The organism is uncultured Kushneria sp. (assembly GCF_947497025.1).
Lineage (GTDB): Bacteria > Pseudomonadota > Gammaproteobacteria > Pseudomonadales > Halomonadaceae > Kushneria.
Genome location: NZ_CANMFC010000007.1, coordinates 168,048 through 225,718, shown reverse-complemented (window position 1 = coordinate 225,718; position 57,671 = coordinate 168,048). Strand labels below are relative to the sequence as shown.

Sequence of the window (57,671 nt, the reverse complement as noted above, 5' to 3'; positions counted from 1 at the left end):
CAGGCGCCGGGCCAGTTTCAAAAGGGCCGTAATGCCCTCGTACTCATCGCCGTGGTTGCCGCCGGTCAGAAGCGCCGTGGGCCCTTCGCCGTTTTTGACCACGGTGATCGGAATCATGACCGCCCCCCAGGCAGACTCATCATGGGAGACCGGCAGCTTGAGAAAGCCGTGCTGAACGCCGTCGGCGTCAAAATCGACAGTGGCAGAAATCGGACTTGGACGCATGAGCAGTGCTACTCCCTGTGGTAAACCGCCTCAGTGCCGCTGATCGTCTCGGGGCACCGGCAAGGCGCGCTATTTGACGAAAAGCTGACGGGGGAAATTGCTGAAGGTTTCTACCCCGGTCTCGGTGATCAGAATCGACTCGGTGATTTCAAGCCCCCAGTCATCCATCCACATGCCCGGCATGAAATGAAAGGTCATGCCGGGTTCCAGTACGGTCTCGTCGCTGGGACGCAGACTCATGGTGCGCTCCCCCCAGTCGGGTGGATAGCTCAGACCAATGGGATAACCGCAGCGGGCACCGCCCCGATCAAAGCCCCACTTGTCCATCGCCGTGCCCAGCGCCATGGCCAGATCACAGCAGCGGTTGCCGGGTTTGGCAACTGCAAGGCCGTTTTCGATACCTTCCAGCAGCGCCGACTCGCCACGCAGGAAATCTCGTGGCGGACGCCCGAGAAACACCGTCCGCGACAGCGGCGCGTGATAGCGCTTGTAGACACCGGCAATCTCGAAAAAGGTACCCTCACCCTTCTTGAACGGCGCATCATCCCAGGTCAGGTGCGGGGCAGCAGCGTCCTTGCCGGTCGGCAGTAGCGGCACGATCGCCGGATAATCCCCACCGTGCCCCTCGATCCCCTCGACACCCGCCCGGTAGATTTCAGCGACCAGCCGGCTCTTGGGCAGTCCGGGCTCGACCATGTCGAGAATGCGGGCATGCATTTCGTCCACGATGCGCCCGGCCACGCGCATGTACTCGATCTCGGTCGGTGACTTGATCGCCCGGCACCAGTTGACCAGGCCATTGGCATCGACCAGCGTCGCCTCGGGCAGGTTTGCCAGCAGGCTGGTATAGGCCTTCGCCGAGAAGTAGTAGTTGTCCATCTCGACACCGATGCGCCCCCGATGCCACTGCCAATGAGGCAGGATCGACTGGGAAAGATATTCCATCGGATGCATGTCGGGATTCTGGACGTAATAGTCCGGATACCAGGTCACATGCGTTTCGGGATTCATCCAGCAGGTGCGTATTGCGCCATTACTGTCCTGGCGTCGCCCGTACCATACCGGGTCCTGATCAAGACTGATCAGGACACACTGGTGAACATAGAACGACCATCCGTCATAGCCGGTCAGCCAAGCCATGTTGGAGGGGTCATAGACGATCAGGAGATCCAGCTCGGCACGCGCCATCGCCGCTCTTACCCGGGCCAGGCGCTGAGCGTACTCCTCGCGCGTAAAGGGAAGTGCAATGTCGGTCATTGGCGCTCGCTTTTCCCGGTCCACAAACCGGGCACTTGTTGTATTCAACGACGTCCCGAAAACAAGCCAAACACAGGGGGGCGATGGCTACTGCGCGACCACCACCCCGCCTCAGCCAGTCTGCCCTTGTCCGATTGTCGGGGTCAAAAGCTTTCCGCATGCGTTTTTCGACGACACGCCCCCGAATGCCGATGCAACAACCTCTCCGAAATGCACAGGGTCATTGTGAGTTTGAATTAAAGCCTCCTCAGTAAAGGGTCGATATACGCTTCAGAATGCGCCTCCCTCGTTGCGCTTGTTTTAACGACGCCCTGTACCGCGAATGATCAGGACGCCTCCATGAGAGATTGCTGTCACATGAAAGATATCAGCGTTGCCACCGACCGCCAGCAGGACTTCTTTCGCGCCGCCATCGACCGCGCTCAGGCCGTCATCGAATTTACGCCCGAAGGCATCATCCTCGATGCCAACGAAAACTTTCTAACCACGGTGGGCTATAGCCTCGAAGAGATCAAAGGCAAGCATCACCGCATCTTCTGTGACCCTGAAGAGATTGGTTCGCCTGACTATCGCGCCTTCTGGCAAAAGCTTGGCCGCGGGGAGTTCGACGCCGGCGAGTATCGTCGTATCGGAAGAAACGGCCGGGAGATCTGGCTGCAGGCCACCTATAACCCCATTTTCGATGACAGCGGCATGCCGGTTCGGGTGATCAAGTTTGCCTCCGACATCACCGCGCAAAAGCAGCACGATGCCGAGTTCGAAGGCAAGGTGGATGCCATCAACCGCGCCCAGGCCGTCATCGAGTTTGATCTGCAGGGCAATATTCTCTCGGCCAACGATAACTTCCTGAACGCCGTGGGCTACCGGGCCAACGAGATCATTGGCGAGCATCACCGCATGTTCTGTGATGAAGCCCATACCCGCTCGGTCGAGTATCGGGAATTCTGGAAAAACCTCGCGCGCGGCGAATTTGCTCAGGGCGAATACAAAAGATTTCGCAAGGATGGCAGCGAACTCTGGCTGCAGGCGACCTATAACCCGATCATGGATCCGGCCGGGCGCCCCTACCGCATCGTCAAGTTTGCCACCGACATTACCGCACGCAAGCTGCTCAATGCCGAGTTTGAAGGCAAGGTCAACGCTATCAGTCGTGCACAGGCCGTCATCGAGTTCGATCTTAAAGGCTACATCCTCGATGCCAACCCGGGTTTTCTTGAGGCTACCGGCTATCGTCTCGAGGATATCAAGGGTCAGCATCACCGCATCTTCTGTGAGGCAGACTACGCCGAAAGCGATGAATACCGCCGTTTCTGGGAAGAGCTGGAACGCGGCAAACTCATGAGCGGTGAATACAGCCGGCTTACGCGTGAAGGCAAGGAGCTCTGGCTGCAGGCCACCTACAACCCCATCTTCGACATGAATGGCAGACCCTTCAAGGTGGTCAAGTTTGCCACCGATATTACCGCCAGAAAGCGTGAGGGGGTAGAACTCGAAGGTCGACTCAAGGCCATCGATCGCGCCCAGGCAGTGATCGAGTTTGATCTCAAGGGCAACATTCTGACTGCCAACCGCAACTTCCTGCACACCATGGGCTATACCATGGATGAAGTGCAGGGCCAGCATCACCGCGTGTTTTGTGACAACGACTATGTCATGAGTACCGACTATCGTGACTTCTGGCAAAAGCTCAGTAACGGCGAGTTCTTCAGCGGTCGCTTCAGTCGTCTGGGCAAGTTTGGTCGACGCGTCTGGATTCAGGGCACCTATAACCCGATCTTCGATGCCAGAGGTAACCCCTACAAGATCATCAAGTTCGCCACCGACATTACAGATCAGGTGAAACTTGAAGAAAGCATCAAGGATCAGGCCTCCTCGATGAGTTCAAGCATCACCGGGCTCAATACCTCAATTAATGCCATTGCCGAAAACGCCCAGCTCACGCAGCAGCTGGCGCATTTCACCCAGGAAGAGGCGAAGCGCGGCAGTAATACCCTGACACGCTCGGTCGAGGTCATGGACGCCATCCGCAAGGCCTCGGAAGACGTCGATGCCATTGTCAAGGTGATCGGCGAGATTGCCAGCCAGACCAACCTGCTGGCATTCAACGCCGCTATTGAAGCTGCCCGCGCCGGCGAACACGGACTGGGCTTCTCGGTGGTTGCCGATGAAGTCAGAAAGCTGGCCGAAAAGTCCTCTGATGCCACACGACAGATCAATCGTCTGCTGGGTGAATCCAGCCGACGCATCGAGGAAGGCAACACCGTCTCACGCGATGCCAGAGCCTCCTTTGACAAGATCGTGGAGGGCATTGAGAAAACCAGCTCGTCCGTGGATGAAATTACCCATGCCACGCGCGCGCAGCTCGAGACAGCCGAGCACGTTGAACGCTCGATTCTGGCTCTGAATGCGGCCACCGCGGCACATCAGACGGATGGTGTTACCACTGGCCAGTCCCACAAGAGCGCCTGACATGACCGCACATGCTAACAACACCAGCACCTACGGCGTGCTGGGAATCGGCCAGAGCAACGTTGCCCTTCCCGTCAGTGCATTGAGGGAAGTGGCCGATCTTCCACACCGTCTGACCCCTGCCCCCATGGCGCCGGCCTGGTCACTGGGCGCCTTTATGCTGCGCGAGGAGATGATTCCGGTCATCGACCTGGCGCGTCTGCTGCGCCTTGATGACAGTACCGGAACTCGCAGTGAGGGCGATCGGGTTGCCGTCGTGCAGTGGCGTTCAGGAGTATTTGGCCTGCGCGTGGACGATATTTATTCCATTACGTCGGTGGCGGACGACCATTTGCAGCCGCTGGAAAACAATCACACTGGTGGCAACCTGACACCGGCGGCATTCAATTTTCACCAGGGCGATGAGGAGCACCTGGTTTATGTACTGGACCTTGATGTCCTGTTCGCTCTTGAAGGCGTGACACGTTCAACGAATGCCACCGAGAGCCGTGGCTCCGAGACCACACAAAAGATGGCTTCCAGAGACGGCCGCCCTCATGAGCATCATCGCGCCCTGATGATCGAGTGCCTGGGCGTTCGCCTCAGTCTGCCTGCCGCGATGGTGCGTGAGATCCAGCCGCTGGAAACGCTTGACCCGCCGGTGCTTGAGGTCGAGGGGTTTATGGGGACGACGCGTCTGCGCGACAGTCACGTAGCAGTTTTCTGTCCGTTGATTCTGGCCCGACTCGACAAGAAGTGCACGGCCCGGCCCGGCCTGATGGTTGTGGTCACCGTGCGCGGGCAGTTAATGGGACTGGCGGCCAGTCGTATACTGCGCATGATCGATCATGCTCCGGCAGACCTGATGCCACTAGCCGATAACCATGCGTGCGCTGATGCTACCGTCGCCGGCATGATTACGCACCCGGAGCTGGGAGAATCGCTTTTGCTTGATGGCGAGCGCTTTGCCACCGACCAGGATTTTCTCACCATTGCCGCCATGTATGCCGGCAAGGAGAGCAAAGAAAGCGTGGAAAGCGTGGTCTATCGTCGCTTCGCCTTTGTACACTTCGATGCCTTTGGTCAGTACGTGACGCCGCTTGAACAGCTCGATGAAGTCATCGCCATGTCGGATAATGTCACGCCCAGCACCAATCCGGGAGAAGGCTGGGAAGGCACGCTGCTCCATCGCAATCGCGCTGTTTCCCTGATCGATCTGCGCAAACTTTTGAAAACACCCCATGACACGCCGGCCACCGACGTCCTGATCGTGGCCTATGGCGACTATCGAGTCGGTTTCATGATCGACAATGCCCGTCATATCGAGTATCTCGATGCCCCGGCGAACAGCCTGATCATTCGCTGGCGCGGCGAGCAGGAACCCGACACGCCGCCCATCGAACAGTGCAAACGTCTGATCGTGGTCGGCACCGGGGCCAACAAGAAAGTCATGTCGGTGCTGTGTCTGGAAACGCTGGCCGCACTGCTGGTGGATATCAATACGCCCCACCACTGCGCCATGATCGATGCGGCCTCATCGGCACCATTTGTCTGAGCCCAAAGGACACAGCGGCAGACGCGCCACGGCATGGCCGGCACTAAAGTCTTTGGCAATCCTTTCATGCTCTGTGATCATGAAGGCCATTTATATCATGCCGGAATGCCATCATGATCAGGACCTACAGCCTTGCGCAGCAGACCATTCACGAACTGGCCGACGACGCGCTTGAAGCGCGTCTGTCGCAGGCGACCTGGATCGATGCGCAGGAACCCAGTGACAGTGAGCGTGAGGCACTGGCCCCCTTCCTCGCCGAGGAGCTGCCCGGCAGCACCGATGTCGAGGAGATCGAATCCTCGGCGCGCTACTTCTCGGATGCTGACGGTCTTCACGTGCACTCCCTGTTTCTGACCCGCAACGAAGGCAAGCACCAGAACACCACGGTGGCCTTTATCCTTCAGCCACAACGGCTCCTGAGCCTGCGCGAAGAGGACCTGGCGGATTTCAGGCTGCTGCGCCTGCGGGCGCGGCGCGGCCAGATTGAGGCCGGCTCCCCCCAGGAGCTGATGGTCACCATCTTCGAGCAGAAGGTGGAAAACCTCGCCGACAGCGTCGAGGATATGCACCGCGATCTTGAGCAGGTCAGCCATCAGGTGCTCGAAGTCGAGGATTCGGATCTTGAGGATGCCATTGATCGGCTGGCCAAGGTCGAGGACAGCGTCGGCAAGATTCGACTGTGTCTAATGGACACCCAGCGCTCGCTGCATTTTCTGCTGCGTCACCTGCGCCGTCATCCGGAGCTTCAGGAGCAGGCACGAGAGGTCCTTCAGGACGTGGACGCCCTGATGTCGCACAACACCTTTTTATCCGACAAGGTCAATTTCCTGATGGATACGACCCAGGGCTTTATCAATATCCAGCAAAACCAGATCATCAAGATCTTCTCGATCGCCTCGGTCGTGTTTCTCCCCCCGACCATGATCGCCAGCATCTATGGCATGAACTTTGATGTCATGCCCGAGTTGCACTGGCCGCTGGGCTATCCCTTTGCCATTTTTGTCATGTTCCTGTCGGGTCTGACGCCCTTTTTGTACTTCAAACATCGCGGCTGGCTCTGATGACGCAAAGGCGGTCCATGCCGGCAGGCCCAACAAAGGGGAAATGAGATGCGCATTTTGATTCACGCCCCCGAGGCACAACGCTGGCAGGCGGCATTGATGCGTGAACTGCATCCGTCATTGCCCGAGGCCGACATCGTGACCACGCAGGATGTCGGCGAAGGCCCGGCCGATCTGCTGGTGGTCTGGAAACCGACGGCCTCATTGCTGGCATGTCAGGATGTCTCGCTAAAGGCAATCTTCAATGCCGGCGCCGGTGTCGATGCCCTGTTGAGCCTTCCCGATCTGCCGGACGTGCCCATCGTCCGACTGCGTGACGCCGGCATGGGCATGCTGATGGCCGACTACGCGATCTATGGCCTCCTGCATTTTTATCGGGACATGGATCACTATCAAAGACAGCAGATCGATCAACACTGGCAGGAGCAGCCGCTGGCCGATCGCAGTGACTGGCGGGTGGGCATCCTGGGACTGGGCACCCTCGGCCAGATCTGTGCCCGGCGCATAAGCGCCCAGGGATTTGAAGTGCAGGGCTGGAGTCGCTCCCCAAAACACCTCGAGGGGATCGACACCCATCATGGTGACGAGGGTCTGACCACTCTTTTGAGCACTTCCCGGGTCATTGTCAGCCTGCTGCCGGACACTACCGAGACACGCTGGCTGCTCAACGCACAGCGTCTGGCGCAGCTGCCCGAAGGTGCCGTGGTGATCAATGCAGGACGGGGCACCATACTGGATCCGGACGCCCTGCTCGCTCTTGTCGAAAACGGCCATCTTCGTGGCGCCCTGCTGGACGTTTTTCCCGAAGAGCCCCTGCCGGTGCAGCACCCGCTCTGGCAAAACCCTCGGGTCATCGTGACACCACACGTGGCGGCGCCTACCGATGTCAACGCAGGCGCCCGACAGTTTGCCGCCGACATTCTGGCGTTGACGCGAGGCGAGCCCATCGAGACCGTTGACCTCTCCACGGGGTATTAAGGCATAGGCCGCATGCGCGCTGCACCTCACAAACAGGAGACGCCGTGTTTCGTTTTTTTCTGGTACTGACCGCCCTGATGGTGTCTAACGCACTGCAGGCCGAGGAGATTCATCCTTTCAAGGCCCAGTACCATCTCACGATGGATGGCTGGCCCAGTGCCGACATGACCCATCAGCTCGAGCATGATGGCGATGGCTGGCGCTCCACCATGCATGCCTCAATCAAGATCGCCACCGGCTATGAATACAGCCGCTTTCATGTCAGCCATGTCACCGAGGTATCGCCCTGGAGCTTTTACAGCCGCTATCGCCTGTTCGGCTTTGGCGATACCTACCGACTTGACGAGCATCAGCTGTCCAATCTGCCGGACCGTCAGGCAGCGCTGTTTGCGCTCAGCCGCCAGGCCTTTGATGCCCCATCGTGTCGCGGCCGACAGGCAACGCCCTGTAGCTTTGCCTACGTTGACCACAAAATGCGTGAACACAATATGGTCTGGCGGGTCATTGATGATCCCGAGATGACCGTGCCCCAGGGGCACTGGAAGACGCGCCATGTGGAGGCCTGGGACGAGGACAAACCCGACCGGCGCCTGCACTTTTATTTCACCTCGCGCAATCCGGGGCTTCTCGTGCAGACGGACTATTTCCGCGATGGCAAACTGAGTGCACGCCTGCAGCTGACAGGACTCGAGTCGCCATAGGGCCCGAGGCAGACTCTGATCATTTCCATACAACACTGACACCAGGGAGGGAACATGCTGGAACCGCACCTGACACTAACCATGGCGCTGGGGGAAGGTCCGCACTGGGATGCCGACCAGCCGCGTCTTCACTGGGTCGATATCCTGAACGGTGAACTTCATCAGCTCGACCCCGAAAGCAATCAGCATCACATCCGGCACTTTGATGAGCCGCTGGCCTACGCCGTGCCCGACGATCAGGGCGGTTACCTGGCCGCCTTTCGTTCGGGCCTGTGGCGTCTGGACGACCAGGGGCAAAAGCAGCAACAGCTGGTCGAAGGTCCCCAGAATCCTGACATCAGCTGGTGCAATGACGGCCACTGCGATGCTCATGGCCGGCTGTGGTTTGGGACCAAAAACGCCGAAGAGGCCCATCCCACCGGAGCGCTTTTCAGCTACCAGAACGCACTGGCATCGCATTTCGAAGGCGTGACCATTGCCAACGGCATTGCGATCAGTCCCGATCATCGCTGGCTCTACTTCAGCGACACGCCGACACACAGGATTCATCGCTATCCGCTGGATATCGAGCAGGGCACGCTGGGCGAGGCCGAGCTTTTTGCCGATACCCGAGCGCTGGCGCTGCCGGGCTCACCGGACGGTGCCGCCATCGATGAAGCCGGTCACTACTGGATCGCCATGTACGGCGGCGGTGTCGTGGTGCACTTCGATGATTGCGGCAACGTGGTGGAAATCCTGCCACTGCTGGCCCCCAACCCGACCAAGGTGACCTTTGGTGACAGCGACCTGCGCACGCTTTATGTCACCTGCGCTCGCCAGGGGCTGGATCAGGCTACCCTGAACCAGTATCCCGATGCCGGCTCGCTCTTTTCCATGCGCGTGGACACCCCGGGACTACCCGGCCACCGCTACCGGAACATCGAACGCGATACCACCTGAGCCACACCTGCCCCGGTGCGGCACTGCCGTATCGGGGCCCGGGTTCGGACTGTGATATGTTCCCCAGTGACACTGCCGCCACCGAGACTTGCATGAACGATACCGCCTCCCTGGCCGACCAGCTGATCAAGGAGATTCTTGACGGGCGTTATCAGCCGGGCGATTTCATTCCCAAGGAGCTGGAGATCTGCCGGCACTCCGGTTTGAGCCGCAACGCGGTCCGTCGCCATCTGGGCGCGCTGGTCAACGGCGGCATCATCGAGCGTATTTCCGGCTATGGCTCTCGCGTGCGCGAGTTTTCACAGTGGCACATTCTTGATCCTGCCGTGACGGACTGGATCACCCGCTTTGCCGGGCCACATCTGGAGATCCAGCGCGAGATCCTGAGCTTTCGCCTGACGGTCGAGCCATGGGTGGCGATGATGGCCGCCAGCAGTGCCACCGCCCGGGACCTGGTCGCCATCGAGGAAGCCTTCGAAGGCATGCGCGATCACCATCTTGACGAGGACACCGCGCAGCACGACCACTGCGACGTTTCCTTTCATGTCGCCATCTATTACGCCACGCATAACATCGTCTGGTCCCAGCTCTCTCATGTACTGCGCCCATCGATCCATCTGCTGGTATCGCACAGCAACACCCGCACGCTTGACCCGACCCATAGTCTTCAAAACCATCACCGGCTCATGGACGCCATACGCATGCGCCAGCCCGACGAGGCCTATCACGCCGCGATCGCCGTCCTGGAAGACACCGCCCGGGCGCTAAACGTCGACATCACCCCAATGCCGACCCCCACTCACCTGCCCTTGAATGCATCGCACGTGAGCTGAGCCCTTTTCCGACAGAGACGCCGCTCGCCTGCCCCTGCTGTTTGCCCCTTCCCGCCGGATCGCCCCACCAAAACTGTTACCGATGACGCACGCCATTCATCCAGCGACGTCCAAGGCCCTGGACCAAGGTCGCAACGGCCAAAGTCCATGTTGAGCATTTCCAATAAATGTCCAACATACATACCTGTTGTTGAGCTTAATATCTGCCATGCACGCCGTCACATTTCCCGGGGTAGCTCATGAAATCTTCCATGACCGCGGCATCGAACGAGCCGGGGCGCCGTATTACGCGCCCTTCGATGTCGACCGTTTACATGATTGGCGGCGTTGCCGCACTTGCCGGTCTTCTCTTTGGTATGGACATCGGTGTCATTTCTGGCGCCCTGCCGTTTATCGAACAGGATTTTGGCGTCAGTGATCGCCAGCAGGAGATCATTGTCAGTGTCATGATGCTGGGGGCCGCTCTCGGCGCCTGTGCCAGTGGCACCCTGTCGCGCAAAATGGGGCGCAAGCTCACGCTGACCGTCAGCGGTCTGATCTTTGTCGCAGGGGCGCTGCTCTCCGCGCTGGCCGTCTCGCCGGACATGCTGATCGTGGCCAGGCTGGTGCTGGGCGTGGCGGTGGGCATTTCTTCCTATGTGGCGCCCATTTATCTCTCCGAGATTGCGCCGGAACACATTCGCGGCCGGCTGATCTCCTTTTATCAGCTGATGATCATGGGCGGCATTCTGCTCGCCTATCTAACCAACACCCTGTTCAGCTACACCGGCAACTGGCGTGGGATGCTGGGCGTCATTGCCATTCCGGGCGTGCTTTTGCTCCTTGGCATGTTCTTTTTGCCACGCAGCCCACGCTGGCTGGCAAGCAGCGGGCGCCTTGACGAGGCCCGCGGCGTCCTGATGCGCCTGCGCGGTCAAGGCGAGGCAAGCGTTGACGAAGAGATGTCACGCATTCGCGACAGTCTCAAGACAGGGGCGTCGGGCTGGAAGCTTTTCAAACGCAATCCCAATTTCCGGCGCTCGACCGGCCTTGGCATCACGCTGCAGTTCATGCAGCAGTTCACCGGCGCCAACGTCATTTTGTATTACGCCCCGCGCATCCTTGAAATGGCCGGCTTTGATAACGCCAGTGAACAGCTCTGGGGCACGGTCGTGATCGGCCTTGTCATGACGCTGGCCACCCTGATTGCCGTGGGTCTGGTCGATCGCCTCGGGCGCAAGCCGCTGCTTTATACCGGCTTTACCATCATGGGCCTGTGCATGCTGTTGCTGGGCGTGTTGTTTGAATATGGCCTTGAGGGTGCGATGACCCAGTATCTGGCGCTGGGGCTTTTGGGCACGTTTGTCGTCAGCTACGCCATGTCAGCCGCACCGATGGTCTGGATCCTGTGCTCTGAAATTCAGCCGCTCAAGGGGCGCGACTTCGGCGTAGCCTGCTCTACAGTGACCAACTGGGTCGCCAACATGATCATCGGCGCCACCTTCCTGACGCTGATCAATGTGCTGGGCAATGCCGTCACCTTCTGGCTCTATGCCGCGCTCAACTTTGTCTTCATTGCGGTCACACTGCAGCTGGTGCCCGAAACCCGTGGCGTGGCGCTTGAGCGTATCGAACAGGCGCTGATGGCCGGTCGACGACTTCGCAGCATTGGCCAGCCGACACAAGGGTAGTACGGTCATCCGGCCTGAACGGTAGCGGGCATGGGCTCTATACTGACCTGCAACCGCTGCGACACAACGCTTTTGTCTTTCATCGACCGTGGAGTGATTCATGCCCTTGCACTGTGAAAGCGACCAACTCGGTCAGCACGATGACGGCAGTCCCTTTGAGCGCTTCAGGCTGCGCAACAGTGCCGGCATGCAGGTGGACATTCTCGATTACGGCGCCACCCTGCAGGCTCTGCGCGTTCCCGATCGAGCCACCGGCGAGCCGGTCAATCTGGTGCTGGGCTTTGCCGATCCGACGCAGTATCTGACACCGCACCCCTATTTCGGCGCGCTGGTCGGGCGCTATGCCAACCGCCTCGGCAAGGCGCGTTTTGAACTTGATGGCCAGACGTTTCAGATCGTGCCCAACGAGGGCCCCAATGCACTGCACGGTGGACCACGGGGCTTGAGCTTTCAGCGCTTTGAAGGCCGGTTGTTTGAAGAAGCGGACCGGGTCGGCGTGAGCCTGAGCCACCGTTCGCCCGACGGCGACATGGGCTTTCCGGGCGATCTGGACGTCACGGTGCATTACAGCCTCGATGAGGACAATCGGCTCACCATCGATTATGAAGCGCAATGTTCAACACCGACCGTTGTCAGCCTGACCAACCACGCCTATTTCAATCTGCGTGGCCATGGGGACGTGCGCGACCATCTTCTCGAGTGCGCAGCCACACACTATCTGGTGCTTGATGAGGCATCGATTCCGACCGGCACGATCGCTCCGGTCGCCGGCACCCCCTATGACTTTGTCACACCCATGACCCTGCGCTCGCGCGAACAGGTGCCCAACGAGCAGCTCGCCCGCGCCGGCGGCCATGATGTCGCCCTGGTGCTGGATCGAGTGCCCCCCGGCCAGCCCCGGGCGATTGTCACCGAGACGCACAGCGGTCGACGACTGGAGGTCTTCACCGATCAACCCTCGCTTCAGCTCTATACCGGCATCGGTCTGGATGGCACCCTGACCGATCACGCGGGCCATCCGATCGAGGCCTTTGGCGGGCTGGCTCTGGAGGCGCAGCAGTTTCCCGATGCGCCCAACCATGATCACTTCCCCTCGACCCGACTCGATCCAGGCGAGCGATATCGCCAGCACACCTGCTATCAATTGACGTTTTAACCCCCGGCCGAACCGTCGCGACAGACTTGCGGCCCCTTTTGGAAAGAGACAGAGTCATGACCACCATTGCCATTGCAGGTTTCGGCAAGATCGCACGGGACCAGCATCTGCCGGCCCTGCGGGATAACCGCGATTTTGAACTGACCGCCATTGCCAGTCGCAATGCCACCCTTGAAGGCGTCGATAATCATCAGGATCTTGAATCCCTGCTCGCCGCAGTGCCTGCACTCGACGCCGTGGCCCTGTGCACACCGCCACAGGTGCGTTACACCCAGGCCGTGGCCGCCATCGAGGCGGGCAAGCACGTGCTGCTGGAGAAGCCACCGGGTGTCTCGCTCAGCGAAGTCGAGGATCTGGTACGCCGGGCTGAACAACAGGGCGTCACGCTTTATGCGACCTGGCACGCCCGCGAGGCTGCCGGGGTCGAAAAGGCACGCGAGTGGCTGTCAACGCGCCGCGTGACCGGCGTCGATATCCAGTGGCGCGAGGATGTGCGTCAGTGGCATCCGGGGCAGCAATGGGTATGGGAACCGGGCGGCCTGGGCGTTTTCGATCCCGGCATCAATGCCCTGTCGATTGTCACCCGGATTCTGCCGGAAGCCTTTTTCCTGCGGGAAGCGACGCTTGAAGTGCCGGAAAACTGCCAGTCGCCGATCGGGGCCACGCTCGAATTTACCGACGTTCATGACACCCCCATTCATGTCGATTTTGACTGGCGCCAGACCGGACCCCAGACCTGGCAGATTACGGTCGAGACCGAGGACGGCAGGCTGGTGCTCGACAGCGGCGGCAGCCAGCTGAGCATCAATGGTGAGCGCGTCATCGACGGCGAGGATGTCGAATATGCGGGACTTTACAGGCGCTTTGCCGAGTTGATCCGCGTGGGGCAAAGTGATGTCGACGTGACCCCTTTCCGCCACGTGGCCGACGCCTTCCTGTTGGGACGCCGCCAGAGCGTTGAGGCCTTTATCGAATAGGTCAGCAAAGAGTCGGCGAGCAAACGATAAGGGCCCCGGGTGCGCTTGTGCAGCCGGGGCCCTTGTTCCAATCGCCAGCAGGATTCAATCGAGCGCTTCGAGCTCGCTGACGCACTGATCGATCACATTGTCGAACGACGTCGAGATATCGATGCTGATGGCCTCATCGGGGCCCGGCGTTTGCAGCGTATCAAACTGGGTACGCAGCATTTGCGGCGAGAAGAAGTGCTGACGCTCCTCCATCCGCTGCAGAATGGTGTCATAACTCCCATCCAGAAAGAGAATGATCAGCTCCGGATCACCCCGGCGCAGAATATCGCGATAGGATTTCTTGAGGCCGGAACAGCCGATCATCACGCTTTTGTCTTCCCGGCGATGCTGTGCAAAAAGATCCGCCAGCGCTTCCAGCCAGCCCTGACGGTCGTCATCCGTTAAAGGGACACCCTTGGTCATCTTTTCGATATTGGCCGGCGGATGATACTTGTCACCGTCGATATACTCACATCCTGTCTTTTCGGCCACGGCCTCGCCAATGGTCGACTTGCCGGATCCGGAGACCCCCATGATCAAAATGCGTCGTGATTGCCGATGACGCTGATCGAACTGTTTTACCATGCCGGGGCTCTCTTGTTGCAGGGGTAAGGGCGTCATTGCGCGTACGGGTGAAACATTCTTGCAAAGGCATCATGGGGTTACAACCGAACCCTGGTCTCGAGGCAACTTTCGCATATAAGACCTTGGTCCAGGGGTGGCCTCGATACACTTTCATCCTTTTTCCATGAATGGCGCCCCCTGCGCGCGCTAACATGATGTTTTCCTTCATGTGGGGCTACCATGTTCAGTCGTCTGGGTCTCAAGCTCTTTGGCGCTATTCTGCTGGTGAATGTCCTGCTCGGGGCGCTGATCTTTTTTGCAGCAGCCCGCAGCATTGATGACGATTTTCTCGGTTATCTGCGCCGCACACAGGAGGCCCGCATCGATACCCTGAGCGAGACGCTCGAGGAAGGCTATGCCCGCCACGGTAGCTGGGACTGGCTCAGCGAGGACCGTACGGCCTGGCGTGACGTGTTGCGCCTGGCGCTGATGCCACGTCTGCAGGACCCGCCACCCAAGAGGCCGCCGCCGGAGCACTTCCAAAAAGGCAGCGGCCGGCCCCCATCCGATTTGCCACCGGCGATGCTCGACCCGCGCCAGTTCGTCCTGCTCGATGCACGGGAGCAGATCATTATCGGTGGATTTCACACCACTCGTGATGAGATGCGCTATCGCGTTCTGACGCTTGAGGGCACGCCCATCGGGCAGCTGGGCTATCGTGCTCCGGACGGCATGATCTCCTCGATCGACCAGATCTTTTTACATCGTCAGCTGAGAAATCTCGGCATTATTACCGGCGCCATGCTCCTGACCTCACTGCTGCTGGCCTCGGGGCTGGCCTGGTGGCTGGGCCGGCGTATTCGTGACATGGCGCTGGCCACGCGAGCCATTGCCCATGGCGACTACACCCTGCGTCTGCGTGGCCGCGGCAGCGATGAGCTATCGCGCCTGTCAAATGATATCAATGCCCTGGCGCGGGGGCTTGAGCAGAACCGACAGTCACGTCAGCAGTGGGTCGCCGATATCGCCCATGAGCTGCGCACGCCGCTGGCCATCCTGCGCGGTGAGATCGAGGCCATGCAGGATGGCGTACGCGCCATGGATGATCGCAGCCTGCAATCACTGGCCCAGGAAGTGGCGCATCTCAACCGCCTGATCGAGGATCTGCGGCTACTGGCACAGTCCGATGCCCACACCCTGGAAGCGCCGCTCGAGCGCCTTGACCTGAGCGCTCATCTGAACCAGCAGCTCGAGGAGAGCCGGGAATGGCTGGCCGAAAAGGGCATCACGCTCACGCTGAATATCACGGCCGGTCTGTTCATTCAGGGCGCCCCCCATCGGCTGCGCCAGCTCTGGCATAACCTTTTGAGCAACACGCAGGCCTATACGGACACCCCGGGCAGGCTTCATGTCACGCTCGAGCGGCAGGATCAAGAGGTCGTGGTGCACTGGGAGGACAGCGCTCCTGGCGTAGCACCCGCCGAGCAGCACCGCCTGACCGAACGCCTTTTTAGACTCGAGAGCTCACGCAGTCGACGCCACGGCGGCAGTGGGCTGGGACTTTCGATTGCCAGCGCCCTGATACGCCTTCACGGGGCGCGCATGACACCACAGAACACCGTATTGGGTGGCCTGTGCTGGCGCATTGTTTTTACGCTCGACAACCCCCGCCAGCAGGCCGCTACCGACCCTCAGACAAGTGCCAGCCATCAGACAAGTGCCAACCATCAGACAAGTGCCAACCATCATCACGGAGAGACGCCGCCATGAATGACAACGTGCTGATCGTTGAAGATGAAGCCAAGATCGCCGAACTGCTGCGGGACTATCTGAGCAGCAGTGGTTTCACGCCGCACTGCCTTGAGCGCGGCGACCAGGTCATTGACTGGCTTGACGCGCAGCCGCCGGAGGCACTGCCCGTAATGGTGCTGCTGGATCTGATGCTGCCAGGCCTTGATGGGTTGACCCTGTGCCGCCGGTTGCGCGAGCGCTGGCCGAACATGGCGATCATCATGCTGACGGCCCGGGTCGAGGAGGTGGACCGCCTGCTGGGGCTTGAGCTGGGCGCCGATGACTACATCTGCAAGCCCTTCTCGCCACGTGAAGTGATCGCCCGCATCCGCACCGTACTGCGACGTACGCATCCCGTCACGCCTGCTCCCGATACCGGTGCGCCAGAATCATCGCCCCTGGTACTGGACCACGACGGCTGGCGGGCGCTGGCCGACAGTCAGGACGCGGGCCTGACGGCGGTCGAGTTTCAGCTTCTGGAAGTCATGTTCAACGCCCCGGGACGCATATTTTCTCGTGAACAGTTGATGGATCACATGTATCGCGACCACCGCATCGTCTCCGAGCGCACCGTCGACTCACACATTAAAAAGCTCAGGAAAAAGCTGGCCGAGATCTGGCCTGAGCGGGAGGTCATTCACTCCGTTTATGGCGTGGGCTACAAGTATGAACCGCTGATCTGAGCGCCTTCATCGCACCGGACAATGCCACCCTTTGAATAACCCTGTTCGTTTATCCCCATTGCCTGCACGTTTGTTGCACAAATCATGGCGATACTGGTTTCAGACCCAATCAGGAGGTGTTGCCATGAAAGGATGGATGCTCGCAGCCGGTGCCACAGTAGCACTCGTTGCCTCTCTCACAGCCAGTGCCGCGGTACCCGATCAAAAGACAGAACGTCTTCCCGCGCGCCAGGCCATCTATCAGAGCTGGTCGCTGAGCGATCAGCAGCAGGAGCAGCTGACCAGCGCCAATAAAGTCTTCCACGAGCGCATGACAACGCTGAAGGATCAGAGCTTCGACAGCGCTCGGGCACGTCATCAGGCCATAAAAGAGGCCGTCCAGACGCACCGTCAGGCACTCTCCGAGGTGCTCGATGACGAACAGCTGAAAGTGCTTGAAGGTCTTGATCAGCGCGCAGCCCCCATGCGGGCCAGGGGTGAGCTGATGGCAGCACTGCTGGACAGCTGGCAGCTTGATGACACTCAAAGGCAGGCCATTCATGACGCTCGTCAGCAGATGCGTCAGGATCTCGGCGCCCTGCGTCATGACAAAAGCGCCACGGACAGTCGGGAAGAGCGGCGCCAGAACATGGAAAAAATTCGCGAGGAGCAACAGGCACGTCTTTCAAGGGTATTGAGCGCCGAACAGATCAGGGTGCTCGAGATGATGCGTCACGTAGAGCTGCGCGGCCCGAAGGGCAAGCCGCCCATTGATGTCAGGCGCGCCCTGGTGGAAAGCTGGCATCTGGACGCCTCACAGCTTGACGCCATGCAATCGGCCACCATGGAACTGCACCAGAAAATGGCGCAGCTCCATGACAAGGACGCCCTGGAACACCGCGAGCGACGCCAGCAGATGGAAGGCGCAAAAAAGGCCTTTCATCAGTCTCTTGAGAGCATCCTGAGCCCGACTCAGCTGGCAGCACTGGATAGCATCAGCACCCATGACAGGCCCAAAATGGGGCCGCAGCCTCACGGAGAAGGCAAGGGCATGCCGTCTCGGGACAAGGCTTCGGCCCATCGTGACCACTGACTCCTGTTGATGTCATCCGCACCCCGCCCCGGCGGGGTGTTTTTGTATTCATCAGCTGCGATCGCGCTGATAGCCCAGCCGGCTGGCCACATTGCGAAAGGCTTCCATGTCCTGCTGACCAAAAAAACACAGCGTAGCGGTCAGTTTACTGTGAGGCAGCTTCTCGGCCATGACGCTCAGAACGATCTCACAGGCCTGCTCAAACGGATAGCCATAAACGCCGGTCGAGATCGCCGGAAAGGCAATGGTATTGAGCCCCTGCTGCTCGACCAGCATCAGCGATTTATGATAACAGCTCGCCAACAGATCCGACTTGTCGATCGTTTTGGCGTATACCGGCCCTACGGCATGAATGACGTAGCGGGCCGGTAGATTGAACCCCGGCGTCAGGGCCACCTCTCCATCCGGCAACCCGTCCGGCCACTGTTTCTGGCGCAGGGCCTGGCAGGCCGCCTTGAGTTCGGCACCGGCGGCGCGATGAATGGCGCCATCCACCCCGCCGCCGCCCATCAACGAATGATTTGCCGCGTTGACGATGGCATCCACCTCAAGGGCCGTGATATCGCCCTGAATCACACGCAATTTGCCACTCATGTAGCTTATGGCCGTTGTCATGGCGCCTCCCCTGAAGCCTTTAATGAAAACCGATCTTCAGTATGGTCGATGCCCGTCCGGTTTGGGCAATCCTCTCCCCCTGCCATGGTCCAGGACCGGAAAGACCATCAGGGCGTCAGTTGAACCCCCTCTGCAAAGCATGTATTTTAATTGAACGACCAATTAATAAAAAAGGATCAGCGCCCTCGTGGCCCGGGCATGCCCCCGGGTCACGAGGGCGACGTTCATGAATCATTCATTACCGCATCGTCAACAAGGAGAATCCTTCGATGAGCGTCAAACATATTGATACGTCCGAACAGCAAAAGGATGAACTGAACCCGGTCGTCTTTTACGGTTCAGCCATCTGTATCCTGCTGTTTTCCCTCTGGGGAATGTTCTTCACGGATTCCGCCAACAATTTTATCTTTGCGGTGCTTGGGTGGATCAGTAACACCTTTGGCTGGTACTACTTTCTGGCCGCGACCATTTATCTGGGCTTTGTCATCTTTGTGGCCATTTCCCGCTTTGGCAATATCAGGCTCGGACCGGATCACTCGCGTCCGGAATTTAGTCTGGGCTCATGGGCCGCCATGCTCTTTGCTGCCGGCATCGGTATCGATCTGCTGTTTTTCTGCGTGGCCGAGCCCGTCACCCAGTTTCTGGCACCTCCTACCGGTGAAGGCGGCACGCTGGAAGCCGCACGCCAGGCCACGGTCTGGGGCATGTTTCACTACGGCATCACCGGCTGGGGCATGTACGCCCTGATGGGCATGGCGCTGGCTTACTTCAGCTACCGCTACAATCTGCCGCTGACCATCCGTAGCGCGCTCTATCCGCTCTTTGGTCGCCGCGTGGAAGGCGCCATCGGCCACACGGTGGATATCGCCGCGGTCATTGGTACCGTTTTTGGTATTGCCACCAGTCTCGGCATTGGCGTGGTTCAGCTCAACTACGGCCTGACCTATCTCTTCGATCTGCCCCAGAACCTGATCATTCAGGGCGGGCTGATCGCGCTGTCGGTCGTGCTCGCTACCATTTCAGTGGTTGCCGGGGTCGACAAGGGCATCCGTCGCATCTCCGAACTCAACGTGATTCTGGCCGTGGTCCTGCTGCTTTATGTACTGTTTGCCGGCGATACGACCTTTTTGCTCAATGCGCTGGTGCTTAATGTCGGTGACTACGTCAATCGCTTCATGGGCATGACACTCAACACCTTTGCCTTTGATCAACCGACCGACTGGCTTAATACCTGGACGCTTTTTTTCTGGGCCTGGTGGGTCGCCTGGGCACCCTTTGTGGGGCTTTTCCTGGCACGCATCTCCCGCGGGCGTACCATTCGTGAATTCGTGATCGGCACCCTGACGATTCCCTTTATCTTTACCCTGATGTGGATCTCGATTTTCGGCAACAGCGCCATCGAAAGCATCCTCAATGGCGCCACCGAGTTCGGGCAGATCGCCATGAACAGCCCCGAACAGTCCATCTATGGCCTGCTCGAGCAGTATCCGGGCGTCACCTGGACCGCCTCTCTGGCCACCCTTCTGGGCATGCTGTTCTATGTGACCTCAGCCGATTCCGGCGCGCTGGTACTGGGGAACTTTACTTCGCGCCTTTCCAGCGTGCACAACGATGCCCCGACCTGGCTTCGCATCTTCTGGTCAGTGGCCATCGGCCTTCTGACCCTGGCACTTTTGATGGCCGGTGGCGTCTCGGCCCTGCAGGGCATGGTGGTCATCATGGGGCTGCCCTTCTCGTTCGTGATCTTTTTTGTCATGGCCGGCCTTTATCGTTCATTCAAGAGCGAGGCCTTCAAGGAGGACAGCCATCGCGCCAGCCTTGCCGGGCGTCTATCAAGCCGTACCGGTGCTGGCGGCGAGCGCGGACTGCGCAACTGGCGCCAGCGACTCAATCGTGCCATGCACTTCCCCAATCAGCGCCAGGCCGGCACTTTCATCAGCGAGACCGTGCGTCCCGCCATGGAGGAAGTCTCTCAGGAGCTCTCCCGCCAGGGAGTGGAAGCCGAGGTGGTGGCTGGTGAAGGAGATGAGCTTCACCTTGAGCTCAACGTGAAGCTTGGAAACGAGCAGAACTTTACCTATCAGGTATGGCCGCGAACCTTCTCAATGCCTTCCTTTGCTCGTCGGGCCAACGAGGCGCGCTCGCGCTATTACCGCCTTGAGGTCTATCTTCTGGAAGGCAGCCAGGGCTATGACCTGATCGGCTTCAACCGGGAGCAGGTCATCAATGACATCCTTGATCAGTACGAGCGTCATCTGCAGTTTTTGCACATGAGCCGTGAAGCGCCCGGCAGCGGTGCCAACGTCCCGGATGATCCGACCATGCCCCCCGCCCCTTGAGGCGCAGCATGACAGCAGGACCCCGAAACGCCGCCCTACCGGGGCGGCGTTTTTTATGTGGCCTGTACTGCTCAGGCGTACTCTGGATGAAATGAAGCGGGGACGATTCTTCCGAACCGCCCCCGCTTCACTGCATGACCGCCTCGACTCAGGCTGAAGGCTGCCGGCGCAGCCGCGGGCTCAGCCACTCCCCGATCACAACGAAAAATGCCAGTACCGCCATCCCCCAGGGCCACTGCGTGGACACATCAAGGTTCATGAAACCGAGCGCATCGATGAAAATCACCACGATCGCCAGCGGACAGACGTAGCGAATCATGAACAGCCACAGGGCATGGCCAGCACCTGATAGACCCAGCTCATCACGCAACAGCCGGTCCTTGAGCACGAACCCGGCCAGCACTGCGAGTCCCAGGCCGCCCAGCGGCATCATGAATCGCGAGGTCAGGTAGTCCAGCCAGTCGAAGAAGGTGCGACCGCCCAGCGTCCATTCCGCGCCCAGATTGAACGACAGCATCGCCAGCGTGCTGACCAGCCATAGAACAATGCCCGTGCCCCAGGCCGCACGATTACGGGCGATACCGTGGCTTTCCACCAGCCAGGCGATGGTGGCCTCGATCATCGAGATGGCCGACGTCAGTGCCGCCATGGTCAGCATCACGAAAAAGATGATCTCCAGCAGCGTGCCCATGGGCATCTGGGCAAAGGCCAGCGGGAGACTCATGAAGATCAGCCCCGGGCCGCTGGCCGGATCCATGCCGTTGGCGAAGATGACCGGGAAGATGGCAAGACCCGCCATCAGCGCCACCAGGGTGTCACAGATCGCCACCATGAAGGTCGTGCGGGCAATGGACTTCCCGGCCGGTAGATAAGCGCCGTACGCCATGATGGCGCCGGCCGCCAGCGACAGGGTAAAGAAGGCATGCCCCATCGCCGCCAGCAGGCCCTCACCGGAGAGCTGATCGAATTCGAAGGCAAACAGGAAATGCACCGCCTGACCAAAGCCGCCGGAAAACACGCCAAAGCCGATCAGAATGGCCAGCATGACCACCATGCCCGGCATCATCCAGCGCACGCTGCGCTCGATGCCTTCCTGGACCCCCTTGCCGACAATCAGCATGGTGATCAGCGTGACCAGCGTACTCCAGAAGCCGAGATTGAGCGGACTGGCGTTGTTGTCTTCAAAGATCGCCGCCATGCCCTCGACGCTGTCGGCAGAAAGCCCGCCGCTGTTGGCCTTCCAGAGATACGACAAGGACCAGCCGGCGACCACCACATAAAAGCTCAGGATCATGAACCCACAGATCATCGACATCCAGCCCAGGAGGGACCACCCGGAACCCCCGCCGGACTCGGCCACCACGCGCTTGACCGCCTCGACCGGGCTGCCGCGTCCGCGCCGACCGAAGGCGATCTCGGTCATCATCAGGGGCACGCCGATGGCGGCAATGCACAGCAGATACACCAGCACAAAGGCGCCGCCGCCATACTCACCGGTCATGTAGGGGAATTTCCAGATATTACCCAGCCCTACGGCCGAGCCTGTTGCCGCCAGCACGAATCCCCAGCGTCCGGCCCAGAGCACACCACCGGTGCCATTATTTGTTGTCATGTGTGTCCCTATCGGTTGTCGGCCTTGCTCGGCCCTCTTGTCGATCAGGAGCGCATTGTAATGGTCTCGCCTCCCTTTGGCCCGAACCCGTCACGATTTTACGTCGACGCCTATAAAAAAGGGCCCCATCGGGGCCCTGGATCATGCATGCAGCGTGTTCAAGTGCGATGAAGGGCTCAGCTGGCAGCGCCCTCCGGCACCTCGAGCCTTTGCGGCGCCGGCTTGAGCAGCGCGTAGGCCACGCCGATGAACAGCGAGCCCACGGTAATCGCAAGCAGATACAGCAGCGCCTGATTGACCGCGCCCGGAATCAGCAGCACGAAGAGCCCACCGTGCGGCGCCATCAGCTTGATCTGGAAATACATCGACAACGCCCCGGTGATGGCCCCGCCCACGATCGAGATCGGAATGACCCGTAGCGGGTCCTTGGCGGCAAAGGGGATCGCACCTTCGCTGATAAAGCAAAGCCCCAGCACGAAGGCGGCCTTGCCACCGTCACGCTCGGTATCGGCAAACTTCGAGCGCGCCAGAAAGCTGGCAATCCCCATGCCGATCGCCGGCACCATGCCGGCGGCCATGATCGCCGCCATCGGCGCATAGGTCTGGGTCGACAGCAGCCCGACGCCAAAGGTGTAAGCCGCCTTGTTGATCGGCCCGCCCAGATCCACACACATCATTGCGCCCAGCAACAGCCCCAGCAGCACGGCGTTGGTCGAGCCCATGTTGTTGAGGAAGTCGGTCAGCGCCGAGAGCATGCCGGCGACCGGCGTGCCGACCAGGTAAATCATGACCAAGCCGGTGACCAGACTCGCCAGCAGCGGAATGACCAGAATCGGCTTGAGCGATTCAACGCTGGCGGGCAGCTTCAGCTTTTTGGCAATCAGTCTGGCGGTATAGCCGGCCAGAAAACCGGCGATGATCCCGCCGATAAAGCCGGCCCCCAGGGTGCTGGCCAGCATGCCGCCGATCATCCCCGGCGCAATCCCCGGGCGGTCGGCAATCGAGTAGGCGATATAGCCCGCCAGCACCGGCACCATCAGGGCAAAGGCCGTGCCGCCACCGATCTGCATCAGCGCGGCGGCAAGCGTGCCCTCTTCCTTGAACGCCTCGATCCCGAAGACGAACGACAGCGCAATACAGAGCCCGCCGGCGACCACCATCGGCAGCATGAAGGAGACCCCGGTCAGCAGGTGCTTGTAGACGCCGCGCTCCTTGATGCTTTTCTTGCGCTCGCCCCCCGTCGGCGCACTGCCCTCGCTTTCTATCGCCGCACTGGCCAGCGCGTCGTTGATCGTCTGCTGTGACTTTTTCAACGCCGTCCCGGTCGAGGTGCGATAGACCGGCTTGCCGGCAAAGCGTTCGTCATCGACCTCGATATCACAGGCCAGCAGCACGATATCGGCATCCCTGATCTCTTCATCGGTGAGCTGATTCTGCGCCCCCACCGAGCCCTGCGTTTCGACCTTGATCTGATGGCCCAGCGTGCGGCCGGCTTCGGCCAGCGCCTCGGCGGCCATGAAGGTATGCGCCACCCCGGTCGGACAGGCCGTCACGGCGACAATGCGTTTGGCCGTGCGGGCCTCGGCTGTTGCAGGGGCAGCGCTTGTCTCCGCTGGGGCGTCATCAGCATCCTGCCAGGGTTCGGCCTGCTCACGGGCACGGCTTAAAAAACCATCCGGGTCCGGCAGGGCGGCTTCAAGCCGCTCACGATAGAGCCGCTTGCCGGTAAAGCGCGCCAGCGTAATGGGCCGGCTGGCAGCGACCACCACCATATCGGCTGCGGCAATCTGCTCATCGCTCAAGGTGGTCTGATCAAACTGGCCCTGCATTTCGACGGCTGTCTGCCAGCCCAGTCGATGGGCCGCCTGCTCGAGACGGCGCGCCGCCAGGTAGGTCGTCGCCGTGCCGCTGGGGCAGGCCGTGACGATAACAATATTCATGCAAACCACTCCTGTGCCAGTGCCAACCACTGGTCGCCATGCTGACCGCGCCTGTCATCAGCAGGCAGCTCAAAAGAAATCGGGAGCGCCATCATGTTGCCAGCGCCTCCACGCAGACCGCATCGCACAACGCGGTAAAGTCCTCGACATCCGAGCGTCCCACGCCGATCCGACGTACGGCGTCCGCTGACAGGGCGGTGGCAAAGCGCAGTGTTTTTTCGCGCGGCCAGCCTTCAAGGACGCCGTGCAGCGTACCGGCCAGCAGGGTGTCGCCGGCACACACCGTGCTGACGACCTCGACCCGCGGCGGACGGGCGCGCAACGCGCCGCCCTCAAACAGCCACACCACGCCCTCGGCGCCCAGCGACAGTAATACGCTGTCGATGCCGCCCTGCTGCAGTTCACGCGCCGCGGCCAGCAGCGCCGCCTCGTCCGCCAGGGAGCGGCCGACACCCTCGGCAAGCTCATGCTCGTTGGGCTTGATCAGCGCCGGACGCGCGCGCACACCCTGCACCAGCGCTTCGCCGCTGCTGTCCAGCCACACCGGCAGCCCCAGGGTGCCGAGCCGCCCGATCAGGGCTGCCAGCCACTCGGGCGCAACGCCGGGCGGCAGGCTGCCGGAGATCACTACGGCATCAATGCTGTCCGCCCCGGCCTCGATATCGTCGAGCAGTTGCGTCATGGCCGATTCATCCACCCGCGCGCCCGGCCCATTGATATCGGTCACGCGCCCACCGGCCTCGGAGAGCTTGGCGTTGACCCGCGTCTCCCCGACCACTCGAATGAAGCGGTCTTCCACCCCCCAGTCGAGAAAGGCGCGCTCGAACGGCGCCTGATTGTCACGTCCCAGAAACCCGCTGACCGCCACCTGGTGATCATGCCGGGCCAGCACGCGCGCCACGTTGTTGCCCTTGCCGGCCGCTGTCAGCGAGCTCTCCTCGGAGCGATTGACGCTGCCCGGAGACAGCTCGGTCAGACGAATGGAGAGATCGAGCGCCGGATTAAGCGTCAGCGTCAGGACCCGGCTCATGTCAACGCCTCCAGCATGGCACGTACCTCGACCGCCGTCGGGCAGGCCAGCGCCCGCTGCGCCAGCGCGCGGCTGTCTGCAAGGTTCAGGCTGCGGATGCGCTGTTTGACCAGCGGGATCTGGCGGCTGGAAACGGACAGCTCATCGACTCCCAGCCCCATCAACACAGCGATGGCCTGTGGATCGCTGCCCAGCTCGCCGCAGACACCGACCCAGCGACCTTTGGCGTGGGCCGCGTCCACCGTCATCTGGATCAGGCGCAGTACTGCCGGATGCAAACCATCGGCCTGGGCCGACAGGCGCGAGTGGCCGCGGTCGATGGCCAGGGTGTACTGGGTCAGGTCGTTGGTGCCGATCGAGAAGAAATCGACGTGCTCGGCCAGGCTCGGGGCCAGCAGCGCACAGGAAGGAATCTCGATCATCACGCCCAGCTGCACGTCGGGAGCATTGATCTCGGCCTGGACGCGATCAAAGATGGCCTTGCCAGCGTGGAATTCCTCCACGTCCTTGACCATCGGGAACATGATGCGCAGCGGTCGATCGCCGGCCGCCCTCAGCAGTGCCCGGATCTGGGTTTCGAGTACGTCCGGACGGGTCAGTGCCAGACGAATCCCGCGCAGCCCCAGAAAGGGGTTGTCCTCTGCCGGCACCGGCCAGTAATCCAGCGGCTTGTCACCGCCGACATCCAGCGTACGGGCGACCAGCGCGCGATCGGGCCCCAGCGCGTCAAAGGCCTGCCGATATTCCGCGATCTGGGTGTCCAGATCCGGCGCCTGCGGGTGGGCCATGAAGACAAACTCGGTGCGCAAAAGCCCCACCGCCTCGGCACCGCGCTCGACGGCGTCCGCCGCATGCGCGGTATTGCCCAGGTTCGCGGCGACTTCGACACGATGACCATCCAGGGTCACGGCCGGCTCAAAACGGACCTCAAAGGCTTCGCGCTCGCGGATCTCGCGGTCGCGAATGGAGAGTTCGGTGCGGGCACGACGCTCCGGGTCGGGCGCGGGAATGACGCGGCCGCGCTCGCCGTCGAGGATCATGTCGATGCCGTTTTCCAGCGCCATGATGGTTTCGCCCGCCCCCACCACCGCCGGAATCCCCAGCGCGCGGGCCAGAATGGCACTGTGAGAGGTAGCACCGCCGCGGGCGGTCAGAATGCCGCGCACCCGAGAGGTATCCAGCCGCGCCACGTCAGAGGGGCCGACGTCATCGGTCACCAGAATGTAGGGGTGGGTCGGCGGATCCGGCATTTTCACGCCACACAGATTACCCAGCACGCGCCGGCCGACATCGCGCAGATCCGCAGCGCGCTCGGCCAGTAGCCGGTCGGCCAGCGCTTCCTGGGCGCGGGCGGCGACATCAATGGCCCGCCACCAGCCGCCCTCGGCGCTCTTGCCTTCGTTGATCGCCTCATAGGCGGCTTCGCGAAGCTCCGGGTCGCCCAGCATCTCTTCATGCATGGAGAGAATCTCGGCCACTTCACCACCGGCGGCGCGAATCATTTCTTCAAGCTGCTGCTCGGCATCACGAATCGCCTCGCCCAGCCGCGCCTTTTGCGCGTCGCGGTCAGACGCCGTCTCCTCGTAATGAAACTCCGGTGGGCGCATCACGAACACGGGGGCGATCGCCATGCCGGGCGAGGCCGGCACGGCCGTCAGCGGCGTGTCGGCGGCCGGCGCGACCACCGGCTCCCGCGGGGTCTGGCGATTGCGCGACGGGCGTGCATCGCTGGTATCCCCCAATGGGGTGACCTCTTCGCCCAGTCCGCCGCGCAGTGCCTCGGCCATGGCATCCACGGCCTCGCGGGCACCGTCGCCTTCGGCCGAGAAGATCAGCATCTGCCCCCGGCGCGCGCCCAGGCCGATCACCTTGGTCAGACTGGCCGCTGAAACCGCTTCATTACCGCCTTCGGCCAGTCTCACGCGCACCGGTACGCTTTGAGCCCGCGCGACCTGCACCAGCTGCTTGGCCGGACGGGCGTGCAGGCCGTGGGCGTTGCGCACCCTGACCCGCACGGTTTCGGCACTGGCCGACTCGCCGGACAGTCGTGCCAGCAGGGCATCGCGGCCCAGACGGGCCAGCTCTTCGCCCTTGCCCTCTTCCAGCACCTTCACCAGGCGATCCAGCAGCACGTCGTGGGCGTTGCCGCTCTCGGCCAGACAGAAAATACCCGCCACGCCATCCACATGAGCCTGCGGCAGGGCCAGCCCCAGCGCCGGCTGGGTGACGCCGGTGGCGCTGCGCACCAGCCATAGCTGCTGACCCAGCGAGATGGCCTGCTGGGCCAGAATATCGGCCACGAAACGACGATCGACACAACCAAGCTGCTCAAGGCGCGCTGCCGCAGCAGCCATGAGTTCCAGCGCCGAGCGGGCCGGCACGCCCTGAACAATGGTGTCGCCGTCCAGACGCGCCGTGACCGGGGCCTTCGACAGCAGACGCACCACCTCTTCGGCATCTTCAGCGCGGGCCAGCTTTTCTGACACGCCTTCACGGTCAAGCACGTGGGTGAGCTGGCGCAGGATGTCGAGGTGCTCATCGCTTTGCGCAGCAATGGTGATGATCAGGTGCACCTGGTTGCCATCGTGCCACTCGACCCCCTGCGGGAACTGCAAGAGACGTACGCCGGTGGCCAGCACATGCTCACGGCTTTTCTGAGTGCCGTGGGGAATGACGATGCCGTTGCCCAGCCAGGTCGACGCCTGCTGCTCACGCTCGAACAGCGCATCGCGATAGCCTTCGCGGGCAAGCCCGCCTTCCATGAGCGCCTGACCGGCCTGATTGAGCGCATCACGCCAGTCGCTGGCGTGCTGATCGAGCAAAACGGCATCACTTTTCAGCGTGAGCATGGCGTATTGATCCTTGTGAGTGGCAAATTTGCGCAGAGGGCGGCATCAGCTTGTGCAGGCCAGCACGCAAAACGGCGTGAAACAGGTCATGACAGCATGGCTGAATCGTGTCACCTTTTCCTTGCCGTAATGCTGAAAGAGATTAACCGGTGAATCAAGCACCAATGGCATGGACCCACGTCGTATTGACAGGCCCCTGCCTTTCATATCGGGAAACAACATCATGACGCTTGCAGAGATTGCGCGCCTGGCGGGCGTATCACGGACAACGGCAAGCTACGTCGTCAATGGCAAATCACGCCAGCATCGCATCAGCGAGGCGACGGTCAAGCGTGTCATGGCGGTGATCGAGGAGCACGGCTACCGGGTGGATGCCCAGGCCGCTGCCCTGCGCCGCGGGGTCAGCCGCACGCTGGGGTTTATCCTGCCGGACCTTGAAAACACCAGCTACGCAAGGCTCGCCAAGCTTTTGGAACAGGGCGCGCGCAGTGCGGGCTATCAGCTTTTGATGGTCAGCTCCAATGATGATCCGGACACCGAGCGGGAGCTGCTCAGTGCCCTGCAGGCCCGGCGCTGTGATGCCCTGATCGTGGCCTCGAGCCTGCCCCCGGGCGATAGCTGCTATCAGCGCCTGATCAATACCGGAATGCCGGTGGTGGCCGTTGACCGCGCACTCGATGACACATTGATGCCCTGCATCATCAGCGAAAATCGCCAGACCGCCATGGCCCTGACGGCGTCGGTACTGTCTTCACAAAGGCAGGCTTCACAAGGGCAGGCTTCACAAGGACAAATTTCACGGGTGCAGGAAGTATTATGGCTGGACGCCCTGCCGGGGCTTGCCAATACCCTCGAGCGTCGTAACGGCTTCATGGCGGCAATCGCGGCCTGCGGCGCGCAGCCACCGCGTGCCTATCACCGCTGCGGCGCGCGCTATGACCGCGAGACCGGCATGACCCTCATGCAGGAGCACCTTGAGCATCATGACATGCCCCAGGCGCTGGTGACCGCCTCCTATACGCTACTGGAAGGCGCGCTGGACGTGCTGCTGACAAGGTATTCGATGGAAACACTACGGAAACGGCCTCTGCGCATGGCGACTTTCGGCAATGACCGACTGCTGGATTTTCTGCCACTCAAGGTCAATTCGATGCAGCAAAACCTTGAACGTATTGCGGCGCTGGCGCTGTCCAGCGTGCTTGACGCCATCAACGGCCGGCTCAGCCCCGGTACGATCGAAATCGAACGCACCCTGATTCGCCGGGACTGAGCGGCTCGAGGAGGGCTGAAGCCTTCAGGGTTCGGCCGGTTCAGGCAATGGCCTGGCCCTGATATTCATACACGCCATACTGCCAGTGGGCACGACCGGGTCTTTTGGGGCCCTGCCAGCCACGGGAGAGCAGCTCGCGCGCCAGCAGATGATTGATCATGCCGTGACCGACAAACAGCACAGAGCAGTGCTCGCGGGCCAGCTCGACCAGCTTGCTGGCCGCCGCATCGGCGCGATTGAAGACCTCGCGACGCCCTTCGGCATTGCCGTGATACCCCATCAGCCACAGTGCTCGAAAGGCCACCAGCCAGAAGGCGGTTGGCAATGGCGGCGTCGGCCAGCGCCCGCTACCGTGAGGCAGGTCAATCTCGCGCATCAAGGGATCGCTGTAGACAATGTTACCTGCTTCCAGCCGCAGCGCCGATTCCAGCGAGCGCGGCAGGTCGCTACAGGCCACGGCGGCACACTCCCGGGCAATCGACAGGGCCCGGTCGCAGCGCGTGACCTCGTCAAGGCCCGCCAGCTGATAACGGGCTACCCAGTGTCTGAAATCAGCAGCGGCCATCTTTTCGTCAAAACGCACCCGCGGCGCCCCATGCCGCATCAGGATGATCTTCATGCCCCACTGCTCCACACCAGAACTTGATTGAAATTAATTCTAATTGGCAGAGTATAGGCGCTACCACTCCCATTCAGGCTCGCGCAAAATCACTGTCTTTTGTGACCGGCCCTGACTGTTCCTGTCACTGTCACATTCGTCGCCCCTTCAACCCCTCAATGCCATTGTGGTGAGCATGTCGAAAGCTGCGCTGGAAAAATCCGCACCGGAAAAGACTGTCCTGCACGCCCTGCCCGACGTTATTGCGGGTCCCATGCTGCGCCGCCTGCTGCCCGAGCGGATGACACTGTGGCTGGTGGCCTCGAAGGCGCTGACGTTGACGCTGGTCCTTGAGCGCTCAGGACAGCGTTCAATGCGTCTGCGGCTTGATGAGTCCCGGTGCCGCCAGCTGCGCATCGGTGAACATGCCGTGGTCCACATGATCGACATCGCCATCTGTCCGGCATTCGATGAAGGCGAAATATTGCGTTATGACCTGCTTATCGAGGACCAGGAGCAGTGTCGTGGCATTGCCGAGTGGGCACCACAGCTGTGCCACGAGGGCGAATCTTCTCTGACCATTCGTCATGCCATGACGCTCTCTTCCATCGCTCATGGCTCCTGCCGACGGCCGCATCATGATGCCCCCGACGGTCTGGCCAGGCTGGACCGGGAGCTGCACGCACAGCGTGCTACCCCCGAGCAGTGGCCCTGTCTTTTAATGATGACCGGCGATCAGATCTATACCGACGATGTTGCAGGTCCGATGCTGTTGGCCATTAACGCCCTCGTCGATCGCCTCGGGCTTTATCACGAACGTTTTGAATCGGCCGAAATCAGCGACAGTCGAACGCTCCTGCAGGATCCCTGGCTCTACCAGCGCAACAGATTGCTGCCGGCCACTTCAGACAACCGGCTTTTGCAGCGCTATTTCTTTCGCGGCAAGCAAAAACCGATCTTTACCGCCGCCGGGGCTGACAACCATCTGATCAGCCTGGGCGAAATACTGGCCATGTATCTGCTGGTCTGGTCGCCCGTTGCCTGGCAGCTTATCAATATCGAGCGTCCAGCCCTTGATGACAATGCAGCAGCACACTTTGAAGAGGAACGTGTTGCGATTGATCACTTCATCGAGGAGCTGCCCGCAGTACGGCGCGTACTGGCCCACCTGCCAACCTGGATGATCTTTGACGATCATGACGTGACCGACGACTGGAACCTGACCGCCCAGTGGGAACGCACGGCACTGGAGCATCCCTTCTCACGACGTATCATGGGCAACGCCCTGATCGGTTATCTGATCTGCCAGGGTTGGGGCAATGCGCCCGAGCATTTTGATGGCAGCATGATGACGCTATTGAGTGCCTGCTGTCTGACACCCGAAGAGGCGCAGCATCATGCGCTGATCGAAGCCCTGCTGCGCTTTGAGCACTGGCACTATACGTTGCCGACACGGCCCGCCATGGTGGTGCTGGACACGCGTACACGTCGCTGGCGCAGTGAGCATGGTCTGCACAAGCCTTCCGGCCTGATGGACTGGGAAGCGCTGACCGAGCTGCAGCAGGAGCTCATGGGTCATGACGCCGTCATCATGGTGTCAGCAGCGCCGGTCTTTGGCGTCAAGCTGATCGAGACGGTCCAGCGCGTGTTTGTCTGGTTCAATCGCCCGCTACTGGTGGATGCCGAGAACTGGATGTCCCATCGTGGCGCCGCCTACGTCATGCTCAACATCTTTCGACATCGCCATACCCCACAAAATTTCACCGTTTTGTCAGGCGATGTGCACTACAGCTTTGTCTACGATGTGCAGCTGCGCGGACAGCATCACAGACCTCGCATCTGGCAGATCACCAGCAGTGGCATTCGCAACGAGTTCCCGGACACCCTGCTGGATATTTTCGATCGCATCAATCGCTGGGTCTTCGCGCCATGGTCACCCGTTAACTGGCTGACCAAGCGCCGCCACATGCGAATCAAACCCCGCCAGCCCGACAGTCGCTCTCCAGGCGAGCGCCTGGTCAACAAGGCTGGTATCGGTCTACTGCGCCTTGATGAACAGGGGCGACCCCGGGAGATTATCCAGCTGGGGGGCGATGGGCATGACGTGCGCTTTGAGCGTGATGACTGAGTGCCCCCTGCAGCACCTGCTCCCTGATAGCACAACGGCCCGGCGAATGCCGGGCGTTGTCAAACCCACCGACCCGGCGCGCGCTCAGTTCGATGCGCTATCCTCGCCGCTATCGTTGCCCGCATCGCCCTTTTGATCGTCTGCCGTGGCCTCCTGCTCGGAGGAAGACGCCCTGTCGTCAGAAGATGGCTGATCCCGAGCGTCATCCGACGTCTTTTCCGGCACGCCTTCCTGCCATTCGTCCCAGTCATCAACGATGGCTGAAATCAGCGGATAGCCCGCGCGCACCATGTTGGTCAGCGCCGGCGTATAGCCCCCCTGCTTGGCATAGCCGATCAGACCATCGGCATCGGCAAGCCCTTCGTAGGGGCGGTTGAAGCTGGCACCAACACGCACCACGGCGGTACGTTCACGCTGGAGACGCCCTGCCTCATCGGCGCGCTTGAGCGCCGTCAAAATGGCGTTGTCTTCCTGCTGGCCGGTACAGATGCTGGCCTTGTCGCCGGCCACCTGTTTGCCCAGCTGGCTGGCACGATCGGCGAGCCGATTGCCATACCACCAGGTGTCACTGGAGACGCTGTCACACTGTATGACGCTCGGGGCCTCGTTGGCGGGCGCATGGTCATAGTGCTTGCGATAGGCCGCCGCGCTGTCGCTGTCGGCAAGCTCAGCGCCTTTTGACAGTGCCACGGCCCGATCCACGAGCGCATCATCCAGGTGATAGAACTCGGTGCCATACTCCTGGTGCGGGTCCTGGGTAGGCGTATGGGTATTGATGCTCAGATACCCCGTGGTCCAGCCTTCGGGAATATCACGGGCATCAAGCTCCCACTGAATACCGAAATCCACCAGATAGCGCGGCCAGGTGGGCGTGCCGAGCGTGCCCTGGTGCGGATCGATGCTGGCCACGCCCGAGATCAGAAACCAGCTGTCGGAAAGATCAAATTCCGGTGAGAACGCCAGCGTGGAAATGGAGGTCGCGGCGTTGGCATAGCCCTTGCCGGTGGTCATCAGGCAGACATCGTCATCGTTGCAGCTGACGCTGCCAAAGGCGCCGTGCAGCCCGGGCACCTTGATGTCCTGCGTTGGTGCCAGTTTTTCGGCCCAGACCTTGCGCTCGGGGCCGAAGGTGGTGATGACCATGGCCCTGACGTGACGCGGGCCCTCGTCGGCCGCTTTCTTTTCACCGGCGACTTCCTCGTCTGCGCGTTCCTCAGCACTGGTCGATGTCGTCTCATCGGACGACTCATCCGTAGAGGTTGCACCATCTGTGGCCTGCGCCTCGGTTTTTTGCGCAGCACCGGCGTCCTTGTCCTGACCAGCCTTTTGAGCGTCGGCCTGTGCGGGAAGCGACAGCGGCAGGATCAACAGGGTGGCTGCCAGTAAACGGGGATCAATCATGACGTAACCTGCTGTTTCATCGAGATGGCCATGATCATCTCATATCCGCTCGTCAGGCAATATGCTGCCCAATGGATGAACCGTGTGGATCAACCAGCACCCCATCAATGATAAATAAAACCAATCTAATTAAAATTAGTTTAATGTATCTGCCTTTTCTTCTATCCATGTAGCCTGCCACGCCACCCTGGCCGCCGGATCGTCGATCACCCCTGCCTGTGCCCGGACATACCATAAAGTTTGGGGCCGCAGCGCCGTTAGAAAGGGAGATTTCAAGGCTCAATTCTCTTTTTCAAGCGCTGTCTGCCTGCATCAGCTGGAACTGTCGATGCCCTATCCAAACTCGCTGCGCAACAGATTCATCATCACGCTGTCCATCATGCTGGTGCTGGTCATGGGCATCCTGGTATTCATTCTGCACCAGCTAATGATCCCCAATCTGATCAATGAAGAACGTCAGCGCGCCCACGTCTACGCCAACACACTGCAAAAGAACATCGATCACAAGGCCCGTGCACTCAGCGACATGACGTATCAATGGGCGAGCTGGGTCAGCACCAGAGAGTTCATGGAAGGTCACCTGCCGGACTTTCCTCGGACCCACATCACCTCCGCCGTGTTCGCCGATCACGATGCCGACATGATGCTGATCACCAATATCCACGATGGTGTCACCTGGGTGGCCGGACGCAATCCGGTCACCGGTGAATTCACTTCCTGTGCCAGACCGGAAGGCCCCTGCCAGTGGACCCTTGAGCAAGTGCGCCAGATTCAAAGGCAACTGCCCGTCACCGATACCACCCCACACATTGGCGTCAGTCCCGAATTTACCCTGCTCAGCACCTGGCCCATCGCACGTCAGGGTAACCCGCTGCTGGCGGGCAAGCTGACACTGGCGCGCTTTCTGCCAGAGCAATGGCAACTCAACCCGGCAGACACGGCCTCAACCCTGACGCTTTCTGCTGCTCGCCAGAGCATGGACACCAATACCGACCCAACAGCGGTAGACATCGATTCAACCAGTGATGACAGCCTGCGCCTTACGCTGGTACGAGACAGCGCCACGCCCGGGTATCAGGTCATGATGACCACACGTCTTGATCGCGAGAGTCTGCGGGACGGCATCGAGCGCTTCAATTTGACCATGCTGGGTGCCATGGGCCTGTTGCTGGCGCTCATGATGCTCATGCTGTGGGTGTTTCGTACCATGGTACTGCGGCCGATTGCCGAGCTTTCCCGCTACGCCATTGCCCTGCGTCAGGCGCCCGGAGAGCATCTGGAGTCACCGCCACCGTGGCTGCAGGCGCGCAGTGATGAACTGGGCATCATGGCGCGCGAATTTCAGCAGCTCATTCACGATCTCAACGAGCGCAACGCGCATCTCAGGGCGCTGACCAATCGTGATGCGCTGACCGGGCTGGGCAACCGGCGCCTGCTGGATCGCCAGCTGCCACGCATTCTCTCCCTGACGCACCGCCTTGAGCGCCCCGTGGCACTGCTCATGATCGATGTCGATCATTTCAAGCTCTACAACGACTTTTACGGCCATCCGGAAGGCGATCAGTGCCTCAAGACCATTGCCGAGACGCTCAGCGACATCTTTCAACGCGAATCGGATCTCGTGGCCCGAATTGGCGGCGAGGAGTTCGTGATCGTGCTGCCCGACTTTGACCTTGATCGCGCCATGGACATCGCCCGCGGGGTCTGTACCGCCATGGAAGCCCAGTGCCTGCCTCATGAGCCCTCGCCGACCCACAGGTACGTCACCATCAGTGCCGGTGTGGCCGTTTCCTCACCCGAACATCCGCTCTCGGGCGAAGCACTGATCAAGCAGGCCGACGAGGCGCTCTATCAGGTCAAGAAAAGCAGCCGTAACGCCGTTGGATGTGTTAGTCCCGGCTGATTCAGCCGCGCATGGCAATAAACGTCCACAAAAGCGTGGCTGCTGCCAGCGAGGTGATCTCCTGCGGATCATAGGGCGGCGACACTTCCACCACATCCATGCCGATCAGATTGAACTCTCGCAGGGCTTCCAGAAGCTCCAGCGCCTTCATGGTGGTAATGCCACCGATCTCGGGCGTGCCGGTTCCCGGTGCATGGGCCGGGTCCAGCACATCGATATCGAAGGTGATGTAGATGGGCGACGTTCCCATACGCTCGCGCACCTTTTGCGCCAGCGTTTCGCCCTCAAGCTTCATCAGCGCCCGGGAGCTCAGCCATTCCCCGCCCTGCTCGGACAGCCAGTCCCGCGTGGACGGCTCGACCGGCGAGCGAAGCCCCAGGCTCAGGGTACGCTCCGGGGCCACCAGCCCCTCATCAATGGCATTGCGCAAAAAGGTCCCGTGGCCAATATCATCCCCGAAATGGCTGGCCCAGGTATCACAGTGGGCATCGAAATGGATCAGCGACAGCGGATGCCCCTGAAGGCGACGCTGCGCACGCAGCACTCCCAGGGTAGTCATGTGATCGCCGCCGGCACACAAAAGTGTCTGTCCGGGGGCCTGCTCGTATGCGGCCATGACACCGGCCTCGATGCGCTTGAGCGCGTCATGCTGGCCGACCTGCATGATATCGAGATCGCCCAGATCGCCGACCAGCGCACAGGGGTCGGTCTCGAACTCGGGATGGCGGCCGTCGGTCAACATCATGCTGGCCCGGCGCAGTGCGTTAGGGGCCATGCGCGCACCCGGGCGGAAGGTGACCGAACAGTCATAGGGCAGCCCCAGAAAGGCAAAGGGCCGCGTGCCGTCCTGCGGCGCTTTCAAGAAGGTGGCAATACCCTGATACGGCAGACCAAACATGACATTCCCCTGTTTCGGCGTACAACGCACAAAAGGTGATGACGAAAAAGCGCATCGTGAGGCCGGCCCTTCATCGGGTCAACGACTTCCATCGGGTCAACGACTTCGCAAGGCGCGCCATCGGTTTATTTCAGGGTAGTCAGTGATCACCAGAAATTTGAGTCTAACCGGCCAGGCTGACACTTCGAATCAGCGCGATGACTGTCATGCCCGGCTTGAGCCCGAGCGCTTCGCCGGCCTCCAGAGTGATGCGCGACGAGAGCTGCTGCCTACCAAGCGTGAGCGTCACCTCAAGCGTGCCCGGGGCGCCCGGAGTGATGGAGAAAATGACCGCCTCGAGCTGGTTGCGAACACTGCTGTTTTCTTGAGGCGACAGCGCAATGGCCACATCCCGGCGCCTCACGCGCACCCGCAGCGCACTCCCCTTCGGCTGCGCCAGCAGCGGCAGCGTCAGGCGCTGTCCATCATCGAGTGTCAGCCGCGTCGCGTGATAGTGATGATCGTGAGAGATTACCCGCGCCTGCAGCAGCGAACTGGCCTCGAAGCCGCCCAGCCAGGGGGTCATGTCGCCTCGCGACAGCAGTGTCTCCAGTCGGTCGCTGGCAACAACGTGCCCCTGATCCAGTACCACGAGCTGCTCGGCCACGGCCATCAGCTCCTCCGGGTCGTGGCTGATCAATAAAATGGGCAGGTCGATTTCACGGGTCAGGCGCAGGATGTAATCCAGAAGCTCCTGCTTGCGCGCACCATCCAGCCCGGTCAGGGGCTCATCCATCAGCAGCATGTCCGGCTCGGCCAATAGCGCCCGTCCAATGGCGACCCGACGCGCCTCGCCGCCCGAGAGCGCCCCCGGCATGCGGTCCAGCAGCGACTCGATGCCCAGCAGTGACACAACCCGATCGAACGCCTCACCCCGCGTGATGCGGCGCGCATAGGTCAGATTGCTGCGCACCCGGTAGTGCGGGAACAGTCGCGCCTCCTGAAAGACCACCCCCAGCCGGCGCTGATGGGGTGAAATAAAAATCCCGCGCTCGGTATCCACAAACGTTCGCTCGTTGAGCACCACGCGTCCGCGATCGGGGCGATCAAGACCGGCCAGCATGCGCAACAGCGTGGTCTTGCCGCTGCCCGAATGACCAAACAGGGCGGTCACACCCGAGCCCGGCATAGTGATATCGACATCGACATCGAAACTGCCCTGCCGGTGCTGGAGACACAGTTCAAGCATGCCGGCCGCCCCGTGGTGTCGATGTCAGTGCCAGGATCATGGTGCCCCCCTGTCCCGACCGGCCATACGACGGCGGGTGCGGCGTGCCAGCCACTCCGAGGCCACCAGCGAGGCCATCGCCACCACGACCGAGATCACGCACAGCCGGGCCGCCGCATCTTCCATGCCGGGCGTCTGAATCAGCGAATAAAGCGCCAGCGGCAGCGTTCGGGTCTCGCCGGGAATGTTGGAGGCAAAGGTAATGGTGGCGCCGAACTCCGACAGCGCCCGGGCAAAGGCCAGCACGGCCCCGGTCACCAGCCCCGGCACTGCCAACGGCAGGGTGATGGTGAAAAAGACCCGCAGCCGTGACGCGCCCAGCGTGCGAGCGGCCGCTTCAAGGCGCGGGTCCACGGCTTCCAGTGACAGCCTGACGGCGCGCACCAGCAGTGGAAAGGCCATGACACCACCCGCCAGCGCCGCGCCCTGCCAGGTAAACGGCAGCGACAGCCCCAGATGCTCAAAGAGCCAGCCCCCCACGAGGCCCCGGCGGCCCATCACGATCAGCAGCAGATAGCCCACGACCACCGGCGGCAGCACCAGCGGCAGGTGCACAATGCCATCCAGCAGCGACTTGCCGACAAACTCGTGACGGGCCAGCAGCCAGGCCATGGCAATGCCGGGCACCAGAATGATCAAAAGCGCCGTGCCGGAGACCTGCAGGCTGATCTGCAGGGCTTCAATTTCAAGCGGTGTCAGCACATCGCCATCCTTGCGCAGCGAGGTCGCAGGCGTCGATCAGTTCGCATCCGCCGACCCGTTCACCTCGAACCCGTACTGCCTGAAAATACTGGCCGCTTCATCGCTGCCCAGCCATTGCAGGAACGCGCGGGCCTGCGGGCTCGGTTCCCTGCCCACAAGTGCGGCCGGATAGGTAATCGGGTCATGACTGTCGGCAGGGAAAAGTCCCAACTGGCGCACGTGCTCGCCTGCCATGGCATCGGTTGCGTAGACCACGCCCAGCGGTGTCTCGCCGCGCTCGACCAGCGCCAGTGCGCCGCGCACGTCGCTGGCACGCGCCAGGCGAGGCTTGAGCGTCTGCCACTGACCGAGACGCTCAAGGGCCTGTCTGGCGTAGATACCGGCCGGCACATGATCCGGATCTCCCACCGCGATGCGATCGCCTTCCTTGAGAGTCTGGCTCAAGGGGTGCTCGGCATCCGGCGTAAAGTTTTCGATACCGCTGCCGTCTGCCGTAATCAGCGCCAAACGGTTATTGAGCAGGTCACGGCGCGCCTGGAGCGGTTCTCCCTGTTCTTCCAACCAATCCATCCATTTTTCGTTGGCCGAGAGATAAACATCTGCCGGCGCCCCCTGGGAAATCTGTCGCGCCAGCGTCGAGGAAGAGGCATAGACCGGCACAAGGTCCACATCTTGATGTTGCTCGTAGCGATCAATCAGGGTGTTCATGACATCTGTCAAAGAGGCAGCCGCCTGAACATCAATGCGCTCGGCAGCACTTGCCGTGCTGCAGCACAAAAGCGTTGCCGCCATAACGATAACGAAGGGCCTGAGCATGAAATACCGTCTTCCTTGAAGGGGATGAATGTGGTGATGACACAGAGGGCATCACCGATGTGCTTATTTTTGCACATCGAAATATCGTAGCTCAAACATCGCTTTTTCGCGCACCACCGCCCCCTGTGATCAGGCCGTATTTGCAAGAGCATCCAGCAAGCAGGAAGTCAGGTTTTATCATCATCAAGCGTCGTCAGTGAGTGCTTCAGATCGCCGAAGTGCGTGTCGACCGCATGGCGGGTCTGCTGCTCGACGCGTCGATAGCGCGCAATGATGTCAAGGCCCAGCGGCGTCAGCCGGGCGCCGCCGTGGGCAGAACCGCCCTTGCTGGAGAGCACCAGTGGCTGATCGAAAGCGCCATTGAGAGCATCGATCAGGTGGCGTGTCTTGCGATAGCTGATGGCCGTGCACCTTGCTGCGGCAGCGATGGAGCCGGTCTCGCGGATGGCCTCCAGCAGGGCAATCTTGCCCGGACCCAGCACCAGACCATTGTCGAACACCAGGCGCAGTTTGGTATCCGGACAGGGCGCGGCAATGACCATGGCGAAAACACCTCCCTGAGGTTGAGTAGGGACGCCGTTATAACACGCACCATCCGCTACTACAGATCAGGGCGACACTGTTGGCGACAGGCAGAGAACCAAATAAAGCTAATATTAAGAAAATATTTTTAGTTATTTTTCAACAGCCTGAAATTAAAATTTGATGTGCAGCAAGGGTTTGGACGAGTAGCGATTTGTGTTCCAGCGCAAGGCCAACCAGGCTTTTGATCAGCAGGCCAGAGGGCCTGTTGAGTATTATCCCAGGGACAGGAGAAAGAAACATGATGAAAGCGACATGGCTTGCCCCCTTTGCACTGGCACTGGCTGTCACCCCCGCGCTGGCCGATGACATGGATACCGACAACGATCAAATGCAGGATGGCCAGATGCAGCAGGGTACCACTGCTGAAAGTGCGCATTCCGACATGAGCAACGGCGATACCGACGATCGGATGACACGTCAGGATGATGACATGGACACCGATAACGGCGACATGGACACCGACGATGACATGGACACCGACACGGATACCGATACGGACTCTTGATCGATGTCAGGCGCAGCACCCTGTGCTGCGCTCATTAAACCTGCCCTGCCAGCCTCGCCAGCCCGCTTTTCCCTGTCGCCCTGTTTTATCTTGAAGACGTTGGTGCGTGTTCAGGCATTCCTCTTGTTCTGATCTATATTGTGGCTAACAAGCATCCGCCCCATTGCCCTCGATTCCGACAGATAACAGGTTCTTTTGCAGCAGCCTCTTACAGGCCTTGAACAGCGAACCTGACACAGGAGAAACCGCATGAAAGCAGCATGGATAGCCCCTTTCGTTCTGGCGCTCGCCGTCACACCAGTACTGGCAGCCGATACCAGCAGCAACGACCAGCAAAAAAGTCAGACGCAGGGCAGTGTCTCTCCCAACGCCATCAATCCCGGCCAGGGCAAGCAGCCGGATGGCCACACCACGGGGGGCGAAAACCAGCAGCACACTGACGATTTCGGCGCGTCCACAGCCGCTGATGCCGATGGAGATACCGACACCGGTACCAACACGGGCAGCGAGCACAACAAGAACACTGATGACGGTGCGAGCGCTGGTGGCGGCTCGAGTGAGGAGAGCGGCGCAAGCGCCGATAGCGACACGGATACCGACGACTGAACCGTGTCAGCGACAGCGCACTCTGTAACGGCGACAAATCACGCCGGGCCGCCTGCCTGTTGAAGATGCTTTAAAAGTCAAACGGCCTCCCGATCGGGAGGCCGTTGTCGTACAGACCGCGGTATTTAAATGCCGCTGCGATCAGGGCTTGATATGGACGACGCTGTCAGGCTTGTCGGTCTGATGGTTTTCATCCAGCTTTTGCTTGAGAGACACAAAAACACCGGAGACATCCGAGATCGTGGCCAGACTATTGGGCATCAGCGGCGTTTTAATGGTCTCAAGCAGCCTGTGGCTTTCCCGATCAAAGAGCGTCACCGTCTGCGCTTCACGGTTGGTCACGTAAAGACGATCCCCTGTCAGCATCAGTGCCAGCGCCCCTTCACCGCTTTTCAGCGTATCCACCACCTTGCCGTTGTGCGTATCCAGCACCGTGACATTGCCGCTGTTGGCATTGGTGACGTAAAGCTGATGCTTTTCGCCATCCAGCGCCAGATTCAACGGGCCTTCGCCGCCGGTGGGCCACTGCGCGATAATCTTGTGACTGTCCATGTCAACCACACGAACGGCGTTGTCCTTCATGGTGGAGACATAAAGACGCTTGCCATCGTGATCCACGGCAAGGCCTGTGGCCCAGGTGCCGAAACCTTCGATGGTATCGGTCAGGGTCAGATCTTCCCCATTGATGACCCACAAAACGCTCTTGTCGCCCACCCCGGTCACATAGAGTGTATTGCTCTGCTCATCGACGCTGAGCTGGCGCGGGTTAGGGCCAAAGACATCGTTCTTTTTCGCCTCGGCCTTTTCAGCCTCGGTGGCCAGGGCCAGGTGACGAGTGCTGTTGTCATCCAGATTGATGGCGGTCACGCTCTGATCCAGCGTATGGCCGACAAACAACGTATGGGTTTTCTCATTCAGCGCCAGACCAAAGGGCTTTTGATCCAGCTTGATGGTGTCCTTGATCTCCAGCGTCTGCGGATCCAGTCGATAGATACTGCCGCCTTCACCCTCACCATAATTGTCGCTGGCCCCCTCGCCGAAGCCGCTGGTGGCGGCCACATAGATCGACTGCTGCGACGGGCTGAACACCAGTTCGTAGAGCCCTATGGCCACATCCTTTTGCGCCACGATGTGATCGGAAACACTCTGCTGCGCGCTGCCTTGCTGCTGGGTCGGCTGCTCACCTGCCACCGCCCAGGGGGCCGACAGGGTGACAAGCCCCAGCGCGATAAGCGTTCCCTGCAATAAACGAGCGGAACGCCGGGTCGTCCTTGCCATAACCGTTTTTGCCATGAAGTAGTTTCCCTGCAATAAATATTCAGGCGGTCAGGATGTCATAACGTGTGACAGCCCGCCACCCGAATGTAAATGATTATCAGTTAAAAACGTCAATCGAACTTCATCCACAAAAGATGCCGCTGGAAAAACGTTGACATGACGCGTCTGTCGCCGATCACATAACAGGGATTCCACAAATCATTGCGAGGCTTCATGACACTGCATGCCAACTTTGATGGCACCCGGCGCCAATTGCTCAAGAGCGCCACTACCGGGGCCCTGCTCTCCCTGTTGCCTGGCGCACTCTGGTCAGCCCCGGTCATGGCGAGCCCGGCGCCCGACTTCAACCAGCCGCTGCCGCCGGGCATCGTCGAGAAGGGCTCCAGCGTTTATGATTTCAGGGTGCACCGGCTGGCAAGCCCGGATGGGCAGCGTCACTACCGCATCACGGTGGCCATCCCCAAAAAGGGGCCACCCGAGGCCGGTTACACGCCGATCTATCTACTCGATGGCAACGCCGCGCTGGCCGCGCTTGATGAGCAGTCACTAAAAGCGATGGACGCCGCCACGCCGCCGGTCCTGATCGCGCTGGGCTACGACACGGACCAACGCTTCGATGTGGTCGCGCGTCAGTGGGACTACACGCCAAAACGTGCGGAACAGGCGCCGATCATCAACGATCGTGACCCCGAGCGTCGTGGTGGCGGTGCCGATGACTTCATCACACTGTTGAATGACACCATCATGGCGCAGGCCGAGCGTGACCTGCCCATCAACACGGCCGACCGCGCCCTCTGGGGCCACTCCTTTGGCGGGCTGTTTGTCCTGCACGCGCTGTTCACCCGCCCTTCGCTGTTCGATCACTGGTATGCGGCCAGCCCCACGCTGCACTGGAACGGCTATCAGGTCGTTGCAGAAGCGGGTCGGTTTCAATGGCCGTCGGATCAGCACGGCAGTGCCCTTTTAATGCGCGGCGATGCTGAACTCCAGCGCCGCGGCCCCTATTCCAACGGCGGCAGCGACCAGGAGATCAACGATCAGCTACGAGGGCTGGCACAACAAATGGATCGGGTACCCGGCTTTGAGGCACGCTTTGAAGTGCTCGAAGGGATGGGCCACGGCGCGGCGCTCGAACGTTCGCTCAAGCTGACCCTTTCAGACATCAGCGGCGCGGCTTTGACATGAAGAACCTGACATGACGGACATGAACTGACCGGTTCGCCAGGCGAGCCGGTCAGTCGGAGGCGTCACATCACTATCAGGCGGTGCGTTTGGCCGGCGCCTGACGAAGCGTGAGCGCCAGCAGCACGATGGATAGAACGCAGGCCGCCACCAGCAGTGCAAAACCGCCGTCCCAACCGTAATGGTCCACCGTGTAGCCCACCAGCGCACTGGCGGCGACCGAGCCGCCCAGATAGCCGAAAAGCCCGGTAAACCCGGCCGCAGTCCCGGCCGCCTTCTTGGGCACCAGCTCCAGCGCATGCAGTCCGATCAGCATGACAGGACCGTAGATCAGGAAACCGATGGCGATCAGACACAGCATATCAATGGTCGGATTGCCCGGCGGGTTGAGCCAGTAAAGCACGGTAAAGACCGTGACCAGGGCCATGAAGCAGATACCGGTCGCGCCGCGATTACCGCGGAAGAGTTTATCGGAGAGCCAGCCGCACAACAGTGTGCCGGGGATACCCGCCCACTCATAGAGAAAATAGGCCCAGGAAGACTTGTCGACCGTGAAGTGCTTGACCTCCTGCAGGTAGGTCGGCGCCCAGTCGAGCACGCCGTAACGCAGCAGATAGACAAAGACGTTGGCGAGCGCGATACACCACAGCAGACGATTTTTCAGCACATGCTCAACGAAGATTTCGCGGGCGGAAAACTCGCGTTCATGGCTTTCGTCATAGCCTTCCGGGTAATCGTTCTTGTACTTCTCGATCGGCGGCAGCCCACAGGTCTGCGGCGTATCGCGCATGGTCAACAGCGCAAAGACGGCGACCCCCACGGCCACGGCAGCCGGGACATAAAAGGCCGAGCGCCAGTCGTTGAACCAGGCCATGCCCAGAATGAACAGCGGCCCGATCAGACCGCCGCCCACGTTGTGGGCCACATTCCACACCGACACCACACCGCCGCGCTCATGCTTTGACCACCAGTGCACCATGGTACGCCCGCATGGCGGCCATCCCATGCCCTGCACCCAGCCGTTGAGAAACAGCAGCACGAACATGATGGCGATACTGGACGTGGCCCACTCTGAAAACCCGAACAGGAACATGATCAGCGCCGAGCACAAAAGCCCTGCCGGCAGAAAATAGCGCGGGTTGGAGCGGTCCGACACCGCCCCCATCAGAAACTTGGAAATACCGTAGGCAATCGAGACACCCGCCAGCGCAAGCCCCAGATCCCCGCGGGAGTACCCCTGCTCCACCAGACTGGGAATGGCCAGGGTGAAGTTCTTGCGGACCAGATAGTAACCGGCATAGCCGATAAAGATACCGGCAAAAATCTGCCAGCGCAGGCGCTTGTAGGTGCCATCGATATCCGCCTCCGAAAGCGGTTTACCGGGACGCCCGGCCTTGAAGATTCCGTACATGAATGCCTCGATCTCTATGACATACGCGCCGCAGGTTGTCCTGCACCCAAAGGGGTAGACCCATGTCATGGCGCTGTCATCAAAATGTCACATTCAGGCATTTGCCCCTACATAGACCTTGGTCGGGGTAGCCGTATCAGACGTTTTCAGGTTGTCGTTCGCCTCATGGCGCAGCAGCCGTAACCCGTTGAGCACTACCAGCACGCTGGCGCCCACATCCGCAAAAACGGCCATCCACAGCGTCCCCAGCCCCGCCACGGTAAGCGCGAGAAACACCGCCTTGATCGACAGCGCCAGCGCGATGTTCTGCATCAGAATGCGATGAGTCGCCCGTGACAGCCGAATAAAGGCCCCCACCTTGCGCAGGTCGTCATCCATCAGCGCCACATCGGCGGTTTCAATCGCGCTGTCGGTGCCCATCGCCCCCATGGCAAAACCGATGTCGGCGCGGGCCAGCGCCGGCGCATCGTTGATGCCATCGCCGATCATGGCCACACGCCCCTGACCTGACAGCGCCTCGAGATGCGAGAGCTTGTCCTGCGGCATCAGGCCACTTTCAATGCGATCAATGCCGACGCTGCGCCCGATGGCCTCCGCAACGTGGGGGTTGTCCCCGGTCAGCATCAGGGTGCGAATCCCCAGGCGGTGCAGCGCTTCCACCGCCTCGCGGCTGGTGGCCCTGAGCGTATCGGCCACGGCATACAGCGCAAGCGCTCGGGTCTCGTCCATCAGCACCACCACCGTGCGTCCCTCACACTCAAGCGTCTCAATTCGTGTCTTGAGTACCTCGCTCAGACAGCCCCGCTCAAGAGCCAGCCCCTGGTGGCCCAGCCAGTAGCGCGCGCCCTCGCTGAGGCCGGTCAGGCCCTGCCCCGGCAGCGCTTCGATGGCCTCAAAAGGCGCTGGCGTTACACCCGCTTCTTCACCGGCACGGGCCAGCGCCACGGACACTGGGTGATCCGAGCGCTGTGAAAGTCCCAGCACCAGTGACGCTGTCTGTGAGGCGTCCTCGCCTTCCAGTACCACGGCGTGGGTCTGCTGTGGGCGCCCATGGGTCAGCGTGCCGGTCTTGTCCAGCGCGACCCAGCTCAGGCGGCGCCCCTCTTCCAGATAGACCCCGCCCTTGATCAGGATGCCGCGCCGGGCCGCGTTGGCAAGCCCCGTCACCACGGTGACCGGTGTGGAGATCACCAGGGCACAGGGGCAGGCAATCACCAGCAGCACCAGTGCCCGATAGATCCAGTCGAGCCAGCCACCGCCGGCCAGCAACGGCGGCAGCACCGCCAGCAGAGCCGCCACCGCAACCACCGCGGGGGTATAGAAGCGCGCAAAGCGATCGATGAAACGCTGCGTGGGCGCCCTTTCGCCCTGCGCCTGTTCGACGGCACTGATGATGCGCGCAAGCGTCGAGTCATTGGCCCTGCGGGTCACGCGACACTCCAGCTCGCCGGCCTCCACAATGGTTCCGGCGTAGACGCTGTCTCCCGGCGCCTTGTCGACCGGCATGCTCTCCCCGGTGATCGGCGCCTGATTGACGCTGGACGCCCCCGAAACCACTTCGCCATCCAGCCCGATGCGCGCTCCGGGGCGTACCCGAATCAGGGCGCCTACCGCGATATCCGCCACCGGCCTTTCTGCCCAGCGGCCATTGTCCAGGCGCACGGTGGCGACCTCGGGGGCCAGCTTCATCAGATCCTCGATGGCATGCCTGGCCCGGGCCAGCGAGCGCGCCTCGATCCGCTCGGCCAGATTGAACAGCACCATCACCATGGCCGCTTCGGGCCAGTGGCCGATCAAAAGCGCGCCGGTGACCGCAATGCTCATCAGCGCATTGATGTTGAGATTGCCATGACGCACGGCGATCCATCCCCGGCGCCAGGTGTCCAGACCGCAGCCGGCAATGGCCGCCAGCGCCAGCGCTGCCACAAGCCATGTCGGACCTGTCATCCACGCCACTGCCTCGGAGGCAAGCGCGGCGACACCGCTCATGATCAGGGGCCCCCAGGGGGCAGGCGTCTCTTCCTGTGGCCCGAGTTTGCCACTGTCATCGGCAAGCTCCGGTACAAATCCAAGCTCACGGATGTCGTTTAGAATATCCTTCAGCGCCTCCGGGTCATGCACCACGGTCAGCACGCGCTGCAACAGGTTGAACTCCAGCCGCTCAACGTCGTCTCTGGCGGACAGCTGCTTGCGGATCATCTGCTCCTCGACCGGGCAGCACACCTGCGCAATGCGCATGCTGGTACGCAGCTGATCGCCCTCACGCACGCTGCCCGGAAGCGGTGCGTCGTGCGGCGGATGCGCATGATCAGCACCACAGCAGCCGGCAGTAGCCTCGGATGCATGATGATCACTCGACGGTGCACAGCAGGAGGACAGCGTTTGAGGCTCACAGCAGGTTGCACGTTCGCAGTCCGGCGCACTGCCCCGCACGGGGGTCAGGATCGAGACGCTGCCCAACGGCTTCTCATGGTGATGCGCCATGTGTTCTCCCCTGAAAACTGAAATAACCGGTAACTCTGGATAGCACCCAGTCAAAACCCTATAGTGACTATAAGGTCAAGCCCGGCTGATGCCCGACGGCCATGGAGAATTCATGCCAGTGCCGTCATGCGGCCAGCGCACGCCACCCAGGAGAACAGACCATGAAGATTGGAGAACTGGCGAAAGAGACCGGCTGCAGCAGCCAGACCATCCGCTTTTATGAGCGCGAGGGACTACTGCCGGCACCACATCGCAGCGAGAGCAACTATCGTCATTACGGCCAGAAGCATCTCAAACGACTGAGCTTTATCCGCAACTGCCGGGCGCTGGCCATGAGTCATGCCGAGATCCATGCGCTGCTGGCGCTGGTGGATGATCCCCGGGGTGACTGTCAGGCCATTGATGTCCTGCTCGGGGAGCACATTCAACACGTCGAGGTACGTCTTGAGGAGCTGTCACAGCTGCATGGTCAGCTCAGGAGCCTGCAGGAGAAGTGCAGCCATGCCAGCCGCGTAGGGGACTGCGGTATCGTGCACGGTCTGGAAGAGATGTCGTGGGAGGAAGAGCCCGGCAACGCCACGCATCTGGGCTAGCCGGGCAATAGACCCTGTCCTGAAACAGGGCTGACTCAGGTGCGCGGGAGCGTCACGCCGCGCTGGCCCATGTATTTGCCGCCGCGGTCCTTGTAGGAAGTTTCGCAGACTTCATCGGATTCGAAAAAGAGCATCTGCGCCACGCCCTCGTTGGCGTAGATCCGCGCCGGCAGGTTGGTGGTATTGGAAAACTCGAGGGTCACGTGCCCTTCCCACTCCGGCTCCAGCGGCGTGACGTTGACGATGATGCCGCAGCGCGCGTAGGTCGACTTGCCAAGGCAGATGGTCAGCACGTTACGCGGAATGCGGAAGTATTCCACCGTGCGCGCCAGCGCAAAGGAGTTGGGTGGAATCACGCAGGCATCGCCCTTCACATCCACAAAGCTCTTTTCGTCAAAGTACTTGGGATCGACGGTGGCCGAGTGAATATTGGTGAAAACCTTGAATTCATCGGAGCAGCGCACGTCGTAACCGTAGCTTGACGTACCGTAGGAGATGACACGCTGATCACCGACATGGCGGACCTGATCGTACTCGAACGGCTCGATCATGCCGTGTTCCTGCGCCATGCGGCGAATCCATTTGTCTGCCTTGATGCTCACGAGGGTGTCCTGTCGCAATGCCTGAAATAGGGAAGACAACGCTGATACTGCGTTGCGGGATTGGATAGTTCGGCAACCATGCCTGAAAGGCATGCATGATACCGGGACGCCCGGAGCGACTAAAGCCTGCAGCAGGCTCTGGCCGATCCGGACGACGCGCCATGAGGACGCCTTGATCAGTCGCCGAAGCTGATCGACGGGCCGCTTTCGCGCGCTTTCCCGCCCAGCTGCTCATCGATACGCGCGCTGATCGCCATGAAGGTACGCGCGGCATCGCTTTCGGGGTCGGCAACCACGGTGGGATGACCGCCATCAACCTGCTCACGAATGTTCATGGTCAACGGCAGACGGCCCAGCACTTCGGTGTCGTACTGCGCCGCAATGCGCGCACCACCGCCTTCGCCGAAGACCGCCTCTTCATGGCCACAGTTCGAGCACACGTGAGTGCTCATGTTCTCGACCACGCCCAGCACCGGCACGTTGACCTTGCGAAACATCTCGATGCCCTTGCGCGCATCCAAAAGCGCAATGTCCTGCGGAGTGGTAACGATCACCGAGCCCGACACCGGCACCTGCTGCGACAGCGTCAACTGAATGTCACCGGTGCCCGGCGGCATGTCGATGAAAAGATAATCCAGCTCGCCCCAGCCGGTCTGGGTCAGAAGCTGCTGAAAGGCACCGGCGACCATCGGCCCGCGCCACACCATGGCGGTCTCGGTATCGACCAGTACCGCCATCGACATCATTTTCAGCCCGTGCGCCTCGATCGGCTTCATGGTCTTGTCATCCACCATGGTCGGCCGGGTGCCCGGCTTGATACCCAGCATCTGCGCCTGGCTGGGGCCATAGATATCAGCGTCCAGCAGGCCGACTCGATGGCCCTGTGCGGCCATGGCCAGCGCCAGGTTGACGGTCACGGTGGACTTGCCTACACCGCCCTTGCCGGAGGCGACGGCCACCACATGTTTGACTGTTTCGAGCACTCTCTGTCTCCTGTCCATTCCCTGCCGACACCGCCTGTCACGGCTGCGATGTCATGATCGAGCGACAGTATAAACCCTCACCCGTCGACAATCCCAGGTGAAACACTCGGATATGGACATCTCTTGTCCCATCAGATCTTCACCTTTCGTCTCAGTGATCCACGCGTCCACGCAGGGTCTTTTTCTGGCCGCGCTGTTTCTTGCCCTCCAGCCGCCGCTTTTTGGACCCCAGCGTAGGCCTTGTCGCCTTGCGCGGCCTGGCGGTGTAGACCACCGATTTGATCAGTGCTCGTAGGCGCGTCAGCGCCTCCTGCCGGTTGAGTTCCTGGGTGCGATGAGACTGCGCCTTGATGATGATCAAGCCGCTGGCGGTAATGCGATGATCATTGAGTGCCAGCAGCCGGTCCTTGTACTCCTGCGCAAGGCTGCTGGCCTGAATATCCATGCGCAGATGAATGGCCGAGGCCACCTTGTTGACGTTCTGGCCACCGGCGCCCTGCGAGCGAATGGCCCGCAGCTCGAACTCGCTGTCGTCGATGGTGATGTGACGTGATATCTGCATGCGTTGTGTTTTCCGAATCGTGTCGATGCCGGCGACATCTCGCCGAATCAGCGGCCGCATCGGCAGGAGGTTCTGGAAACGTCCGGGACTCGGCGCCAGCCGCGCCGGGGCCTTTTCAAAACGCCCATGGCCCGTGTCAGTCTTCTGACTTGCCTGACTTGCCTGAAGGCTCGTACAGTCCACGAGCCCGCAGCCAGTGATCCAGCAGCGTGGTCCAGCCATCAAGGGCGGCGTCGCCCATGCCCAGTCCGGAGCCATGTGGCCCGTTGCCGAAAAGATGTATCTCCACCGGTACATGGGCATCGGCCAGCGCGGTGTAGAAATCGATGCTGCCCTGTGGCGGCACCAGCTCATCGTTGGTGGTTTGATAAATAAAGGTCGGCGGTGTCTGCTCGGTGACCTGTCGCTCGGGGCGGTAGCGATCGCGCCAGGCCTGATCGCAATGATCCAGCCCCATCAGACGGCAATAATCGATCCGGCTGTTCGGGTCACTGAACATCACCAGCGCCGGGTAGCCCAGCACCAGAAAATCGGGCTGGCTGCGCTGGCGCGAGACCGGGTCCTCGGCGCTCGCATCGCCCTGATCAAAGCGCGTGCCGGCCAGCGCCGCCAGATGTCCGCCGGCGGAAAAACCGGCCATGCCGACCCGGTCTGGATCGATATTGAACTCTTCGGCGTGGGCACGCACCCAGCGTATCGCCCGCTGAGCGTCTTCCAGCGGTACCGGCATAGGATAATCCGGCCCCAGCCGATACTTGAGCACAAAGGCCACCACGCCGCGGGTATTGAACCAGTTGGCCACCTGGCGCCCTTCGGTATTATCGGAGAGCACCTGATAGGCACCGCCCGGCGCAATGATCACCGCCGTGCCGTTGGGCTGCTGGCCGGGCGGATAGATCGTCAGGGTGGGCCGATCACGAAAGCCCTCGCCCTTCGCCTTCGGGACGTCGCCTTCCCAGAGCGGTACCGTCAGCTGTTCCAGATAACCGTTATAGGCCTGTGGCGGCAGCTGGCGGGTATCAGGAACATCGTCCGTGGCGACCGCCGGCAGCGCAAATCCTGCTGCCATCAGGTTCAGACAGACCAATACGCTCAAACGAAAGGATAAAATTGAAGACACACGAAGTCCTGAGGGCGGGTGGGCAGGAAAGACGATACTGAAGCCGGGGGAATACTACGCCATCCCCAGTGACTCCTGCACCTCGAGCTTTTGCATGATGAAATCGGCATGATCGACGTACAAAAGCTCGGCCAGCTTGCGCACGCGCGCCTCTTCCAGCGGATCCAGCGCACCATCGGCATAGGCCATGCGCCAGAGCCTGCCGATCAGGGCGACCCGCTGCGGATAGTCATATTCATCCCTGATCAAACGCACGAACTGATAGTGATCGACCGAATCCTCGACCTGCTGACGAGCCATCCCGACCAGCGTTTCCACCGCACTCTCTTCAAGATCAAACCGGCGTTTTAGCATCTCGCGCAGCGTCTGCTGCTCGATTTCCTTCATGTCACCATCGGCACGCATGACCTCACACATCAACGCCGCCACCGCGAGTTCCAGCGTCATTTCGTGATCCTGATCACTCGGCGAGCGCCCACTCATGCGCTCAAAAAACTCATTGATGGTATCCAGCATGCTGTTGTCTCCGAAGGATTGACGCCCATCGTTATGCCACAGGGCGACACACAAAATACAGGGACGCGCCGCATCGGCCAATGCTGGAGGATCAGGCAAGAGACAGACAGTAATCACTACGGCGTGGCAGCCGTGAGCGCACTACACTCTGGGTCGTTCCGTCATACCAAAAGAGGTTAACATGTCGAACACCATTAAAACCGTGAATCCGGCCACCGGCCAGACCATCCGGGAATTCGAGACTATCTCCGATGAGCAGCTGCAGCAAAGAATCGAGCAGACGCATCAGGCCTTCCTTGACTGGAAGCAGCGCTCTATTGAAGAGCGTGGCAAGCTGGTGCGCCGGGTCGGCGAGCTTCTGGTCAAGCACAAGGACCGACTGTCGAGCCTCATGACCGAGGAAATGGGCAAGCCGATCAGCCAGGCGCCGCCCGAACTCGAACTGTGCAAGAGCATCTGCGACTACAGTGCCAACAACGCTGCCAGCGTTTTGGCCGACGAAGAACGCGATCTGCCCGGCGGCCGTGCACTGGTCACTCACCAGCCGATCGGCATCATCTTCGGCATTCAGCCGTGGAACTTCCCCTTCTATCAGGTCATTCGCTACACGATCGCCAACCTGATGGCCGGCAACACCGTGCTGCTCAAGCACGCCCCCAATGTCTGGGGCTGCGCCGAGGCGCTGGAAGATATCTTCCGTGAAGCCGGCATGCCCGACAATGTGTTCACCGTGCTTTACATTCGCGATGAGCAGGCAAGTCAGGTCACCGAACACCGTCTGGTGCGCGGCGTGACCTTCACTGGCAGCGCCGCCACGGGCCGCAAGGTCGCTGTCGCCGCCGGCGAACAGCTCAAAAAGACCGTGCTGGAGCTTGGCAGCAACGACGCCTATCTGGTGCTCGAGGATGCCGACATCGACAAGGCGGTCGAAACCTGTGTGACCGGCCGCATCAGCAACAACGGCCAGACCTGTGTCGCCGCCAAGCGTTTCGTGGTGGTAGACGCCGTCTATGAACAGTTCCGTGACGCCTTTGTTGAAAGAATGAAGCAGGTCGAATTCGGTGATCCCACCGATGAAAACACCCAGCTGGGCCCGCTGGCACGCAAGGACCTGCGTGACGAGCTCCACAAGCAGGTGAAGGAATCCGTCGACAAGGGTGCCGTCTGCCTGACCGGTGGCGAAATTCCGGACGTGGATGGCTTTTTCTACCCTTCCACGGTGCTGGAAAACGTCACGCCCGGCATGCCGGCCTACGATGGCGAGCTGTTTGGTCCGGTCGCCTCGCTGATTCGTGCCCGTGATGAAGAAGACGCACTGCGTATCGCCAACGACTCGGTCTACGGCCTGGGCGGCGGCATTTTCTCCGAGGACGAAGAGCGCGCCGTACGCTTGGCCCGCGATCATTTCGATACCGGCATGGTCTGCATCAACGGCTACTATATCGCCCAGCCCAACCTGCCCTTTGGCGGCGTGAAGGAGAGTGGCTACGGTCGTGAACACGGCGGCTACGGCATGCTCGAGTTCGTCAACAGCAAGTCGCTGATGATCGCGCAGTCATAGTGTCGTGATCGAAGCGCTACCCCATCGCCTGCGGCAAGCGTCAAACCGACCCTGAGCGATGAGGCAAAACAAATGCCCCGGGGAATGACTCCCCGGGGCATTTTTGTGAAGCATTATCTGCCTGCAGCGACCTGCCAATCGATGTTTAACGCAGCCCCAGAAAGGACAGAATGAAAAGCACCACGACCACCAGACCGATGATATAAATGATATTGCGCATGTCTTGCCCCTTGCTTCGTTATAAATGCGGCCCAATTCGAATCGAGGCCAACCGTTAACGCGTTCCTGCGTTGGCATCAGATTAGTTCACGGCGTGACAGTGAGCCAGGCGCTCAAGCATCAATGACGTCATACCCGTCCGACTCCATGACCCAGGGCGTCTCACCGGTCTTCACCAGGCCAGCCAGATGGTATGACGTGCGCCCTTGCCGGGGCGATGCGCACGCACCATGTGCTCCTCGACACAAAGCCCCGCGCGCTTGAGCCGCTCGCTGAAACCGGGATCCATCCCTGCCGACCAGACCGCCAGCACGCCATCGGGACGCAGCGCCTGCTGGATACCTTCAAGCCCGCGCGCGCTGTAAAGACGATCATTGTCACGCTGGGTCAACCCCTCGGGGCCGTTGTCCACATCCAGCATAATGGCATCAAAGCCCGACTCGCTGCGGGCCATCACATCAGCCACGTCCTCAACGAGGATGTGACAGCGCGAATCACGAATCGGATAGCCGGCTGCGGCGCCCAGCGGACCGCGATTCCACTCGACCACCCCGGGCACCAGCTCGGCCACCACAACCTCGGCTTCAGCCCCAAGCGTTGCCAGGGCCGCGGCCAGGGTAAAGCCCATACCCAGCCCGCCCACCAGCACCCGTACGTTCGGATTGTCGCGTACCCGCTCACAGGCAAGTTCCGCCAGAGCATCCTCGGAGCCATGCAGTCGGGTATTCATCAGCTCACCGGGCTTGCCGGCAATGCGGATGGAAAACTCATCGTTGCGCTGCAAAAGCCGCAGCTGACCGCGCCCGCCGGGGATATCCGCGGTATCAATCTCACACAACCTGGCCATGAAATACCTGTCAGAAAAAGGAAGAAAACGAGGCCTGACGATTCCCCTTACAGGGCACCGGCATCCGTTGACAAGGGCGCGTCGACAAGTCCGTAGAGCGCTCGCTCTTCACGGCACTGATAACTGCCTTCCTCGAAGTCACGACAGACCTGCGGACGTCGGGGATGAATGCTGCACAGCATGGTGTCGCGGTCGACGGCCGCGCACCAGCCCTCCTCATCCTGGCGCATCACCACGCCGCCCCACTCGTCCTCCTCAAGCAGCCCATAAGGCACGCCGCGAGCCAGATCATCGTCATCGAGCATCACCAGCAGCCGACAGCAGCATGCCTCGCAGTTGAAGCAGCTGACGCCTTCAGGCGTCTCAATGTTTTCAAGGTGAATCTCACCAGACATGACGTACCGCCATCCGTCAGAATTGGCCGGCCATTGTACACATCAGCGGCCGTGACAACGCCTGCATTTACGACACCGCGCAGCGGCGGTGTCCGAGCAGCTGCGTGCTCCACAGAATGCAGACAATCAACAGAACCTGCAGCGGCAGGCGCACCAGCAAGAGCCACGACGGGATAGGTGCAAACTGCTCGGCGTGCCACCACATATAGACATTGGCCGGCGTCACGCACAGCGTCAGCGCGATCAGGCCGATGCCGGCAATGCGGCGATAGCGTGGTAACAGGATGCCGATGGCACCCAGCAGCTCAAAGACGCCGGTAATTGCGACAGCGGCCTCTTTAAACGGCAGCGACGGTGGAACGATCGACGCAAACGCCGCCGGCCAGACAAAGTGCGCGATGCCGCCGAGACAAAACCAGCCAAAGACAACGGCCCGTCCGACGTGCTGCCAGCGAGTGATGGACATGGCTCAGCCCCTGTTGATGGTGTTGGCGCATCGTGACAGCACCAGCACCGGTCGTCACCATCCGGCGCGAATCCTTCGTGATCAGTGCTACAATCGGCCACCGATTTTACTCTTTTCCTCCCGCCCGGCCCTGCGTGGTCCGGCCTCGGGTCCTGTCACGGGAACAGCTTTTTCATGTCGACCCTTACCACGTCAGACAATGCCACGCGCCAGATTCTGGTCACCAGTGCCCTGCCCTATGCCAACGGCTCGATCCATCTGGGCCATCTGCTGGAATACATTCAGACCGATATCTGGGTGCGCTTTCAGAAAAGCCGCGGCCATGAGTGTCACTACGTTTGCGCCGATGATGCCCACGGCACCGCCATCATGCTGCGCGCCGAGCAGGAGGGCATTACCTCCCAGCAGCTGATCGACCGGGTCAACGCCGAACATCAGGCCGACTTCGCCCGCTTTGGCGTGGCCTTTGACAACTATTACTCGACCCACTCGGAAGAGAACCGCGTCCACAGCGAGCGCATCTATCGCGCCCTGCGCGATGGCGGCTTTATTGCCACCCGTGATGTCGAGCAGATGTATGACCCCGAGCGCGGCATGTTCCTGGCCGACCGCTTCGTCAAGGGCACCTGCCCCAAATGTCACACGGAAGACCAGTACGGCGACAACTGTGAAGCGTGTGGCGCCACCTACACGCCGGCCGAGCTGATCAACCCGGTCTCGGCGGTCTCGGGAGCCACCCCGGTGGTCAAAAGCTCGACCCACTACTTTTTTGAGCTGCCCAAGTTCGAGCCGTTTCTGAAGGACTGGACGCGCTCGGAACGCCTGCAGCCGCAGATCTCCAACAAGCTGCAGGAGTGGTTCGAGGCCGGCCTCAATGACTGGGACATCTCGCGCGATGCGCCCTATTTCGGCTTCGAAATTCCCGATGCGCCGGGCAAGTATTTCTATGTGTGGGTCGATGCGCCGATCGGCTATATGGCGAGCTTTCAGCAGCTCTGCGAGCGTGAAGGCCTCGACTTTGACCACTACTGGAAAAAGGACAGCGATGCCGAGCTGTATCACTTCATCGGCAAGGACATTGTCTATTTCCACGCGCTGTTCTGGCCGGCGATGCTGGAAGGCGCAGGCCTTCGCACGCCCACCGGCGTCAACTGCCACGGCTTCGTGACCGTCAACGGCGCCAAGATGTCGAAATCCCGCGGCACCTTCATCAAGGCCGAAACCTATGAGCAGTTTTTAAACCCCGAGTACCTGCGCTACTACTTCGCCGCCAAACTGACTGCCGGCGTCGATGATCTCGATTTGAACCTCGAGGACTTCGCGGCGCGCGTCAATTCGGACCTGGTCGGCAAGGTGGTCAACATCGCCAGCCGCTGTGCGGGCTTTGTGAAAAAATCCGGCGGTCGCCTGTCCGCCACCTGTGCCGAGCCCGAGCGGGTACAGCGCTTTATCGATGAAGGCGAGGCGATCGCGGCTGACTTTGAAGCGCGTGAATTTGCCCGCGCGGTGCGTCGCATCATGGCGCTGGCCGATGACGCCAACGGCTATATTGCCGAGAAGGCGCCCTGGGCGCTGGCAAAAGAGGAAGGCCGCGAACAGGAAGTGCTGGACATCTGCTCGGTAGGGATCAACCTCTTCCGCCAGCTGGTGGTCTATCTGGCCCCCATCGTGCCGACCCTTGCCGAAGGCGCCCGCAGCTTCCTCAATCTCGACACCCTCAACTGGGCCAGCCGCACGGCCGTGCTGCTTGATCACCCGATCGAGAAGTTCAAGCCGCTGATGACGCGCGTGGAGAGCGATAAAATCGATCAGATGATCGAGGCCTCGAAGGAGGATCTCGCGGTGGAGAAAAAGCTCAAGGACGACGCCAAGGCGGCTCAGGGTGAGGCAGCCAGTGCGCCGGGCGATGGCACGGCCAGTGCACCCGTCGCCGATATCGAACCCATTGCACCGGAAATCAACATCGATGATTTCGCCAGAGTCGATCTGCGCATCGCCCGCATCGAGCAGGCCGAATACGTGGAAGGCGCCAAAAAGCTCTTGAAGCTGACGCTGAATATCGGCAGTGAAACCCGCACGGTCTTTTCCGGCATTCGCGCCCAGTACGCACCCGAGGCGCTGACGGGCCGGCTGACCGTGATGATTGCCAATCTGGCCCCGCGCAAGATGCGCTTTGGTCTGTCGGAAGGCATGGTCCTTGCCGCAGGAGATAACGATGGCATCTACCTGCTCTCGCCCGATAGCGGTGCAAAACCGGGCCAGCGCGTGAGCTGATCAAGGCGTACCCTGCAGCCCCTCTCACAACGCCAGCCTTCCCAAAGGCTGGCGTTTTTTATACCCGCCTTAAAACGGTGCGCCCTACCCCGCAGGCCACCTTCATAAATCGCCCCCCATGCCGATATATCCGTACGCTGACAAACGTGCCCCGCCAACTTCCCGGGTGATGTC

At 60.9% G+C, this 57,671-nt stretch carries 49 protein-coding genes (1 of these 49 only partly in view); 23 read left to right on the top strand and 26 right to left on the bottom strand.

Going from position 1 to position 57,671, the window contains the following annotated elements; genetic code table 11:
* Window positions 1-225: the start of a N(2)-acetyl-L-2,4-diaminobutanoate deacetylase DoeB gene (doeB, locus tag Q0931_RS14295; RefSeq protein WP_299261431.1), read on the bottom strand. 783 nt of this gene lie to the left of the window's left edge; only the first 225 of its 1,008 coding nucleotides appear in the window; its start codon is at window positions 223-225; its stop codon lies off the left edge, out of view.
* A 69-nt stretch (window positions 226-294) separates the two neighbouring features.
* Window positions 295-1,482: an ectoine hydrolase DoeA gene (doeA, locus tag Q0931_RS14290; protein WP_299261429.1), complete on the bottom strand. Its 1,188-nt coding sequence runs from the start codon at window positions 1,480-1,482 to the stop codon at window positions 295-297.
* A gap of 357 nt (window positions 1,483-1,839) precedes the next feature.
* On the opposite strand from doeA, the gene Q0931_RS14285 reads away from it, so the two are divergent.
* From Q0931_RS14285 to Q0931_RS14240, 10 genes are all read left to right on the top strand, one after another.
* Window positions 1,840-3,951 carry a PAS domain-containing methyl-accepting chemotaxis protein gene (locus Q0931_RS14285; RefSeq protein WP_299261427.1) on the top strand — a complete coding sequence of 704 codons (2,112 nt, stop codon included), beginning with the start codon at window positions 1,840-1,842 and terminating at the stop codon, window positions 3,949-3,951.
* A 1-nt stretch (window position 3,952) separates the two neighbouring features.
* A complete protein-coding gene (locus Q0931_RS14280; RefSeq protein WP_299261425.1) occupies window positions 3,953-5,485 on the top strand; it encodes a chemotaxis protein CheW in 1,533 nt (510 codons plus the stop codon).
* A 113-nt stretch (window positions 5,486-5,598) separates the two neighbouring features.
* Window positions 5,599-6,546, top strand: a complete 948-nt coding sequence (gene corA, locus Q0931_RS14275; protein ID WP_086899567.1) for a magnesium/cobalt transporter CorA — start codon at window positions 5,599-5,601, stop codon at window positions 6,544-6,546.
* A gap of 48 nt (window positions 6,547-6,594) precedes the next feature.
* Window positions 6,595-7,524, top strand: coding sequence for a glyoxylate/hydroxypyruvate reductase A (locus Q0931_RS14270; RefSeq protein ID WP_299261420.1), 930 nt, complete (start codon window positions 6,595-6,597; stop codon window positions 7,522-7,524).
* Window positions 7,525-7,568: 44 nt separating this feature from the next.
* Window positions 7,569-8,225 (top strand): hypothetical protein, encoded by a 657-nt coding sequence (locus Q0931_RS14265; RefSeq protein WP_299261418.1) that lies wholly within the window; start codon window positions 7,569-7,571, stop codon window positions 8,223-8,225.
* Between the two features lie 54 nt (window positions 8,226-8,279).
* Window positions 8,280-9,164 carry an SMP-30/gluconolactonase/LRE family protein gene (locus Q0931_RS14260; RefSeq protein ID WP_299261417.1) on the top strand — a complete coding sequence of 295 codons (885 nt, stop codon included), beginning with the start codon at window positions 8,280-8,282 and terminating at the stop codon, window positions 9,162-9,164.
* Window positions 9,165-9,256: 92 nt separating this feature from the next.
* Entirely contained in the window at window positions 9,257-9,997 is a 741-nt protein-coding gene (locus Q0931_RS14255; protein ID WP_299261416.1) for an FCD domain-containing protein, read from the top strand.
* A gap of 239 nt (window positions 9,998-10,236) precedes the next feature.
* Window positions 10,237-11,667, top strand: coding sequence for a sugar porter family MFS transporter (locus tag Q0931_RS14250; protein ID WP_299261415.1), 1,431 nt, complete (start codon window positions 10,237-10,239; stop codon window positions 11,665-11,667).
* Between the two features lie 100 nt (window positions 11,668-11,767).
* Window positions 11,768-12,823 carry an aldose epimerase family protein gene (locus Q0931_RS14245; RefSeq protein WP_299261414.1) on the top strand — a complete coding sequence of 352 codons (1,056 nt, stop codon included), beginning with the start codon at window positions 11,768-11,770 and terminating at the stop codon, window positions 12,821-12,823.
* A gap of 56 nt (window positions 12,824-12,879) precedes the next feature.
* On the top strand, window positions 12,880-13,800 hold the full coding sequence (locus Q0931_RS14240; protein WP_299261413.1) for a Gfo/Idh/MocA family oxidoreductase: 921 nt from the start codon (window positions 12,880-12,882) through the stop codon (window positions 13,798-13,800).
* A gap of 84 nt (window positions 13,801-13,884) precedes the next feature.
* Here Q0931_RS14240 and Q0931_RS14235 read toward each other — a convergent pair whose 3' ends face one another.
* Complete coding sequence (locus Q0931_RS14235) at window positions 13,885-14,415, bottom strand: gluconokinase (RefSeq protein WP_299261412.1); 531 nt, start codon at window positions 14,413-14,415, stop codon at window positions 13,885-13,887.
* A 219-nt stretch (window positions 14,416-14,634) separates the two neighbouring features.
* On the opposite strand from Q0931_RS14235, the gene Q0931_RS14230 reads away from it, so the two are divergent.
* The 3 genes from Q0931_RS14230 (at window position 14,635) to Q0931_RS14220 (ending at window position 17,940) form a co-directional block, all read left to right on the top strand.
* Window positions 14,635-16,164, top strand: a complete 1,530-nt coding sequence (locus Q0931_RS14230; protein ID WP_299261410.1) for an ATP-binding protein — start codon at window positions 14,635-14,637, stop codon at window positions 16,162-16,164.
* Window positions 16,161-16,868 carry a response regulator gene (locus Q0931_RS14225; protein ID WP_299261408.1) on the top strand — a complete coding sequence of 236 codons (708 nt, stop codon included), beginning with the start codon at window positions 16,161-16,163 and terminating at the stop codon, window positions 16,866-16,868. Before Q0931_RS14230 ends, Q0931_RS14225 begins: the two co-directional genes overlap by 4 nt.
* Before the next feature lie 124 nt (window positions 16,869-16,992).
* Window positions 16,993-17,940, top strand: coding sequence for a hypothetical protein (locus tag Q0931_RS14220; RefSeq protein WP_299261406.1), 948 nt, complete (start codon window positions 16,993-16,995; stop codon window positions 17,938-17,940).
* A gap of 51 nt (window positions 17,941-17,991) precedes the next feature.
* Here the strand turns inward: Q0931_RS14220 and Q0931_RS14215 are convergent, their stop codons facing one another.
* Complete coding sequence (locus Q0931_RS14215; protein ID WP_299261404.1) at window positions 17,992-18,555, bottom strand: O-acetyl-ADP-ribose deacetylase; 564 nt, start codon at window positions 18,553-18,555, stop codon at window positions 17,992-17,994.
* Window positions 18,556-18,824: 269 nt separating this feature from the next.
* Between Q0931_RS14215 and Q0931_RS14210 the strand changes: the two genes are divergently transcribed.
* Window positions 18,825-20,894 carry a choline transporter gene (locus Q0931_RS14210; protein WP_299261402.1) on the top strand — a complete coding sequence of 690 codons (2,070 nt, stop codon included), beginning with the start codon at window positions 18,825-18,827 and terminating at the stop codon, window positions 20,892-20,894.
* 148 nt (window positions 20,895-21,042) lie between these two features.
* On the opposite strand, the gene Q0931_RS14205 is transcribed toward Q0931_RS14210, so the two are convergent.
* The 4 genes from Q0931_RS14205 to ptsP form a co-directional block, all read right to left on the bottom strand.
* A complete protein-coding gene (locus Q0931_RS14205; protein WP_299261400.1) occupies window positions 21,043-22,506 on the bottom strand; it encodes a sodium-dependent transporter in 1,464 nt (487 codons plus the stop codon).
* Between the two features lie 176 nt (window positions 22,507-22,682).
* The gene (locus Q0931_RS14200; protein ID WP_299261398.1) at window positions 22,683-24,446 is read right to left on the bottom strand and encodes a PTS fructose-like transporter subunit IIB; all 1,764 of its coding nucleotides are present in this window, start codon (window positions 24,444-24,446) and stop codon (window positions 22,683-22,685) included.
* Between the two features lie 91 nt (window positions 24,447-24,537).
* The gene (pfkB, locus tag Q0931_RS14195; protein ID WP_299261396.1) at window positions 24,538-25,476 is read right to left on the bottom strand and encodes a 1-phosphofructokinase; all 939 of its coding nucleotides are present in this window, start codon (window positions 25,474-25,476) and stop codon (window positions 24,538-24,540) included.
* Window positions 25,473-28,325 carry a phosphoenolpyruvate--protein phosphotransferase gene (gene ptsP / locus Q0931_RS14190; RefSeq protein WP_299261394.1) on the bottom strand — a complete coding sequence of 951 codons (2,853 nt, stop codon included), beginning with the start codon at window positions 28,323-28,325 and terminating at the stop codon, window positions 25,473-25,475. Before ptsP ends, pfkB begins: the two co-directional genes overlap by 4 nt.
* A 223-nt stretch (window positions 28,326-28,548) precedes the next feature.
* Here ptsP and cra point away from each other — a divergent pair, with 223 nt between their 5' ends.
* Window positions 28,549-29,595, top strand: coding sequence for a catabolite repressor/activator (cra, locus tag Q0931_RS14185; RefSeq protein WP_299261392.1), 1,047 nt, complete (start codon window positions 28,549-28,551; stop codon window positions 29,593-29,595).
* A gap of 40 nt (window positions 29,596-29,635) precedes the next feature.
* Here the strand turns inward: cra and Q0931_RS14180 are convergent, their stop codons facing one another.
* Window positions 29,636-30,214 carry a histidine phosphatase family protein gene (locus Q0931_RS14180; RefSeq protein ID WP_299261390.1) on the bottom strand — a complete coding sequence of 193 codons (579 nt, stop codon included), beginning with the start codon at window positions 30,212-30,214 and terminating at the stop codon, window positions 29,636-29,638.
* 175 nt (window positions 30,215-30,389) lie between these two features.
* Here Q0931_RS14180 and Q0931_RS14175 point away from each other — a divergent pair, with 175 nt between their 5' ends.
* Entirely contained in the window at window positions 30,390-32,321 is a 1,932-nt protein-coding gene (locus tag Q0931_RS14175; protein ID WP_299261388.1) for an alkaline phosphatase family protein, read from the top strand.
* A gap of 84 nt (window positions 32,322-32,405) precedes the next feature.
* Here the strand turns inward: Q0931_RS14175 and Q0931_RS14170 are convergent, their stop codons facing one another.
* Window positions 32,406-33,722, bottom strand: a complete 1,317-nt coding sequence (locus Q0931_RS14170) for a purine nucleoside permease (RefSeq protein ID WP_299261386.1) — start codon at window positions 33,720-33,722, stop codon at window positions 32,406-32,408.
* 328 nt (window positions 33,723-34,050) lie between these two features.
* Between Q0931_RS14170 and Q0931_RS14165 the strand changes: the two genes are divergently transcribed.
* Window positions 34,051-35,625 carry a diguanylate cyclase gene (locus tag Q0931_RS14165; RefSeq protein ID WP_299261384.1) on the top strand — a complete coding sequence of 525 codons (1,575 nt, stop codon included), beginning with the start codon at window positions 34,051-34,053 and terminating at the stop codon, window positions 35,623-35,625.
* 1 nt (window position 35,626) lies between these two features.
* Here Q0931_RS14165 and speB read toward each other — a convergent pair whose 3' ends face one another.
* The 5 genes from speB to Q0931_RS14140 all read right to left on the bottom strand — a co-directional run bounded on the left by speB (window position 35,627) and on the right by Q0931_RS14140 (window position 39,850).
* Window positions 35,627-36,523, bottom strand: a complete 897-nt coding sequence (speB, locus tag Q0931_RS14160) for an agmatinase (RefSeq protein WP_299261382.1) — start codon at window positions 36,521-36,523, stop codon at window positions 35,627-35,629.
* Window positions 36,524-36,686: 163 nt separating this feature from the next.
* The gene (modC, locus tag Q0931_RS14155; protein ID WP_299261380.1) at window positions 36,687-37,751 is read right to left on the bottom strand and encodes a molybdenum ABC transporter ATP-binding protein; all 1,065 of its coding nucleotides are present in this window, start codon (window positions 37,749-37,751) and stop codon (window positions 36,687-36,689) included.
* Window positions 37,752-37,787: 36 nt separating this feature from the next.
* Window positions 37,788-38,492, bottom strand: a complete 705-nt coding sequence (modB, locus tag Q0931_RS14150) for a molybdate ABC transporter permease subunit (protein WP_299261378.1) — start codon at window positions 38,490-38,492, stop codon at window positions 37,788-37,790.
* 36 nt (window positions 38,493-38,528) lie between these two features.
* Window positions 38,529-39,308, bottom strand: coding sequence for a molybdate ABC transporter substrate-binding protein (gene modA / locus Q0931_RS14145; protein ID WP_299261376.1), 780 nt, complete (start codon window positions 39,306-39,308; stop codon window positions 38,529-38,531).
* A gap of 167 nt (window positions 39,309-39,475) precedes the next feature.
* Window positions 39,476-39,850, bottom strand: a complete 375-nt coding sequence (locus Q0931_RS14140; RefSeq protein WP_299261374.1) for a winged helix-turn-helix domain-containing protein — start codon at window positions 39,848-39,850, stop codon at window positions 39,476-39,478.
* 281 nt (window positions 39,851-40,131) lie between these two features.
* Here Q0931_RS14140 and Q0931_RS14135 point away from each other — a divergent pair, with 281 nt between their 5' ends.
* Together Q0931_RS14135 and Q0931_RS14130 are read left to right on the top strand one after the other, a co-directional pair.
* Window positions 40,132-40,398, top strand: coding sequence for a hypothetical protein (locus Q0931_RS14135; RefSeq protein WP_299261372.1), 267 nt, complete (start codon window positions 40,132-40,134; stop codon window positions 40,396-40,398).
* 249 nt (window positions 40,399-40,647) lie between these two features.
* A complete protein-coding gene (locus tag Q0931_RS14130; protein ID WP_299261370.1) occupies window positions 40,648-41,004 on the top strand; it encodes a hypothetical protein in 357 nt (118 codons plus the stop codon).
* A 141-nt stretch (window positions 41,005-41,145) separates the two neighbouring features.
* On the opposite strand, the gene Q0931_RS14125 is transcribed toward Q0931_RS14130, so the two are convergent.
* The gene (locus Q0931_RS14125; RefSeq protein WP_299261368.1) at window positions 41,146-42,297 is read right to left on the bottom strand and encodes a YncE family protein; all 1,152 of its coding nucleotides are present in this window, start codon (window positions 42,295-42,297) and stop codon (window positions 41,146-41,148) included.
* Window positions 42,298-42,495: 198 nt separating this feature from the next.
* Between Q0931_RS14125 and Q0931_RS14120 the strand changes: the two genes are divergently transcribed.
* Window positions 42,496-43,467, top strand: coding sequence for an alpha/beta hydrolase-fold protein (locus Q0931_RS14120; RefSeq protein ID WP_299261366.1), 972 nt, complete (start codon window positions 42,496-42,498; stop codon window positions 43,465-43,467).
* A 73-nt stretch (window positions 43,468-43,540) separates the two neighbouring features.
* On the opposite strand, the gene glpT is transcribed toward Q0931_RS14120, so the two are convergent.
* A complete protein-coding gene (gene glpT, locus Q0931_RS14115) occupies window positions 43,541-44,875 on the bottom strand; it encodes a glycerol-3-phosphate transporter (RefSeq protein WP_299261364.1) in 1,335 nt (444 codons plus the stop codon).
* Window positions 44,876-44,968: 93 nt separating this feature from the next.
* Window positions 44,969-47,359, bottom strand: a complete 2,391-nt coding sequence (locus Q0931_RS14110) for a heavy metal translocating P-type ATPase (protein WP_299261362.1) — start codon at window positions 47,357-47,359, stop codon at window positions 44,969-44,971.
* A gap of 161 nt (window positions 47,360-47,520) precedes the next feature.
* Here Q0931_RS14110 and cadR point away from each other — a divergent pair, with 161 nt between their 5' ends.
* Window positions 47,521-47,952 (top strand): Cd(II)/Pb(II)-responsive transcriptional regulator, encoded by a 432-nt coding sequence (cadR, locus tag Q0931_RS14105; protein ID WP_299261360.1) that lies wholly within the window; start codon window positions 47,521-47,523, stop codon window positions 47,950-47,952.
* A 35-nt stretch (window positions 47,953-47,987) separates the two neighbouring features.
* Here cadR and dcd read toward each other — a convergent pair whose 3' ends face one another.
* From dcd to Q0931_RS14080, 5 genes are all read right to left on the bottom strand, one after another.
* Entirely contained in the window at window positions 47,988-48,554 is a 567-nt protein-coding gene (gene dcd, locus Q0931_RS14100; protein ID WP_299261358.1) for a dCTP deaminase, read from the bottom strand.
* Window positions 48,555-48,730: 176 nt separating this feature from the next.
* Window positions 48,731-49,537, bottom strand: coding sequence for an iron-sulfur cluster carrier protein ApbC (apbC, locus tag Q0931_RS14095; RefSeq protein WP_299261356.1), 807 nt, complete (start codon window positions 49,535-49,537; stop codon window positions 48,731-48,733).
* A 151-nt stretch (window positions 49,538-49,688) separates the two neighbouring features.
* Window positions 49,689-50,099 carry an alternative ribosome rescue aminoacyl-tRNA hydrolase ArfB gene (gene arfB, locus Q0931_RS14090; protein WP_299261354.1) on the bottom strand — a complete coding sequence of 137 codons (411 nt, stop codon included), beginning with the start codon at window positions 50,097-50,099 and terminating at the stop codon, window positions 49,689-49,691.
* A 136-nt stretch (window positions 50,100-50,235) separates the two neighbouring features.
* Window positions 50,236-51,219, bottom strand: coding sequence for an alpha/beta hydrolase (locus Q0931_RS14085; RefSeq protein ID WP_299261352.1), 984 nt, complete (start codon window positions 51,217-51,219; stop codon window positions 50,236-50,238).
* Window positions 51,220-51,273: 54 nt separating this feature from the next.
* Window positions 51,274-51,735, bottom strand: coding sequence for a TerB family tellurite resistance protein (locus Q0931_RS14080; RefSeq protein ID WP_299261350.1), 462 nt, complete (start codon window positions 51,733-51,735; stop codon window positions 51,274-51,276).
* 181 nt (window positions 51,736-51,916) lie between these two features.
* On the opposite strand from Q0931_RS14080, the gene Q0931_RS14075 reads away from it, so the two are divergent.
* Window positions 51,917-53,296: an NAD-dependent succinate-semialdehyde dehydrogenase gene (locus Q0931_RS14075; RefSeq protein ID WP_299261348.1), complete on the top strand. Its 1,380-nt coding sequence runs from the start codon at window positions 51,917-51,919 to the stop codon at window positions 53,294-53,296.
* A gap of 391 nt (window positions 53,297-53,687) precedes the next feature.
* Here Q0931_RS14075 and Q0931_RS14070 read toward each other — a convergent pair whose 3' ends face one another.
* The 3 genes from Q0931_RS14070 to Q0931_RS14060 all read right to left on the bottom strand — a co-directional run bounded on the left by Q0931_RS14070 (window position 53,688) and on the right by Q0931_RS14060 (window position 55,223).
* Window positions 53,688-54,362: a hypothetical protein gene (locus Q0931_RS14070; RefSeq protein WP_299261346.1), complete on the bottom strand. Its 675-nt coding sequence runs from the start codon at window positions 54,360-54,362 to the stop codon at window positions 53,688-53,690.
* A 47-nt stretch (window positions 54,363-54,409) separates the two neighbouring features.
* Entirely contained in the window at window positions 54,410-54,757 is a 348-nt protein-coding gene (locus tag Q0931_RS14065) for a YkgJ family cysteine cluster protein (RefSeq protein ID WP_299261344.1), read from the bottom strand.
* A gap of 67 nt (window positions 54,758-54,824) precedes the next feature.
* Window positions 54,825-55,223, bottom strand: coding sequence for a DoxX family protein (locus tag Q0931_RS14060; protein ID WP_299261342.1), 399 nt, complete (start codon window positions 55,221-55,223; stop codon window positions 54,825-54,827).
* A 174-nt stretch (window positions 55,224-55,397) separates the two neighbouring features.
* Here Q0931_RS14060 and metG point away from each other — a divergent pair, with 174 nt between their 5' ends.
* On the top strand, window positions 55,398-57,497 hold the full coding sequence (gene metG, locus Q0931_RS14055) for a methionine--tRNA ligase (protein WP_299261340.1): 2,100 nt from the start codon (window positions 55,398-55,400) through the stop codon (window positions 57,495-57,497).
* Window positions 57,498-57,671: the final 174 nt, after the last annotated feature.

Excerpts from the sequence above, each read along its gene's own strand:
- doeA (WP_299261429.1), bottom strand. The coding sequence starts at position 1,482 with ATGACCGACATTGCACTTCCCTTTACGCGCGAGGAGTACGCTCAGCGC.
- Q0931_RS14285 (WP_299261427.1), top strand. The coding sequence starts at position 1,840 with ATGAAAGATATCAGCGTTGCCACCGACCGCCAGCAGGACTTCTTTCGC.
- Q0931_RS14280 (WP_299261425.1), top strand. The coding sequence starts at position 3,953 with ATGACCGCACATGCTAACAACACCAGCACCTACGGCGTGCTGGGAATC.
- corA (WP_086899567.1), top strand. The coding sequence starts at position 5,599 with ATGATCAGGACCTACAGCCTTGCGCAGCAGACCATTCACGAACTGGCC.
- Q0931_RS14270 (WP_299261420.1), top strand. The coding sequence starts at position 6,595 with ATGCGCATTTTGATTCACGCCCCCGAGGCACAACGCTGGCAGGCGGCA.
- Q0931_RS14260 (WP_299261417.1), top strand. The coding sequence starts at position 8,280 with ATGCTGGAACCGCACCTGACACTAACCATGGCGCTGGGGGAAGGTCCG.
- Q0931_RS14255 (WP_299261416.1), top strand. The coding sequence starts at position 9,257 with ATGAACGATACCGCCTCCCTGGCCGACCAGCTGATCAAGGAGATTCTT.
- Q0931_RS14250 (WP_299261415.1), top strand. The coding sequence starts at position 10,237 with ATGAAATCTTCCATGACCGCGGCATCGAACGAGCCGGGGCGCCGTATT.
- Q0931_RS14245 (WP_299261414.1), top strand. The coding sequence starts at position 11,768 with ATGCCCTTGCACTGTGAAAGCGACCAACTCGGTCAGCACGATGACGGC.
- Q0931_RS14240 (WP_299261413.1), top strand. The coding sequence starts at position 12,880 with ATGACCACCATTGCCATTGCAGGTTTCGGCAAGATCGCACGGGACCAG.
- Q0931_RS14235 (WP_299261412.1), bottom strand. The coding sequence starts at position 14,415 with ATGGTAAAACAGTTCGATCAGCGTCATCGGCAATCACGACGCATTTTG.
- Q0931_RS14230 (WP_299261410.1), top strand. The coding sequence starts at position 14,635 with ATGTTCAGTCGTCTGGGTCTCAAGCTCTTTGGCGCTATTCTGCTGGTG.
- Q0931_RS14225 (WP_299261408.1), top strand. The coding sequence starts at position 16,161 with ATGAATGACAACGTGCTGATCGTTGAAGATGAAGCCAAGATCGCCGAA.
- Q0931_RS14220 (WP_299261406.1), top strand. The coding sequence starts at position 16,993 with ATGAAAGGATGGATGCTCGCAGCCGGTGCCACAGTAGCACTCGTTGCC.
- Q0931_RS14215 (WP_299261404.1), bottom strand. The coding sequence starts at position 18,555 with ATGACAACGGCCATAAGCTACATGAGTGGCAAATTGCGTGTGATTCAG.
- Q0931_RS14210 (WP_299261402.1), top strand. The coding sequence starts at position 18,825 with ATGAGCGTCAAACATATTGATACGTCCGAACAGCAAAAGGATGAACTG.
- Q0931_RS14205 (WP_299261400.1), bottom strand. The coding sequence starts at position 22,506 with ATGACAACAAATAATGGCACCGGTGGTGTGCTCTGGGCCGGACGCTGG.
- Q0931_RS14200 (WP_299261398.1), bottom strand. The coding sequence starts at position 24,446 with ATGAATATTGTTATCGTCACGGCCTGCCCCAGCGGCACGGCGACGACC.
- pfkB (WP_299261396.1), bottom strand. The coding sequence starts at position 25,476 with ATGAGCCGGGTCCTGACGCTGACGCTTAATCCGGCGCTCGATCTCTCC.
- ptsP (WP_299261394.1), bottom strand. The coding sequence starts at position 28,325 with ATGCTCACGCTGAAAAGTGATGCCGTTTTGCTCGATCAGCACGCCAGC.
- cra (WP_299261392.1), top strand. The coding sequence starts at position 28,549 with ATGACGCTTGCAGAGATTGCGCGCCTGGCGGGCGTATCACGGACAACG.
- Q0931_RS14180 (WP_299261390.1), bottom strand. The coding sequence starts at position 30,214 with ATGAAGATCATCCTGATGCGGCATGGGGCGCCGCGGGTGCGTTTTGAC.
- Q0931_RS14175 (WP_299261388.1), top strand. The coding sequence starts at position 30,390 with ATGTCGAAAGCTGCGCTGGAAAAATCCGCACCGGAAAAGACTGTCCTG.
- Q0931_RS14170 (WP_299261386.1), bottom strand. The coding sequence starts at position 33,722 with ATGATTGATCCCCGTTTACTGGCAGCCACCCTGTTGATCCTGCCGCTG.
- Q0931_RS14165 (WP_299261384.1), top strand. The coding sequence starts at position 34,051 with ATGCCCTATCCAAACTCGCTGCGCAACAGATTCATCATCACGCTGTCC.
- speB (WP_299261382.1), bottom strand. The coding sequence starts at position 36,523 with ATGTTTGGTCTGCCGTATCAGGGTATTGCCACCTTCTTGAAAGCGCCG.
- modC (WP_299261380.1), bottom strand. The coding sequence starts at position 37,751 with ATGCTTGAACTGTGTCTCCAGCACCGGCAGGGCAGTTTCGATGTCGAT.
- modA (WP_299261376.1), bottom strand. The coding sequence starts at position 39,308 with ATGCTCAGGCCCTTCGTTATCGTTATGGCGGCAACGCTTTTGTGCTGC.
- Q0931_RS14140 (WP_299261374.1), bottom strand. The coding sequence starts at position 39,850 with ATGGTCATTGCCGCGCCCTGTCCGGATACCAAACTGCGCCTGGTGTTC.
- Q0931_RS14135 (WP_299261372.1), top strand. The coding sequence starts at position 40,132 with ATGATGAAAGCGACATGGCTTGCCCCCTTTGCACTGGCACTGGCTGTC.
- Q0931_RS14130 (WP_299261370.1), top strand. The coding sequence starts at position 40,648 with ATGAAAGCAGCATGGATAGCCCCTTTCGTTCTGGCGCTCGCCGTCACA.
- Q0931_RS14125 (WP_299261368.1), bottom strand. The coding sequence starts at position 42,297 with ATGGCAAAAACGGTTATGGCAAGGACGACCCGGCGTTCCGCTCGTTTA.
- Q0931_RS14120 (WP_299261366.1), top strand. The coding sequence starts at position 42,496 with ATGACACTGCATGCCAACTTTGATGGCACCCGGCGCCAATTGCTCAAG.
- glpT (WP_299261364.1), bottom strand. The coding sequence starts at position 44,875 with ATGTACGGAATCTTCAAGGCCGGGCGTCCCGGTAAACCGCTTTCGGAG.
- Q0931_RS14110 (WP_299261362.1), bottom strand. The coding sequence starts at position 47,359 with ATGGCGCATCACCATGAGAAGCCGTTGGGCAGCGTCTCGATCCTGACC.
- cadR (WP_299261360.1), top strand. The coding sequence starts at position 47,521 with ATGAAGATTGGAGAACTGGCGAAAGAGACCGGCTGCAGCAGCCAGACC.
- arfB (WP_299261354.1), bottom strand. The coding sequence starts at position 50,099 with ATGCAGATATCACGTCACATCACCATCGACGACAGCGAGTTCGAGCTG.
- Q0931_RS14080 (WP_299261350.1), bottom strand. The coding sequence starts at position 51,735 with ATGCTGGATACCATCAATGAGTTTTTTGAGCGCATGAGTGGGCGCTCG.
- Q0931_RS14075 (WP_299261348.1), top strand. The coding sequence starts at position 51,917 with ATGTCGAACACCATTAAAACCGTGAATCCGGCCACCGGCCAGACCATC.
- Q0931_RS14070 (WP_299261346.1), bottom strand. The coding sequence starts at position 54,362 with ATGGCCAGGTTGTGTGAGATTGATACCGCGGATATCCCCGGCGGGCGC.
- Q0931_RS14065 (WP_299261344.1), bottom strand. The coding sequence starts at position 54,757 with ATGTCTGGTGAGATTCACCTTGAAAACATTGAGACGCCTGAAGGCGTC.
- Q0931_RS14060 (WP_299261342.1), bottom strand. The coding sequence starts at position 55,223 with ATGTCCATCACTCGCTGGCAGCACGTCGGACGGGCCGTTGTCTTTGGC.
- metG (WP_299261340.1), top strand. The coding sequence starts at position 55,398 with ATGTCGACCCTTACCACGTCAGACAATGCCACGCGCCAGATTCTGGTC.